Source organism: Bacillus methanolicus PB1, assembly GCF_000262755.1.
Taxonomy (GTDB): Bacteria; Bacillota; Bacilli; order Bacillales; family Cytobacillaceae; genus Bacillus_Z; species Bacillus_Z methanolicus.
The window spans coordinates 634,385-692,055 of record NZ_AFEU01000001.1 but is presented as its reverse complement, the minus strand read 5'-3'; the positions used below and the strand labels follow the sequence as shown (position 1 = coordinate 692,055).

Here is a 57,671-nt window from a genome sequence, read left to right as displayed (position 1 = left end):
AACCAGCCCAGGTCTCCTCCTTTTTGAGCTGAAACAGTGTCAGTAGAATATTTTTTTGCAAGGTCTTCAAATTTCGATCCTGTGTCAAGTTTTTTCTTAACGTTTTTTGCTGTTTTTTCATCTGCTACTAAAATATGGCGTGCTTTTATTTCCGGTTTGTACTCATCGTAATACTTCTTTAATTCATTTTCTGTTACCTTAACTTCTTCAACTGCCGCTTTTTCTTGAAGAAGGCCGACTTTGAATGCTTTTTTTAAGTCTTCTTCGTTTTCATAGCCGTATTGAGCGAGGGCCATTTCAAAACTGTCACCAAGCTGGCTTTTTAATTCATTAACCTTTGCATCCAGTTCTTTGTCTGTAACTTTATATTTTTCGGAAAGGACTTTTTCGTAAAGAAGCTCTTGAAGCGTTTCCTTACCGTATTTTTCTTTCATCGCTTCATAAAGCTCGTCCTTTGTAATATTGCCAGCTTTCGTTTCCGCTACTGTTTCGGAATCCCCTCCTTGTCCATTACATGCGCTTAAACCGATTACCCCGACAGCTAAGGATAGGGATAAGATCCATTTTTTCATTTTTAACACTCCTAAAAGAAATTTCGTGGGTAAATTTTCAATTCACACCAATTACTATAACACAAATGAAGTAAGAACATAAAGAAAATCCCTGCTTTTTATAATTCCGAAAAATTGGGTTGGTCAAGATACATGCCTATTCGCAATAAGGGCGATTTGAATAATATAAGATAGCAACCCATGAAGGAGGTGTTACCATGAGTGGAGGATATGGAGGCGGCTTCGCGTTAATTGTAGTGTTGTTTATCTTATTAATTATTGTTGGTGCATCATGGTTTTAAGCTTGAGAAGAAATAGAAGGCATTAAGGCATTTTGTCTGATGCATTGCTGAAAGGAGGAAAAATATGTCCGGTGGACCAGGCTATTACGGTGGAGGATTTGCACTTATTGTAGTCCTCTTTATTCTTTTAATTATTATCGGGGCATCATGGCTGTAGGAAAAATGGAACCGATGTACGAAAGCGGTGATCAATTCGTCACCGCTTTTTTATGTACTTTACGTAAACAAAATTTCTAAATAGGAAGACGTCAATAAAATTAAAATTAAAATATTTATCGTTCTAAATACTTTTGGCTGACGGTCTTCCGGAATTTCCTTTTGTATACAAAGGGTATTTGTTAATTTGTTAATATAAAAAACAATAAAAGCAGCAAAAAGAATAAAAACGGAGATCATCGAAGATTCCCTCTTTCTGGAAACATACTGATGACAATGCAATAACATAAAATTCACTGAAAAACATAGATTAAAAGATTGAAATTGAAAAAGTTAAAAACTCACTTAGATACTGTACGATGAAATACCAAAAAAATCAATAGGGAATTTCGGGTCTTTCTTGAAATAAATTTATGACAATAATAGCGTATATTTAAAGTGAAAAAGCCATCTATACTGCTTCTTGAGGCAGTTTTCCCATATACATCGATGGAAGGAAATTCTGATTGATTAAACGTATCCTTCTTTGCTTAATTCTTTTTTCTTTAGGTGTCCGTCAACTTCAATAAATTCAGTTTCGATATTATGAAAGGATTTTTCGAATATTTCCATATAATCATCGCCGTAAATATTTCTAAGGATGGCCATTATCTCAATGATTTCCGGAAACTTTCCATATAGTTCCCTTAACGGCAATGCACCTAAAAAAGCAGCGTTTTTATCAGGCCTGTACGATTCCATTAAACTTAATAAAATTCTTTCTCCTTTTTCAGTTAATTGCACGTAAGTGTTTCGTTTGTCGTTTTCCTTCTTTGAAAATTTGAGCAGTCCTCTTTCCTCAAGCTTTTTCGAAAAGTTAAAAGCTGTAGAAACGTGCATGACCCCAAATTTGGCAACGTCGGATATCGATGCTCCGTTCAAATGATAAGCAATCCATAAAATATGATGTTCATTAATGTTTAAATCATAAGGCTTAATCCACTGCTGCCAATCTTTTTCAACCGATTTCCAAAGTGCTTTGCTTAATTGTGCAATTCTTTGGGTAAACATAAATGCTTCTTTCATAGAATATAATTTCTCTGTCATCCCCAATTCACCTACTTTTTTTTATCTATATATCATTATGCCAATAAAACAAAAATTAATAAAGATGTAAATTTACGAAATTTTAAGAAAACATTGTTGCTACTTACTGATAAATGTCTGTTTGTTATCATTACAGCTTATACCTAAATTCATTGCAGAGATGAACCATTTTTATAATATATTTCTTTTTGGCTGAAATAGAAAAAATTCATCTTATCCTTATCAAGGCCATTCAGCTTCTTTATGTTTTGTCTCGATGAAACGAAATTAAACAAACAGGATTTACATAGCGTATGAAAGACTGGCATAAGTATTAATATTGAATGTTGTCTCATTATCCGGCTGTGTGAAAGGAGTGGGAACATGGGTGGGATCATTTTCAGCTTTTTTGTTCTTAGTGCTGTTCTGTTATTTGGTACGATCCATTATCTTATTGCAACAAAAAAGCCAGGTGTATATCCTCCAAAGCATGTATTAAAGAAAAAAGCAGGTACACTTGCTGCAGGAGGAATTGCTGTTTTAATTCTTGGCATTTTGCTTCTTTCTTTTCGATAAATTACTGTTTATGTATTAATCTATAACAAAAAAGAACCCTTTGAGGGTTCTTTTTATATCAACTCTTACCTCTCCGTGCATAAGGTCATAAGACATATTATTATAGAGTTATGATTATTTCAATTACTAATGGTTTTAGTTTGATGAGTATTTTTTGTCCTTTTCATAGTTCCATTTGCCACCGGATAAAGGATAACCATTGCGATTGTATTGACCGCTGATGCTGGCAATACAACCGTTCCAAATAATGCGGCAAATGGTCCAGGTAGGCCTACAATCAAATATGCTGATCCCAAAAAGACGATTCCTGAAATGATCGTGCCAATAGCAGTTAAGACTGCAACACTAATAATAGACGATCTGAATTTTTTGAGTGAAAGGAATAACCCATAGAAAATAAACGAGGTTACCAGCTTATCAATGATGTTTGGCAACAAGCCATTAGGGAATGTAGTTGTTAAACCTGAAATTAATCCCGTAACTGCACCTAATAAGAGGACATACTTTTTTTCAGGAAATAGGATGATACCTAAAAACATCATCATTAACATCATATACGGTTTCATCCCCAGGAAAAATCCGGGCATAACCGCGTGCAAAACAGCACCCATTCCTACTAATAAGGACAAGGCTACAAGATTTCTTGTATTCATTTCTCAACTCTCCTCTGCTCATCTAATAAAAATCTTTTCCTGCAGTACTCTATATGCAAGCAGCGAAAAGGTTTTTAAAATTATATCATACATTATTTTGCAAATGAAGCATTAATATTGAGATTTAAAGCTCCTCATAAAATCAGCCAGTTTTGCAACATGCTCAAGCGGGACTGCATTATAGATGGAAGCCCGGCATCCGCCGATTGAACGGTGGCCGTTTAAGCCGATAAAACCTTTTTCCTTAGCTTGTACAAGGAAGCTCGCAGTGATTTCATCTGATTTTAGCCGAAATGTAACATTCATAAGTGAACGGCTTTCGGGATCTGAATGGCCTAAATAAAAACCGTCGCTGTTATCAATGACGTCATACAATATTTTTGCCTTTTCTTGATTCAGTTTAGAAATTTTCTCTACACCCCCAATAGAATCCGCCCATTCTAGCACTAGCTTAAATAAGTATATCGCAAGAGTAGGAGGGGTGTTATAAAGTGAATCATTTTCCGCATGGGTTCGATAATGTAACATGGCAGGAAGCTCGTCCTTGCCGCGGGACAACAATTCCTTTTTAATAATGACAACGGTTAATCCGGAAGGCCCAAGGTTCTTTTGTGCTCCGGCATATATTAAGCCAAAATCTTGAACGTTAATCGGTTTGCTCAAAATATCACTTGACATATCGGCAACAAGAGGGGCACCTAAGTTTTTTGGGAATTGATGCCATTGCGTGCCGTGTATTGTTTCGTTGCTTGTGATATGGACATAAGCGGCATCACTTTGAACCCGTATTCCGGATATAACGGGGATTGCTTTATAATTGTTTTCTTTTCCTGAAGCAAGGATTGAAGTTTGCCCTATTTTTTTGGCCTCTTTTAATGCTTTTTCAGACCAGGATCCTGTAAGCACATAGTAGCCCGTTTTTCCAGGTTGAAGCAGGTTCATCGGCACCATCGAAAATTGCAGACTGGCTCCTCCCTGAAGCAAGAGGACTGCATAATCATCAGGTATTTGCATAAGTTTTCGGAGAAGGGAAACAGCTCCAAAGTGAACTTCTTCATAATCTTTGCTGCGATGGCTCAATTCCATTACAGACATGCCTGTACCATTAAAATTGAACCATTCACTTGCTGCTTTTTGCAATACAGCCTCTGGGAGCGCAGCAGGCCCGGCATTAAAGTTATATGCACGATTCATTAATGTACCCTCCGTATCAAATCATTTTGGTAATGCTATGATGATTAAAGAAAAAAGATATTTCTATCCTATCAAAAATTTCGAAAAATAACAGATGGAAATTTGGATTTTTAGAAAAAAAGAGGCTGTCTCATAAGGGTCTGACCCCATGTGCATTTATCAATATATAGCACATTTATCCAACATTTGTCCTATATATTGTGTTATGGGGTCTGAGCCTTAGGCTTTGAGACAGCCTCGTGATTGCATTACAGATGTTTGCCGATGTTTTCCGCTATTTTCTTTAGATCTTCAGATGTGTATTCACTTGTATGGGTTTTCCAGACAGCACCGAATCCATCGCCTTTTCCGTAGCGGGGAATGATGTGAATATGGTAATGAAATACGGTTTGGCCGGCTGTTTCGCCATTATTATTAACTAAATTCATACCAGCAGGGTTATATGCTTTTTTTATTGCATTTGAAATTTCTGGAACAACTTCAAACAAGTTTCGTGCAATTTCCGGAGTAAGTTCATAAACATTTTCTTTATGTATTTTAGGTATCACAAGTGTATGGCCTTCTGTCACCTGGCTAATGTCAAGAAATGCTAGGACATGCTCATTTTCATAAACTTTTGCGGATGGAATTTCTCCATTGACGATCTTGCAAAAAATACATTCGCTCATATACAACATCCTTCCATTGCGTTTTATCCATGTAGGTTTGGAATGCTTACCTTTTCTTGGTATTTTATCATATTTTCATACCTCAGATAAAGAAATAAGGCAGGATTCGTGTGGAATCCTGCCGTTGTGAAGGAGAAACGCTTCATTTTATTCGTTCACTATCTAGTCAGCTTTAGTTGGCCTGCGATAAACACCTCATTTACAAATGATTAGTGTCTACTTCGATTTTTTCGTTCAAGGTGACCATCCCCTGTTTTCTTTATATGTTTCACAACGTATAAAGCGGTTGACGATCTTTAACAAACACCTCATTCCGATAATGTGGTGCCGCATAGCGGTTTTTGAACGAATATGGCTAATCAGAACTTATGTGCATCATAACCATTCTTTGATTAGGAACGATTTGAAGCTTTTTTGAATGATATTGTCTTTAACAGACACCTCATTTCAAGTATGATGATATTCATCATCAAACATTGTTGTTTCCCCTTCTATATTTAGAATGTCCAAGATAAAGAGGGCTATGCATGATTTTTTTCTTGGGCAAAAAAGGCGTTGCTACTTATTTAATCCCCAATTTGTTAAAATAGAAAGAAGAAAATTGGGAGGCGTTTTAATGGCTTTATTAGAAATAATGAATGTGACAGGCGGTTATACGAAAAATCCTGTGTTAAAAGATATTTCTTTTGATGTTCATTCAGGCGAAATCGTTGGTCTTATTGGTCTGAACGGTGCAGGAAAAAGCACGACAATCAAGCATGTTATCGGCCTGATGGAACCTCACAGTGGACAAATTACGATCAATGGCTCCACATTTGTGCACGATAAAGATGCATACCGAAAACAGTTTGCATATGTACCGGAAGCGCCGATTTTATATGATGAACTGACACTTGAAGAGCATTTGAAAATAACTGCTATGGCTTACGGAATAGATGAACATACATACAAAACCAGAATTGAAGCTTTATTAGAAGTGTTTCGCATGAAAAAAAGGCTCAAATGGTTTCCGGCTCATTTTTCTAAAGGGATGAAGCAAAAAGTAATGATTATGTGTGCTTTTTTAGTTCAGCCTTCTTTGTATATTGTTGATGAACCGTTTGTGGGACTTGATCCGCTCGGAATTCAATCCCTTTTAGATTTAATGAAAAAGATGAAAGAAAGCGGTGCGGGTATTTTAATGTCCACTCATATTTTGGCTACCGCGGAAAGATATTGCGACCGATTTGTTATTTTGCATGAAGGCAAGATTAGGGCAAAAGGGACGCTTGAGGAACTTCGCGATCAATTTTCAATGCCGGAAGCAACTTTGGATGACTTATATATACAATTGACAAAGGAAGAAGACTATGTTTAATGCAGAAAAGCTTTGGAAAGAAAGAGCTGTTCGGACAATCAAAGAGTTAAGCCGATATCTTCGCTATATTTTGAACGGCCATCTTGTCGTCGTCTTTCTTTTTCTTCTTGGAACGGCAGCCTATTATTATCAGGAATGGTTAAAAACGTTAACGCCTGACTTTCCGGCAGTTTTTCTGATGGCTGCTATTATTGCCATTTTTTTAACGTATAGTCCTATTTATACTTTTTTGCTGGAAGCGGACGGGATTTTCCTTCTTCCTCTTGAGAATAAGCTATCCCGGTACTTTAAGCGTTCTATTATCGCAAGTTTTATTGTCCAGGCTTATCTTCTTATTATCGTTTTGGCTGTTTTTATGCCAATGTATGTTCAAGTAAATAAATCTCAGTTTCAAACCTTTTTTTATTTTTTGATGATGCTTGTTATCGTTAAAAGCTGGAATTTAGCCGTGAGATGGCACATTCAATATTATGTGGAGAAGAATGTTCATTTCATTGATTCATGTATTCGATATTGCATCAATGCTGTGTTTTTGTTTTTGCTTTTTTCAAATGCAAACAATTTGTTTCTCGTTTTGATATTTGCGGTTATGGGCATTCTTTATGTATACTTCCGCTCTCAAACAAAAATCAAAGGGTTAAAATGGGAATATTTAATCGATCTTGAAGAGAGGCGCATGACTTCGTTTTACCGGATCGCCAATTTATTTACGGATGTTCCGAAGTTGAAAGACCGTGTTAAGAGACGGAAATGGCTGGATTGGATGGTCAACCGGGTTGAATTCCAACATTCGAAGACATTTACCCATCTCTATGTTAGGACGTTCTTTCGAGCAGGAGATTACTTTGGTCTGTTCATCCGTTTGACTCTTATCGGTGCAGTTGGATTGTACTTAATTTCATTTGGGTTCGGACAGATCGTGATTGTCTTGCTGTTTTTATATTTAACAGGATTTCAGCTCCTGCCGTTATGGAATCACCACCAAAAAATATTATGGGTGAATTTATATCCTGTGAAAGACGAGTTTAAGGTGAAATCTTTTCACCGCTTGCTGCTGATGATTCTCTTGATCCAGAGTGTGGTCTTTTCTCTCATCCTTTTATTGAAGGGAGAATGGGCCGAGGCATTAGCTGCACTTGCTGCGGGAATCAGTTTCACCTATTACTTTGTTTTCATATATAGCAAAAAACGCTTGCAGAATTAAAACAATAATTCCTTTCCTTGTTTAGGGAAAGGATTTTTTTCGGAACATATCAATACATAGTCCGTATATAAAGTAAGTGAAACAAAGAGGGAAGGGTCTGCATGAATGAATATGAAATGAAAGTATATGAAGAAGTAGAAAATTGGAAGAGAAAAATGCAAAAGAAATCGGGTTTATTGAACCGTATTTCAAAAAAAGCCCAGAACAAAGTAAATGAGTTGATACCTGAGAAAGCGCACCAAATAATGACCGATGCGATTAAAAATATGGTAAAAGCAACATTAACAGGTTCTCATCTCATGACAAAAAAACAGCAGGCTGTAGGATTGTCCCTGCCTGAAAAAGATCAGCTTCTAAGAAAGAAATTAGACGTTTACAGGAAAACAGCAGCAATCGAAGGGGCCGGAACGGGTGCGGGCGGCATTTTTCTTGGGTTGGCTGATTTTCCGCTATTGTTGTCAATTAAAATGAAATTTTTATTCGATGCTGCTTCAATTTATGGGTTTGACACCAGTCATTATGAAGAGCGCTTATTTCTCTTGCATGTCTTTCAATTAGCTTTTTCAAGTGATGAAAAAAAGCAGGAAACATTACAGGTGATCGAAGAATGGGAAGAACGGAAGAAGGAATTGTCGGACATGGATTGGCGCGAGTTCCAACAGGAATACCGGGATTATATTGATTTTGTGAAAATGCTGCAGCTTGTTCCCGGGGTTGGAGCATTCGTAGGCGCATATACCAATTACAATTTGCTGGATCATTTAGGTGAAGTGGCCATGAACGCCTACCGGCTGCGATTGTTAAAAACGACTCCGGGTTATTAGAGGGTAGTTCAGTATTTCCATAAATATGGACATAAATTAAAACCAATAATACATCAATAAAGTTGTATAGAATTATTTGTTGATGATTTGCAAAAATCTAATTGGTTTTATGAAGAAATCTTTGGTCTTTTTTTACAAAGAAGAATGAAACTGGTGCAATGATTAAACAAGAGAATTTTGCTTTATTGATGATTCCTGACTTTGTTCTTGATGAAAATCATTATTTAAATAAAAATGTGATTCTGCAGAGGTGGTAGACATAAATAAAGAAAAGGAAATACTTGGTCAGCTTATTGACTGGGGAAAAAGAAATGATGAAATTCGTCTAATAATTCTTACAAGTTCTCGTACAAATCCTAATGCAGTTACAGATGTGTTTACTGATTATGACGTTGAACTCTTCGTAAAAGACTTACAACCCTTTTTACAAAGTGATAAATGGATGGAGGAATTTGGTACAATAATAACATGTGTGCCATTGAAAGCAGTAGAAAATAATAATTGGGTTACACGCCTTGTTCTTTATGAAGATGGTACAAAAATTGATTTTCAAATTTCAACGATTGAGTCAGCGAAGAAACTTGCAAATCAACAACAATTACCTCCGGAATATGATAATGGATATTTGGTTTTACTTGATAAAGATAACCTCACAATAAATATAAAACCACCGACGTATTCAGCCTATTTTATAAAAAAACCAACTGAAGAAGAATACATTGAAATTATTAATGATTTTTGGTGGGATACAACTTATGTAGCAAAGAGTCTTTGGCGTGATGAGTTATTTTTCTTTAAGTTCATGTTAGATAACGTAATACGATTTTATTTTTTTACAAAAAGTAATTGAATGGTATTTAGGAGTACAACACGATTGGAAATTAAATCCGAATAAATGTGGTAGATGGTTTAAAAGATATTTAGATGAGAAAACTTGGAAAGAGCTTGAGTAATTTCCTTGATAATTGGAAAAATTTATTGACTATTACTGAAATTATAAAAGGATATATAATACAAATATATGAAATACAACTGTATATAGGTAGAACTGGAAGGAGGAATGAAGGGAATATTTTAATGGCTCATTTTTTTGAATCTATTTTATTATACCATCCAGAAAGGTGAAATTTTATGAGGAAGAGAAAATTCAAATTCTATTTATTCATTTCTTACTTCCTTTTATTTACTATGATTTTTTCTACCCTCGCTCCTTTTGCGGAAGCAGAGGAAAACACCCCTTCATCTGCAAATGCACCTCAAGCAAAAATAACAGAAAGGGATACTATCGTCACACCGAATTTGACAGAAAATGATGCAGACAATCGTTCTACCACATCGAAGGTTGAACAGACAGAGGATACCTTTATTTCTACCCCTGCCGAGACCCCTGAAAAGACCTGCATCCTCTACGAATAAAGACAAGGAGCCAATCTCTTCGTCTGATCCTTATCCGAAAGAAAAGGAAGTAAAATCTCTTCGAACGGAGACGGCAAAGGTATACGAAAATTCTGATGGAACGTATACAGCGGAAGTGTTCCCTGAACCGATTCACTTCAAACAAAATAATCAATGGGTCGACATTAATAATACACTTGTGGAAAACCAACAACATGAATTGGAAAATAAAGCAAACCAGTTTAAAGGTAAGCGTCAAATAATCCCCACCTACAGTAGATGGGGATTTAGTTATGATTTAAGTATTCTTTTTAAACACACGACAAACTAATGGGATCGTTGATGACCAAGGCATTAATTGATCCAAGGCATCTTTATCTTGGGTTTCCATGTTTGGTAGTTTCTCAAAAAGATAGGTGAGATAGGCAAATGGATTTAAGTTATTCTCTTTAGCTGTCTCAATAATACTGTATATTGTTGCACTGGCTTGAGCGCCCCGTGTGGTGTTGGCAAACAACCAATTTTTGCGGCCAATGACAAATGGCTTGATCGAACGTTCGCTACGGTTATTATCGATTTCTAACCGACCATCTTTTAAAAAGCCCACTAATTTATCCCATTGGTTCAGGCAATATTGGATTGCCTGGCCAAGGGCGCTTTTTGGAAGGACTTTTGACCTTTGAGTTTTAAGCCATGCTGAAAAAGCCTCCAGTACTGGCTGGCTGCGTTCCAAACGACTATTATAGCGTTCTTCAGGAGTTGAATCCTTTAATTCACGCTCAATCGCAAAAAGTTGGTTACAGAAATGGAGTCCTTCCTTGGCAGCTACCGGAGCCGACTGCTTTGAAGCCGGAAGAGCCTTTAAGGCTTCATCAAACTTACGCCTTGCATGTGCCCAACAACCTACCAGGGTCACATGAGGCAGCCCTTGATAACCGGAGTAGCCATCCACATGAAGGTAGCCCTTGAAACCATTCAGAAACTTACGAGGATGTTCCTTTCCTCGTGTCTGTTGGTATTCATAAAGAGTAATCGGCGGACCTTCTCTTCCTGTACGATAAAGCCACATATAAGAAGTGGATGTTGCCTTTCGACCCGGTTCATGAAGTACCTGTAAAGTGGTTTCATCCGCATGGAGAATCTCCTGCTTGAGTAAATGATCCTTCATCCGATCATAAATCAAACGTAACCACTGATCTGCGCCATAGATCATCCAGTTCGCCATCGTCTGCCGGGATAATGTAAACCCAAATCGCTCAAACTGCTTTTCCTGGCGATAAAGAGGCAGCCCTTCCACATATTTTTGGCTCATCACATACGCCATACTTGAAGGAGAAGCTAAACTGCCCGGATAGACAGGTGCCGGTATAGACGCTGTCACAATCGGGGTATGGATCTCCTCACGTTCACAACGGCGGCAGGCGTAGACATAACGGACATGCTTAACCACTTTTACTTCAGCTGGAATGACTTTGATTTCTTGACGCACTTCCGTGCTCATTTCATGTAAAGATCCACCGCAACACGAACAGACCTGCTCTTCTGCGGAAAGGCGGTATTCAACCGTTTCCGTAGGCAGGTCTTCTAGCATCGTTTCACGTTGGCCGCGTTTTTTACGACGACGGTAGGTAATGGTTTCAGAAGCAGGTTCCTCTAAATTGGAGGCTGCTTCTACCTCTGCTTCATTAAAGAGCGAAAGCTCTAGTTGATCGGAATGTGTTTTTTCACTTGAAGAGCCGAATCGTCTTTTTTGGCTGAGGCGAAACTGTTCCTCATACCATTTTAACTTCGCAGTCAGTTCAGCGACTTGCTTTTCAAGGGATTCACATCGTTTTTGAAGATTTTCAGTTGGTTGGGTGAGTGTTTTCGTTGTCTTTTTCATACTTTATCTATTCGACAAATTATGATCAGTCCCTTTTAAAAATTGGAGTTTTAAATAAAAAAATGAAAAAATATGATTTCATATGACTGTCCTTGCGATAACTTCAGGATGAGCCTGGCGTTGATCAAGTGGAAGTCCATCAAGCAACCAACGGAACTGCCGGCGGCTTATTTTTAACGGTGCATCACTTTCATCCGTTGGCCATTGAAATTTTCCGCGTTCTAAACGTCTATAATAGAGCCAAAATCCGTTGTGCTCCCAATGAAGAATTTTCAATTTATCCCGATTACGGTTACAGAAGACAAAATAGCTAGACGAAAAGGGGTCCAGATCAAACGACTCTTTCACCAACGCAGCCAGGCCATCAATGGACTTGCGCAAATCTGTGCTCCCTCGGGCGAGGTAAACATGCACGATCATTGCTTCGTTCAACACAGCGATCTTAAGGTCCGGACGACATCCGCAAGGAAAGATGGGTCGAAGCCAGGTTTAACCTCTATGGATGCTTGCCCTATATTAATCTGTAAGGATAATGAAGTGTTTTTTGATTCGGCATCTTGTTCATTCATTGTGATTGATACCCATTTAGGTGATGGTGCTGAGATCCGATTTGTGTTTTCAATTTTTTTAAGCCAATATTTTAATTGATGGAGCTTTACATTATTGTCAGCACACCATTTGGATTGGGTCTGTCCACTTGCCCTAAACTTATCGATACGAAGTTCCCATTCTTTTCGCAATTCCGCTCGAGACATCAAAAAACCTCCTCAAATATTGATTTGAAGAGATTATCTCATAGTATCATCTTGGTTAATAGGTGGGTACTATTTTACGGTTACGTTTAAAGTCAAATTTCCAAAAAAGCCAAAACTAAATCAACAAACGAAACTATTTATCTATGAAATCGCAGGACATAAAGTGACATTGGAACTTTCCGATGCTTCTTCTACACCAAAAGCGTATAAGGGAACCGTCGATGTAGTAGGGACGTTCAAAAATAATCGTGCGCAATATTGTTTATTGCAAAATAAAAGTACATAGTTTTGCAGGATATTTGTGCAGAACTATACTGCATAAAAAAAGGCTTGCCAGCTTATCCAATAACCCCTACTGTTGAGTTTGAGCAGTACTTAACAGAGGGAGGACAAGAAAGGATGCTAGCAATGCCTGAAGTAAATTATATATCATTTAATAGAAGTCGAAGGTATGTCTATTTCTGCGAGTTCCAGCAGAAATACCGGGATTATATTGATTTTGTGAAAATGCTTCAGCCTGTTCCCGGGGTTGGAGCAGTCGTAGGGGCTTTTGCCAATTACAATTTGCTTGATCATTTAGGTGAAATGGCCATGAATGCCTACCGGCTGCGATTATTAAAAACGCCCCCGGCTTATTAGTACGGAGGCGTTTATTACTAGACCATTTTTGCGGTTGCGGGTTCACTGTTTGATTGTTTTGATTGGTAATTAATTGCAGCTGTTCCCAATGTTTTCGCTGCAATGAGCATGGCTTTTTCATCAAAATCAAACTTCGGATGGTGGTGCGGGTATGTCTCTTTCGCATTCGACGGTTTGGCACCTGTGAAAAAGAACGTTCCCTTTACATGCTGAAGATAATAGGCGAAATCTTCACCGCCCATATGCGGCTCCGTTTCCGTAATTTTCTTGACTTCAGGGACCTGTTTCGCACAATCAATCAGGAATTGAGTTTCTTCCGGATGGTTGACCACGGCCGGGTAGCCTCGTTCGTAAGTATACTCATATGAACTGTCAGAAGTATAGCACGTTCCTTTTACGACTCTTTCAATTTCCGCTTCAATAAAGCTCCGAACTTCGTTATTAAATGTTCGTACCGTTCCGATTAATTTCGCTTTATCTGCGATGACGTTAAAAGCATTTTCAGCAACAAACGACCCGACAGTTACGACAGCAGAGTCGATCGGATTCACCTTGCGGCTGACAATTTGTTGCAGATTGATGACCAGATGTGAAGCTGTAACGATCGCATCCTTCGTTTTATGCGGTTGCGCTCCATGCCCTCCTTGGCCCTGAATGATGATTTCAAACCGGTCTGCAGCTGCCATAATAGGGCCAACCCGGTATTGAATTGTTCCGGTCGGTTCAGTTGCCCACAAATGGGAGCCAAAAATAACGTCTACACCTTCCAGGCAGCCATCTTCAATCATCGTGATTGCTCCGCCTGGCGCATATTCTTCGGCATGCTGATGAATCATTACATAATTTCCTTCTAATTCTTCCCTCATTTCATGAAGGCACTTTGCCAACACAAGGAGAGTCGCTGTATGCCCGTCATGGCCGCAAGCGTGCATAACACCGGGAACGAGTGATTTATACGGAACATCTTTTTCATCCTGAATTGGCAGGGCATCAAAATCAGCTCTCAGGGCAACGGTTTTACCCGGCTTTCCGCCATTTATTTTCGCAACAACCCCGTTCCCGCCGACGTTCCCTCTCACTTCAATTCCGAGCTTTTCATAATAAGATTTTATGTAGCGGGCGGTATTTTTTTCTTGAAAAGATAATTCAGGATGCTGGTGCAGATATCTTCGAATGGAAACCATTTCTTCATAAGAACTTTCCAATTTTCCATATAATTTTTCTTTCATTAGGAATTCCTCCTATGATTCAAAAACAGTGCTTTTTTTGATAATTATAACATTCTTTAATCTAATAAAGAGAAACATTATTTACAAGACTGCCAACCAGGTGACCGGGGGCAGTCTTGTTTATTGCCAGAAAAAATCCAAACAATGTAATAATGGTTGTAACAATTAAACCAATCGTTACTGGCAATAGGATTCTTCTTTCCAGTTCAAATGGGTCCACAGATTATAAGGGAGGGATCTATACAGATCTCCTCCCTTGTAAATTTTCTTAGTTGTATTGTACCTGTCAGTTTTTTTAATCTTCCTTAGGGATGACATATTTCGTAACATAAGAAGAACCGGAAAATATTTTCTGCTTTTCCACTCCGACATTTGTTTCTTTCTTTTCATGGGCTTTTTTAAAATCCTTTGATTTTTGCCATCTTTCAAATCCTTGTTCATTTTCCCAAAGAGTCAGAATGATATACGTATTGGAAGTCAAAGGTCGCAAAACCCGAATGGCCTCAAATCCCGGCTGGTTTTCAATCTTTCTCTGTCTGTTATTAAAACGGTACTCAAATACCGGCCTGCCTTCATCGGTGACAGGGATATGATTTAAAACGGCAAAACCTGCATTTTCAAAAGTGCCGGATGAATCAATGATTTCATATTTGCGTGGTTCTTTGAATACACTTTTACCTTCAGTTTCATGAATGAGTAAGGAATTCTCCGGATTTTGCATAAGAATGATATTTTCAAATGAATGTTTTTCTTTCAGAGCTTTTAAATAATCATATGTTCCAGACGTAATGTATAGGTTCAATTATTATCACCTCTTTGAATGATGTTCATGTTCTTTCATTATACATTTATGACACATAAATCAAACTTTTTTATCATGTAATGATCACATCCATTCTTCCATCGTTTCTCCGATTCGCTCAACCGTTCAACGTCGCTAAAATCACTTATTCTCCCATTTTGTAAGTTTATCTAACATGAATTATTTGATAATAACAAAATGTATGTGAGATTTCTTTACATAAATTAAGATTAACTTGCTGATGTTTTATACACTAAAGATACAGAGGATCTTATACAACCAAACAGGGCGGTGAGATGGATTGTTTCGATTGATGTTACAGTTTTTCATCATTCTGGCCTTACTCCTTATCGGAAATTCAATCACCAACTTTTTTCATTTGTCTGTTCCCGGAAGCATTATTGGGATGGTTCTCCTTCTAATCGTACTCAGCAGTGGACTTATAAAAATGAATTGGGTTTCTGACGTCGCTAATCTTCATTTAAAACATATGGTCTTGTTATTTATTCCGCCGATTATCGGAATTTTCTTTAGCTTGAGAATCCTTCAAGGTCAAAGCTGGAAACTTATTGTTGTTTTAATTATCAGCAGCCTGATTGGATTGGTTGGAATCGGGTATACAGCTGAAATTTATGAAAAGTTTTTTAAGGAGGAAGAAAAATGATCGCCTCAAATGTCGGATATACATTTTTCAGCACATTTATTACGTGGCTGGGCTATGTGCTAAGTCTAAAACTATTTAAGAAGTTTAATATGTTTTGGTTAAACCCTTTGTACTCAGCCACCATTTTGCTTATCTTGCTGATGGCTTTAGTGAAGGTTGATTATGAAAAGTATTTAAACGGTACTGGTTTGTTTTCACTTCTTCAAGGAACTGCAGTCGTATCGATGGCTGTTCCGCTTTACTTACATTGGCCTCTCTTAAAAAAATATTTCCGAAAAATATTTGTAAGCATTATGGTAGGAAGCATGCTCGGAATGTTGTTTGTCTGGTTATTTGCTAAAATTTTCGGATTGAAGGCAGAAGTTGTTGCATCCCTTATCCCAAAATCCGCTACCTTGCCAGTTGCTTTGTCTGTTTCAGAATCGCTAGGGGGAATTCCGTCTTTAACGGTGTTATTCGTTTTAGTCTCAGCTCTTTTTTCCCTCATTTTTGGTCCCGGGTTTTTAGAGCGGCTCAACATTAATAGTAAATTTGCAAAAGGTTTGACGATGGGTGCATGCGCTCAAGCACTCGGAGTAAACAAGTCATTTGAATGGGGAGAGGAAGCTGGAGCGATAGGGAGTGTAGGTATGACGGCATCTGCAGTTTTTATCTCGTTAATAATACCATTCTTGTCAATTTTGATTTAAAAAAAATGCAAAATAGGGTCAGACCCCCTGTTGTATTGGAGGGGTCTGACCCTTTGCTATTTGTGTCTCCCATTATCTTTATTTTATTTCATAAAATAACCGGGTGCGAAAATCGTCAAATTATTGACATTTTCTTATGTTATCTATACAAACATAGTAGAAAAGGCTATAGTGAAAACAGTCCATTATTTGAACGATTTTTAAAAAATTTTTTATTCCGCCCATTATATATTACAATATATTGACTGACACTTTTTGAAAGGTGGATTTCCCTGATGGCGAATCATTTTAACGATACATTCATACGAGCAGCGAGAGGTGAAAAAACTGATTATGTACCTGTTTGGTATATGCGGCAGGCAGGCCGGTCCCAGCCTGAATATAGGGCTTTAAAAGAAAAGTATTCATTATTTGAAATCACGCATCAGCCCGAATTATGTGCATATGTCACAAGGCTTCCTGTTGAACAGTATGATGTCGATGCTGCTATTTTATATAAAGATATTATGACACCGCTTCCTGCTATTGGAGTCGATGTAGAAATCAAATCAGGCATTGGCCCGGTTATTTCAAATCCAATTAAATCTCTTGCTGATGTTGAGAAACTTGGTGAAATCAATCCGGAAGAAGATGTTCCGTACGTTCTTGAAACGATTAAGATTTTAACACAAGAGCAATTGTCCGTTCCGTTGATTGGTTTTGCAGGTGCTCCATTTACACTTGCCAGTTATATGATTGAAGGCGGACCATCCAAAAACTATAACAAAACAAAAGCGTTCATGTATGCAGAGCCTAAAAGCTGGTTTGCTTTAATGGACAAGCTGGGAGAAATGACAATTGTATACGTAAAATCCCAAGTTAAAGCAGGAGCAAAAGCGATCCAGATTTTTGATTCCTGGGTGGGAGCTTTAAATGCGGAGGACTACCGCCATTTTATTAAACCTGTCATGAACAGGATTTTTTCTGCGTTAAGACAAGAAAATATTCCTCTTATCATGTTCGGGGTTGGAGCGAGCCACCTGGCAATGGAATGGAACGACCTTCCCCTTGATGTTGTTGGCCTGGACTGGCGCTTGCCTATCAATAACGCACGGGAAATGGGAATCACGAAGACAATTCAAGGTAATTTAGACCCTGCAGTTCTTTTAGCTCCATGGGAAGTAATCGAAGAAAGGGCGAAAGAGATTTTAGATCAGGGTATGATGCAGACTGGCTATATTTTTAATTTGGGACACGGTGTTTTCCCATCGGTCAACCCTGAAACCCTTAAACGTCTGACTGCGTTTATACATGAATACTCAAGAACGAAATTGGGAAATTAAATGCCTCTTTCTTATGTTGCAGTTGATAATTGCTTTTTAGGAAAATAGATATTTAAAGATTCGTAAGAAAAGGTGCTGACAAATGAAGAAAAAAATGGGATTGCTTGTAATGGCATACGGAACACCTTACAAGGAAGAAGATTTAGAACGCTATTATACACATATCCGCCGGGGCAGAAAGCCTTCGCAGGAAATGATAGATGATTTAAGAAGCCGATATAATGCGATCGGCGGAATTTCTCCGCTTGCGAAAATCACGAGGGAGCAGGCGGAAGAACTGGAAAAGCATTTAAACCGGATTCAATCCGAGTATGAGTTCAAAATGTATCTCGGCTTAAAGCATATTGAGCCTTTTGTTGAGGATGCAGTAAAACAAATGCATGAGGATGAAATTCAAGAAGCGGTAAGTATTGTGCTTGCTCCTCATTTTTCGACTTTCAGCGTCAAATCTTACAACGAGAGAGCAAAAGAAGAAGCAAAAAAGCTTGGCGGTCCAAACATTACATCCATTGAAAGCTGGTACAATGAACCAAAGTTTATTCAATATTGGGTAAAGAAAGTGAAGGAAACGTTTGAAAAGATGCCGGACGCTGAAAAAAATAATGCTTGCCTGATCGTTTCTGCCCACAGTTTGCCGGAAAAAATTCTAAACGCTGGTGATCCATACCCAAATCAGCTCAAGGAAACGGCAGATTTAATCGCTAGCCAGGCAGAGGTCAAAAATTATGAAATCGGCTGGCAAAGTGCAGGCAATACACCGGAACCGTGGCTGGGTCCTGATGTTCAAGATCTGACACGCGACCTTTATAATAAAAAAGGCTATCGTGCATTTGTTTATATTCCGGTTGGATTTGTATCAGAACATCTTGAGGTTTTGTATGACAACGACATAGAATGTAAAAATGTTACTGATGAGGTTGGAGCAAGTTACTATCGGCCTGAAATGCCAAATGAACAGCCTGAATTTATCGATGCGCTTGCAACGGTGGTTATGAAACATCTTAAATTAAATGACTGAAACTTAATGTAAAGAAGGCGATGAAACCGTGATGGATGAAAAACGCAAAGTTGTCATAATAGGCGGAGGCATTACGGGATTAACGGCTGCGTATTATTTGCAAAAGGAAGCAAGTGAAAAAGGCCTTCCAATCGAAGTAAAAATCATCGAAGCTACCCACAGGCTGGGAGGGAAAATGCAGACCGTTGTAAAAGACGGTTACATTATTGAACGAGGACCTGACTCATTTCTCGCTCGTAAACAAAGTGCATACCGACTGGCAAAAGAGGTTGGAATGGAAGATAAACTTGTAAACAATTCTGCCGGGAAATCTTTTGTATTGGCAAAAAATCGGCTGCATCCTATGCCGGGCGGTTCCATTATGGGGATCCCTACCCAGATTGCCCCGTTTATTACAACCGGTTTGTTTTCTGTCATAGGAAAGTTAAGAGCAGCAGCTGACTTTGTATTGCCGCGCTCGAATCCGGCAAAGGATCAATCGTTAGGCCAATTTTTCCGGCGCAGATTGGGAGATGAAGTAGTCGAAAACTTGATTGAGCCTCTATTATCAGGAATTTATGCGGGTGACATTGATCAGCTAAGTCTAATGGCAACATTCCCGCAGTTTTACGAGGTGGAACAAAAATATCGAAGTCTAATTCTTGGCATGAAAAAAGCGACCCCAGCCCAGCCTAAAAACCATGGGCAAAGCGGAAAATCAAAAGGGATCTTTTTCACCTTCACAACAGGCTTACAATCTTTTGCAGATGCCATTGAAACGAAATTAGAGCCTGGTTCTGTATTAAAAGGCATTAAAGTTGAATCGGTAACGAAAAATGATAATGGATATGAGCTTAAGCTGAATAATGGGCAACTGATTTTTGCGGACAGTATCGTTTCTGCTGTCCCGCATCAGGTGCTGCCTTCGGTTTTTTCGGAATATGAATTTTTTGACATCCTTAAGGAAATGCCATCTACTTCTGTAGCTACAGTCGCCCTTGCATTTCCGAAAGAAGCAATCGAAAAAGATATTGACGGAACTGGATTTGTTGTGTCACGAAAAAATGACTACACAATAACGGCGTGTACATGGACACATAAGAAGTGGCCACATACAACTCCTGAAGGAAAAGTGCTTCTGCGCTGTTACGTTGGCAGAGCCGGTGATGAAACAGTAGTTGATCTTTCTGATGATCAGATTATCAAAATTGTCCTTGATGACTTAGATAAGATTATGAATATTACTGATGAGCCGGAGTTTGCTGTTATTTCGCGCTGGAAAGAAGCTATGCCTCAATATACGATAGGCCACAAACAAAGGATAGAAAACATTAAACGTTATGTTGCTGAAGAACTTCCTGGTCTGTTTCTTGCCGGCAGTTCATTTGAAGGGCTCGGCCTTCCAGATTGTATCGATCAAGGGGAAGCGGCGGTTGAAAAAGTGTTGTCCTTTTTAAAATTACATAAAAAAACGAAAACGGCTGTCCATTAAAGGCGGCCGTTTTTAAATAGAAATTAATTGATTTTTAAGAGAAAACCTGTTATTCTTTTATACATATTCTTACTAACTGACTAAAATGTTCATTTAGTCACTCTTGCGGGAGGAAAATACGAATGGATCGAAAGCAGCTAATTATTGAAGCGGCGACTAAATCGTTTTCTTTGTTCGGTTATAAAGCAACAACGATGGATCAGGTTGCAAAACTTGCCAACGTTGGAAAAGGAACGATTTATACTTTTTTTAAGAATAAAGAGGAATTATTTGATGAAATTATCTCTACATTGATAAAGGAAATGAAAAGTGCTGCAGAGAGTTCGTTTGATCCGTCTCTTTCGTTCCATGAAAATGTTCATCGTGCTCTTTTTAAAATCCTCGAATTTCGGCGAAAGCACCAGCTCACGATTAAACTTTATGAAGAAGGAAAAGAGATGGGAACACCCGCGGTTATGGATGTTATGGAAAAAATGGAGACCGCAATTTTAAATTATATAAAGGAGAAGGTTGTTTCGGCTATTGAAACAGGGCAAATAAAGAAATGCGATCCTGAGTTAACGGCTTTCGTCATGTTGAAACTGTACATTGCACTAATCTTTGATTGGGAAAAGAAACATGAGCCGCTGGATAAGGAAGAAATCGCAGAGCTGTTTGAGCAATATATTTTTAAAGGATTATCGAATTAGGTAGTCCTTCTTTTTAGACATGAAATGACTAAATGAACAAAATAGTCAATCATTATTCGGAGGCTAAAGGGATGAAAAATTTTTTATTAAAAAAAGAGTTTTCGGCTATTATTAAGAACAAAAAACTTCTGATCCCAATAATTTCCGTCTTATTTATTCCTATTATATACAGCGGCATGTTTTTATGGGCTTTTTGGGACCCGTATGCACATTTAGATAACCTTCCTGTGGCCGTTGTCAACGAAGACAAGGGGGCAATGTTTGAGGGGGAAGAATTAAATCTTGGTGATGAGTTAGTATCGAAACTGAAAGATAAGAAAGATTTTAATTTTATATTTGTTGAAAAAGAGGAAGGGTATAAGAAGCTTGAGGATCAGGAATATTACATGCTTGTAGAAATTCCAGATGACTTTTCGAAAAACGCAACGACTTTAATGAATGAAAATCCGAAGAAATTGGATCTCATTTATGTTCCAAATGAAAGCTATAACTTTTTATCTGCTCAAATTGGCGAAAATGCTATGGTGAGAATAAAGGCTTCATTATCAAAAGAGATAATCGAAACGTATGCAGAGACAATGTTTGATAAAGTTGCAAAGCTTTCAGATGGAATGAAGACAGCTAGTGATGGTGCTAAGAAATTAAGTGACGGTGCTAAGGAGCTAAGCAGTGGTTCTAAAACATTTCATGAAAGTCTTGTTACATTAGCTGAAAAATTAATTCAATTTAATAATGGCATGAAAGAAGCAAATGAAGGGTCTAAAGAAGTTGCAGATGGAGCTACTTCCTTATCATCCGGTCTGTCGCAGCTGTTGGAAGGGCATCGAAAACTGCATAATGCGGCAAATGAATTGAAGACCGGTTCTGAATCGCTCGCTTCAGGGATGAGCCAAGCAAACGCCGGGATTCAAAAGGCTGAACGGAGGATTCCACAATTGGTAAGTGGGACAGAAAAGCTGCAAACAGGTGCAAAAACTTTTTCGTGTTTATTAAAGCATTGGCAAACCGGAGCTGAAAGTGCAGCCCAGGGTGCTAAGAAATTAAATGAAGGAACTGTGTTATTGGAAAGTAATTTGAAAAGTATTATGCCAATGCTGCCTCCGGAGCAGAAACAGTCACTGGAAGCAGCTTTGAACAGCTTAAAACAAGGAAGTGCGGAATTAGCAAATGGCACTGGCCAGCTCGCAAGCTCAGCGGGTCAGTTGGCAGCTGGCGCCGATACATTGACACAGCAGCTTGGAGTATTAAAATCAGGACAGGAGCAGCTGCAAATTGGGATGACGCAACTTGCTGAAGCAGGGACAGAGCTGGAAAAAGGAGCCAATAAGATTGCGGCCGGCCAGAAAGAGTTTGTGTCAGGAATGTCTGCTTTTGGAGAGAAAATTACTGAGGCAAAAGATGGATCTGTTCGGTTAGCCAAAGGTGCATCCAAATTGACCGGAGGAGTGAATCAGCTTACTGAAGGATCGAGCCAATTGGTTGACGGTTCCGGTAAGCTTGAAGAGGGAGCACAGAAGATTGCTGATGGCAATTCAAAGATTTTTAAAGGCAACATTGAACTGTCCGGAAAACTGGCAAATGGTGCTAAAAAGGCTTCATCCGTCGATGCTGATGAAAAAACATACAATATGATGGCAGAACCCGTAAAAGTAAAAAATGAAAAATTGAATGAAGTGCCAAACTATGGTACAGGTTTTGCTCCATATTTCTTATCGCTTGGTTTATTCGTCGGCGCGCTAGTATTAACAATTGTTTATCCGATAAGAGAACCGGCAGCCGTACCGAGAAATGGTTTAAGCTGGTTTTTCGGTAAGTTTGGAATAATGGCTGCTGCCGGAATTATTCAAGCTCTCATTTCAGATATTATTTTGCTTGGAGTTTTAGGGCTTGATGTAAAAAGCCTTCCGTTATTTGTGCTCTTTTCTGTTATAACAAGTCTTGCGTTTGTTACGCTGATTCAATTTTTTGTAACATTGTTTGGAGATCCTGGACGATTTATCGCGATTATTATTCTCATTCTTCAATTAACAACAAGTGCCGGTACGTTCCCGCTTGAATTGATTCCTGATTTCTTGCAGCCATTCAATGCGTTCCTGCCTATGACATATTCGGTAGCAGGATTTAAGGCTGTCATCTCAAGCGGAAACTTCAGCTTCATGTGGGAAAACTTCATGATACTGCTCATATACGCACTTATCTTTATGGTCGGCACACTTGCATACTTTAACGCAATGCACAAGCGCCGCTTTATCGCTGTAAAGTAGCGCGGGACAGGCCCGCTTCGCTTTAAAGCGGTAAAGTGAATGTGAATATTTTGAAATTAAGAAGGAACCAGTCGTAGAATTGCAACTGGTTCCTTTTTTTGGTATTAATTTTTTTCTTATTGAAAGGGAGGATGGATGGAGTGAAATTGAGGGAGATTTCACTCGCTTCTAAGAGAAACATGGATTTATAAGTTACTAAGAATGCAAGATTAGTAGATTACATATCGAACAAGCCTAAACATTTTTCACATTTATTTCCGTAACATTCATGCTGCTCTTCAATCGTTTCACCACAGTCAGTACACTTTTTTGGCGGCAAATTTTTGAAGAATTCTACGATGCTTTCAATCATGCAGCAGTCCTCCTGTCAGTGAGATGAAGTTTTCGAATTCGTTGTTGTTAATGTAATTGTATTATAACAGATTCATAAAGTCAATTACTGTTTTAAAACAAATTTTATAAAAAATGAAAAAATAAACTTTATCGTTTATAGTTGAAGTAGGTGTAAATTGATATGAAGGAGGAAGGGCGTGTGAAATTAACAGTTATAGGATGCTGGGGGGGCTATCCGAAAGCAAATGAAGCAAGCACCGGTTACTTGCTTGAACATAATGGTTTTCATTTGCTGATTGATTGCGGAAGCGGCGTATTATCAAAACTGCAAACAATGATCGAACCGGAAACGTTAGATGCAGTTATTATCTCGCATTATCATTCAGATCATATTGCAGATATCGGGGTCCTTCAGCATGCAAGGCTGATCCAGGGTCTATTAGGAAAGAATATGGACAATTTGCCAATCTATGCACATTCATTAGATCAACAGGAGTTTCAAAAATTAACGTATAAAAATATTTCAAAAGGAATTGCTTATAACCCTGAAGAAACGCTGACTGTTGGACCGTTTACCATTCGTTTTTTATTAACGGATCATCCGGTCCCATGCTATGCCATGCGGATTGAGGCAGATGGAAAATCAATTGTCTACACTGCAGATACTTCCTTTAAAGAGGAATTTGTTCCTTTTGCAAAAGAAGCAGATGTGCTTCTCTGTGAATGCAATTTATATAAAAACCAGAATGGAAAAAATGCCGGGCATATGAACAGTCATGATGCAGGAACACTTGCAAAATTATCCAATGTGCAAAAATTGGTTCTTACTCACCTTCCACACTTTGGAGAGATCGACCAATTAAAGGAAGAAGCTGCTGAAATGTTTTCAGGCAATATCAGTCTGGCGGGCGAAGGCTTAACAATTACCTTATAATATTTGGGGTCTGGCCCTCAATACGTTAAAGCTTTAAAGTGATGAGGGCCAGACCCCGACCCCATAAATGGAGGGAGACGGTATGAAGGTTGTTTTGGCAGAGGTTAGCAATTTTGTTGCGACGGTGACGATTAATCGTAAAGATGCTCTGAATGCATTTAACTATGAAACTCTTAACGAACTTCAAGGCGTTGTGGAACAATTGCGGATCGATCCGGAAGTGCGCGTCGTTATTTTTACCGGTGCCGGAGAAAAAGCGTTCAGCGTTGGGGCTGATTTAAAAGAAAGAAAAACACTGTCAGATGCAGAGGTTAAGCGAAATATTTATAAAATCAATGAAGTATTTAACGCGATAGACCAGCTTCCACAGCCAACAATTGCCGCCATCAATGGATATGCTTTTGGCGGGGGCATGGAGTTAGCTCTCGCATGCGATTTTCGGATTGCGGCGAAAGGTATTTCAATGGGATTGACTGAAACAAGCCTTGCCATCATCCCGGGAGCGGGCGGAACACAAAGGCTTCCCCGTTTAATTGGCCAGGCAAAAGCACTTGAGCTGATCCTCACTGCAAAACGCCTTACTGCAGATGAAGCGAAAGAATACGGTCTCTTATACAAAGTCACAGAAAAAGAATCGCTTTTGTCTGAGTGCAGAAAGCTGGCGGATTTATTGCTTGCAAATGGGCCGGTTGCTTTACAGCAGGCGAAATTTGCAATTAAAAACGGGATGAATGCTGACTTGCAAACCGGACTGCAAATTGAAAGAAAAGCATACGAAGCAACGATTCCGACAGAAGACAGGCTCGAAGCTCTTCAGGCATTCAATGAAAAAAGAAAACCAAACTTTAAAGGAAAATAATTTGAGGCTGTCTCAAAAGCCTAAGGGTCAGACCACTAGCCTTGCATAAAAGTAAATAAATTCAATATTTTACTTTATTTAACATAATCTTTTTTAATCTAGATGCAAAAAAGGCTAACTCCATTTAAGTTAGCCTTTTTTGTCCCATTTATTTGAATTTATGTATATTAATTGTAATTTATACTTCGTTTATTATTTTTCCTTTTTTGGCTTTATCATTGCTACTTTTTCTGCAAAAACTAAGTCTTCTTCCTTTTTTTTAGGTACTTTTTGTCGCCCTTTTGATGTCCTTGTACACCTTCGATTCAGTTCTTTTTCAAATTCCTGCCAAGATAAATGTAAATAGGTTCGGATTAACCGCAGTACTCCCCATATTGTTTTTTTCGTTTGTGTCTTTAGTTTTATTTGTAGTACTAGCCCATAGGCAATCAGCGAAAGAAACATCTGATTCCAGATTCCTTGGGGTTTTGTACTCCAAATTTTGGTTGAACGAAGATGTTGTTTAATCCATCTAAAGAAGATCTCAATCGCCCACCGATGACGGTAGATTTCCATTATTTGTTCAGGCGGTAAGTCAAAGCGTGTGGTAATAATTCGGTATAGATGTCCTTCTTCATCAAAAAATTCGACGAGACGTACCGGGTGCAATTTCTCGTTCGAGGTTACACCAATCTTTACTGTCGCATCCATACGAATCAACGGATGGTTTAAAATTTTTCTATCGAGATAGATTACCTTGTGCTGCTCTTTAATTCTTACAATGAAAGAAATACCACGTTCCGCCCAGTTATTGATTTTTTTATGAGAAGCATATCCACGATCCATGACGTAAGTTGAATCAGATTCAACCACAAGGAAGTCGGAACCTTCAAAATCACTGACATTTCCAGTTGATGGAATAATTTGGTCTGGAAAAGCAATGTCTGGAGAAGCTACCACTAAACGGGTGTGCATTTTTACCTGAGTAGAATTTTTTGATACATAAGCCCAGTTAGCTAACTGTTCAGGCAGCTTAAAGGAAGAAGAGTCAATTATGGCTAATCTCCCAATTCCCTTTGGTAGACCAGATAAATTTCTAGTTTGAATTTCAATATCTTTGACCACTCGAAAAAAAAGATCTTGTACCCATTCAGTTGGTAATTCATTTATCCTACGGCTTAGTTGTGAACCACTTATGCTTTCTAAATTTAGGCTTTTCATGAGGTCTTTATCAGCCCGTAATTTCTCCTCTATATCAGTATATGAGCTCCAATTACCCAGCTGAGCAGCAACAAAAATTTTTACAAGGGCATCAGCTCTTAATTTTTTTTGATCATAGTTTAAAAGAGGACAGGAAAGCTTTTCCGTAGATAAAAGGGAAAAACATTGACGAACAACAGATGGTTGAGCTATATTTACATTGCTCATGATAAAAACTCCTTTGTAGAAAACTTGTTGATGGGACAACAAGCTAACAATTCTACAATAGGAGTTTTTTTCTTTTTAGTAAACCTTTTTTTATTTTCCTGAATTTGTAACCTTTGCAAGGCTAGTGGGGTCAGACCCCATATCACAATATATAGGACATAATGTTAGATAAATGTGCTATATATTGATAAATGCACATGGGGTCAGACCCTTATGAGACAGCCTCTTCTTTTTGACAAAAAAACAGCAAATTTTCGATTCATTTTCAATAAAATTCTAAAAATTATATAAAAAGGGTTGTAAAGCAGAATGTTTTACCTATATAATTTAGTGAATAAAAGCTTAAAAGTGACAGAGCTTAAAAGCGTAAAAGCGATAAAATTAAACATAAAGACCATTATCATTTTATGAGGGGGATATAAATGAAAAGAGGTTTAAAAGCAATTGCTGCAGCTGCACTGTTTAGCAGTTTAATTTTAAGCGCTTGTGGAACAAACGAAAAGACAAATGAAGATGCAAAAGAAACAGGGAAAAAGGATAAAGTATTCAAGGTCGGGGTAACCCAAATTGTCGAACATCCTTCTCTTGATGCCGCATATGAAGGTTTTAAGAAAGCATTGGAAGATAAAGGGCTAAAGGTCGAATACGATGTTCAAATTGCCCAAGGAGACCAAAACAATAACCAGACGATTGCAAATAATTTTGTCAGTGACGGCGTTGATTTAATTTTTGCGAATTCTACTCAGAGTGCGCAAGGAGCATTAAATGCAACGAAAGAAATTCCTATTGTATTTACTTCAGTTACAGATCCGGTCGGAGCAGGTCTTGTTAAATCAATGGATGAACCGGGGGAAAATATTACAGGGACCACTGATACACATCCTGATGCCATTCCGAATACGGTCAAATTCATCACTGAAAATTTCAAAGGAAAGAATGTCGGTGTTATCTATAATGCCGGTGAACAGAACTCCGTATCACAAATTAAAATTGTAAAAAACGCATTAAAGAAAACAAAATTTAAACTCGTTGAAGCTACCGTTTCCACTTCCTCTGAGGTTAAGCAAGCAGCTGAATCACTCGTAGGAAAAGCAGATGCCATTTATATTATTACCGACAATACGGTTGTTTCAGCATTAGAATCCGTCATTAAAGTGGCTAATGACAATGATATACCACTATTTGTAGGTGAGCTTGATTCAGTGAAACGGGGCGGTTTTGCCGCTTACGGATTTGATTATTTTGATATCGGCTATGAAGCTGGCGAGATGGCGGCCAAAATATTGAATGGAGAGAAGAAACCGAGCGAGCTGCCTGCCCAATATCCGCAAAAGCTAAAACTATTAATCAATAAAAAAGCAGCAAAAGAGATGAACATTGAAATAAAAGAAGAATGGAAAAACATCGCTGAGTTTACAGAATAGACTGTAGAAAACGCAGTCTTAGAAAGGAAGAATAATATGGCTACCGCAATTTTTGGCTCTATAGAAGCAGGTGCCATGTACGCACTGATGGCTTTAGGGGTTTACCTCTCATTTAGAATATTGGATTTTCCGGATTTAACGGTTGACGGAAGCTTTGTCACCGGAGCATCCGTAGCGGCGGTATTAATTGTCGACGGCGTCAATCCTTTTATCTCAACGGCTGCTGCATTGCTGGTTGGCTTTCTTGCCGGCTGCGTGACAGGGCTTCTCCATACAAAAGGGAAAATTAACGCCTTGCTCTCAGGTATTTTAATGATGATTGCCCTATATTCGATCAATCTTCGAATAATGGGGAAATCTAACGTTCCGCTTCTTGCGGAAGATACGGTCATGACAATTATTACAGATTTCTGGAAGAGCCTTGGCATTGACGATGCGTTGAACGGAATCGGTTTCGTTCCTAAAACGTGGGGCATTCTAATCGTCATGCTTATCTTAGCTTTCATCGTAAAATTTTTAATTGATCTGTTCTTAAAAACAGATCTTGGACTTGCCCTTAGAGCTACAGGGGACAATGAAACAATGATCCGCAGCCTTGCAGCAAATACCGACTTTTTAAAAGTGCTCGGGCTCGGCTTATCCAATGCGCTAGTTGCATTTTCCGGTGCGTTGATTGCTCAGTACAACGGATTTAGCGATGTTGGCATGGGGATCGGCATGATCGTGATTGGTCTTGCTTCTGTCATTATCGGTGAAGCGGTGTTCGGTGCTAAAAATGTAGTAAGAGCCACGCTGGCTGTTATTGGAGGTGCAATCCTCTATCGGATTATTGTCACCCTTGCATTAAGAGTGAAATTTCTCGAAACAGGAGATATGAAATTAATTACCGCTTTAATCGTGATAACAGCATTAATTGTTCCGAAAATATTGGAACAACAAAAAGAAAAACAGCGTAAGAAAAGAAGGCTGCTTGAAGCAAAGCAAAAAGAAGCATATGTGACAAAAAAGCGTGGTGATGATCTTGCTGCAATTAAAACAGATTTATAAAGTTTTTAACGAAGGAACACCAGACGAAAAAATTGCCCTTAATATGGTTAATTTGAATTTATCACCCGGGGATTTTGTAACGGTAATCGGAAGCAACGGGGCCGGCAAATCTACTTTAATGAATGTAATTTCTGGCAAGCTTGTTCCTGATTTAGGGGAAGTATGGATTGATGGGAAAGACATTACCTTTGAAAAAGAGCACAAACGTGCCAAATGGATCGGCCGCGTTTTCCAGGATCCAATGGCAGGTACTGCACCATCGATGACAATTGAAGAAAATCTTGCCATCGCATATGCAAGAACAGCCACACGAGGACTTGGAAGAGGCGTTTCAAAAAAACGGAGGGAATTTTTTAAAGAAAAACTTGAAAGCCTTCATCTCGGTTTGGAAAACAGGCTTCAGGCAAAAGCAGGCCTGTTATCAGGCGGGGAAAGGCAGGCGCTGTCATTGTTAATGGCAACCTTTACCGAACCTAAAATTCTCCTCCTTGATGAACATACGGCAGCTCTTGACCCAGCGAGAGCTGAACTTATTACGGAACTGACAAAACAGATTGTCAAAGAATACAATTTGACAACGATTATGGTGACGCATAATATGCAGCAGGCCCTTGAGCTCGGAAATCGTTTGATTATGATGGATAAAGGCCAGATTATTTTCGAAGCGAATTCTGAAGAAAAACAATCTTTGACCGTTGAAAAGCTTTTGCAAGAGTTCCAGCGGATCCGCGGTGAAAAGATGTCGAGCGACAGAGCTGTATTAATTTAAATAAAAAAAGGGGCTGACTCTTAAGGGTCTGACTTCCTCCAACAATAACAATTTATAGAAAGGCTTTATTAGTCATTATCTATATATTGTATTGGAGGCGTCTGACCCACTAGCCTTGCATAAAAGTAAATAAATTCAATATTTTACTTTATTTAACATAATCTTTTTTAATCTAGATGCAAAAAAGGCTAACTCCATTTAAGTTAGCCTTTTTTGTCCCATTTATTTGAATTTATGTATATTAATTGTAATTTATACTTCGTTTATTATTTTTCCTTTTTTGGCTTTATCATTGCTACTTTTTCTGCAAAAACTAAGTCTTCTTCCTTTTTTTTAGGTACTTTTTGTCGCCCTTTTGATGTCCTTGTACACCTTCGATTCAGTTCTTTTTCAAATTCCTGCCAAGATAAATGTAAATAGGTTCGGATTAACCGCAGTACTCCCCATATTGTTTTTTTCGTTTGTGTCTTTAGTTTTATTTGTAGTACTAGCCCATAGGCAATCAGCGAAAGAAACATCTGATTCCAGATTCCTTGGGGTTTTGTACTCCAAATTTTGGTTGAACGAAGATGTTGTTTAATCCATCTAAAGAAGATCTCAATCGCCCACCGATGACGGTAGATTTCCATTATTTGTTCAGGCGGTAAGTCAAAGCGTGTGGTAATAATTCGGTATAGATGTCCTTCTTCATCAAAAAATTCGACGAGACGTACCGGGTGCAATTTCTCGTTCGAGGTTACACCAATCTTTACTGTCGCATCCATACGAATCAACGGATGGTTTAAAATTTTTCTATCGAGATAGATTACCTTGTGCTGCTCTTTAATTCTTACAATGAAAGAAATACCACGTTCCGCCCAGTTATTGATTTTTTTATGAGAAGCATATCCACGATCCATGACGTAAGTTGAATCAGATTCAACCACAAGGAAGTCGGAACCTTCAAAATCACTGACATTTCCAGTTGATGGAATAATTTGGTCTGGAAAAGCAATGTCTGGAGAAGCTACCACTAAACGGGTGTGCATTTTTACCTGAGTAGAATTTTTTGATACATAAGCCCAGTTAGCTAACTGTTCAGGCAGCTTAAAGGAAGAAGAGTCAATTATGGCTAATCTCCCAATTCCCTTTGGTAGACCAGATAAATTTCTAGTTTGAATTTCAATATCTTTGACCACTCGAAAAAAAAGATCTTGTACCCATTCAGTTGGTAATTCATTTATCCTACGGCTTAGTTGTGAACCACTTATGCTTTCTAAATTTAGGCTTTTCATGAGGTCTTTATCAGCCCGTAATTTCTCCTCTATATCAGTATATGAGCTCCAATTACCCAGCTGAGCAGCAACAAAAATTTTTACAAGGGCATCAGCTCTTAATTTTTTTTGATCATAGTTTAAAAGAGGACAGGAAAGCTTTTCCGTAGATAAAAGGGAAAAACATTGACGAACAACAGATGGTTGAGCTATATTTACATTGCTCATGATAAAAACTCCTTTGTAGAAAACTTGTTGATGGGACAACAAGCTAACAATTCTACAATAGGAGTTTTTTTCTTTTTAGTAAACCTTTTTTTATTTTCCTGAATTTGTAACCTTTGCAAGGCTAGTGCGTCTGACCCTTTGCTTATGAGTCAGCCCCTTTTTTGCTTTCTAATGGGGTATATACCCTTCTTGTTTATGAAAAATCATTTGGCGATTGCGCTTTTTACGGATAGTACATAACTAACTGAAATCGTACCATTTCTGTTCCCGGGTTGGTGTAGGTATGCTGTCTGTTGGCAGTAAAACGGATTGAGCTCCCCGCATTTACGAGATATTTCTCGCTGTTAATTTTCAATTCAAGGCATCCGGACATGACGGTAATATTTTCTTCAATTCCTTCATTATGCGGGTCTGATACATGCTGGCATCCGGGATCAAGTTCGATTATATAAATCTCAAATTTTTTTCGCGGGTCGAAAGGAAAAATTGAATACACCCGGTACTCACCGTTATTCTCAATAACTGGATCAACATCTTTCATTGAAACAAGAACGATTTCTGATGGTTCTTCCCGAATAAGAGAGGAAAAAGAAACTTGAAGGCCCGTGGCAATTTTCCAAAGGGTTGTAACGGTAGGGCTTGATTCGCCACGCTCAATCTGGCCAAGCATAGCTTTGCTCACACCGGTGGCTTCTGCTGCACTATCAAGGCTTAATCCTCGGGTTTTACGTATCATTTTTAAATTTTCCGCAATTATTTTTTGAATATTTTCCATTTTTCCCTCCGTAAACGTTGTATACTATAACGCACATATGTATAATAAATTAAAAAAGTATAAATAATTTATAATTATTAAATATTTTATCTTCATTATGGATAGTTTACAATTTTTTAGGCGGTGAGGTAATGGCTGAATTAATTTTTAGCAAGCAATTATCTGAATTTAGGAAGGGGATTCAAGAGGGCATCAGCATTGCAATTGGATACTTTCCGATTGCCTTGACTTTTGGACTTCTAGCTAAAACCAGCGGTTTGACAGCAGGCGAAACGATCATGATGAGCCTGCTTGTATATGCCGGTGCCTCCCAATATATGTCACTAAGTCTTATATCAATGGGAACGGGAATATTTGAAATTGTGTTGACAACCTTTATTGTGAATATTAGGCATTTTCTCATGGCGGCTTCGTTGAATGAAAAAAGTGAGGACGATCATATTCTAAATAAAGTGATTTATTCTTTTGGTATTACAGATGAAACATTTTCTGTCGCGGCAACAAAAGATGGTATTGTAACGACAGGTTATTTATTCGGTTTGTTTTCAATCTCTTATGCAAGCTGGGTTATTAATTCCGGAATTGGCCATGTTATTGGAGCGAGCCTTCCGCAAACTTTGCAGGAGAGCATGTCGGTCGCTCTTTATGCGATGTTTATCGGTCTTCTCGTACCCTCAATGAAAAAGAGTGTCAAAGTTATCTTTTTAGCCGCCCTGGCTGCGATCTTTAATAGTATCTTTGCATATACAAAATTTCTTTCATCGGGATGGGCGATTGTTTTGGCGACACTTTTATCGGCTGTCATAATCGAGGCAATTTATACATGGAGAGGCAAATTGAGGAGGAATTTGATTGAAAACTGATATTATTTGGATGATCATCGGAATGGGAATTGTCACTTATATCCCGCGAATGCTTCCGTTTGTCTTATTTAAAGGAAAAGAGCTCCCGGCATTTCTAAAGGGGGTTCTTAGAAATGTTCCATATGCTGCTCTTGGAGCACTTATTTTTCCTGGAATCTTATTTATTCAGGATGACATGTTGTACGGCGTGGTCGGTGCGGCAGCTGCCTGTATTGCAGCATTCCTTGGTGCAAATGTTGTTGCAGTTGTTCTTGGATCGATTGCCGTTCTAACAATTTATTCGTTCTTTATTTAATATGTTCTTTTCAAAAATCCCTTTTGCTTATGAATCAGCCCTTATATCATGAAATTAATATTTAGTTCTAATCAACAAATTTTTAACTAAACTAATTATGAAGGGGTTGGACAATAAGGGGGGATTTTAGTTGGCAAGAAAAATCGGCTTTTACGCCGTTGTGGCATATGCGGTATATGGAATGTTTTTTTATTGGTATTTGTTTTATTTTGCCGATACGAGCCTGCCGTTTGAATATGAGGGATCCAGGGCTGACCCGGCAACTTTTTTAAATGGACGGGAACTCATGTTAACGGAGGAATATTCGAAAGTCAGGAATCTGCTTTTTTTCCTTTCTACGCCTCTTGAATGGCTGCTCTACACATTAATATTAGTATCGGGTCTGTCGAAAGCTTTTAAGCGCTGGGCTGAACAGTCTGCGAAAATAAAATTTGTCCAGACAGCCATTTATTTGTTCTGGCTATCTTTATTTGCTTTTATTGGTACTTTCCCGCTAAATTTTATAAGCTATTCTTTGTCGAAAAGCTATCATATTTCTGTCCAGACTTTCAACTCGTGGATCAAGGAAGAACTAATTGATTTTTGGATTAATTACGGTATTATGCTGATCATCGTAACGGTATTGTACTGGCTTACTAATAAAAGCCGAAAAAGATGGTGGCTTTATGCATGGCTTTTATCCGTTCCGTTTACTTTGTTTATGATGTTTCTTCGGCCTGTCGTGATTGATCCGCTCTACAATGATTTTTATCCGCTAAAAAATAAAGAGCTCGAAGCGAAAATTCTTTCCATGGCAGAGCAAGCAAATATCCCTTCCGAGCATGTATTCGAAGTCAATATGGCCCAAAAAACGACCGCCCTGAATGCTTATGTAACCGGAATTGGCTCCAATTCGAGGATTGTCCTTTGGGATACGACATTAAACCTGCTGAATGAAAAGCAAATATTATTTATTATGGCCCATGAAATGGCCCACTATGTGAAAAAGCACTTGTATATTGGAATTGCCGGCTATTTGCTTCTTTCTTTAGCGGGTCTGTACATTACTTCAAAAGCAATGAACATGGCAATAAGGCGATGGGGAAATGATTTAAAAATTTCTCAAGTAAACGACATCGCGTCTTTGCCGCTTATTTTATTGATTGTATCAATATTGATGTTTGCATCCAGTCCGCTGTCCAACGTTTTGTCGCGCTATCAGGAAAAACAGGCGGATCAATACGCCATCGAAATGACAAGAGATCCAGCCGCTGCGATTTCCACTTTTCAGGAGTTAACACGTGCGGGGCTCAGCCAAGTCAACCCGCCGCTATTAGTAAAAATCTTTCGATATGAGCACCCAACGATGCTTGAACGTATTTCGGCCATGGAAGATTACGAAATTAAACAAAAAAGCAAAACAAATATGGGGCTGTCTCAAAAGCCTAAGGGTCAGACCCCATAACACAATATATAGGATATAATGTTGGATAAATATGCTATATATTGATAATGCACATGGGGTCAGACCCTTATGAGACAGCCCCTTTATTAAAAGGCTCTTTTCGCAGATATTGTTGCTATTGCAGTGTTAGTGCTGTGGTATTTTTGCAAAAGTATCTTTTTATTAAGAGGTAAGCTGCATGTTTGGCGGTTTTTTTAGGAAAGTATGATTTGAAATGAAGATACTAAAAAATAACTGCCAGCGGAAATATTCGAAGAATTTTTCAGTGGGGAATGGTTTAATCAGAAGAAAGGCGCAAAGCAAGCCCCCTTCGGAAAATGGAGGGGGAAATTAATATTAATTCACTTGAAGCGGGAATCAAGTGCCGAAGCGTTTGTTTAATTCTTTTAATTGCTCAGACAATTGGAGGAATGCAGGACGGTCTCTGTTATCAATTGCCTCATCAATAAGTTTTAACAGCTTATCTTTCTCTGCCTGTAATAATACTTCCGATAGGAGCATTTCAATGTACAGGTCTTGAATAAACATTTCTTTCTCCTTTTTACGGTTCATCGCACCGAGTTTCATTAGTTCTGTGTAGGACTTTTCATTCATGAAAAATCACCTCTGCTGCCTTTTTAATATTATATGGAATAATTGAGATTTAATCAACGAAATTTTTTAAATTTTTAAATAAGTATTTTTGGTGTTAAAATAATTTTAAAAATATAAAAAATATTTATAAAGTATGAGAGAAAATTGGAAATTTTATGGTATGATATGGGAAAGACATAAAAAGGAGATGAAAATATGATCAAACAAAGGAAACCGCTTATAGAAGAATATGAAATTAATCCATGTACGATGATGATTATGCCAATCGAATATGGCAGTAAACTATACTCGCGAATATTTGAAATTGATGAAGAATATATATCCCCTTTTAAACCGATCGAGATTATTAAAAAGAGCTGCATTTATTTTGGGGCAAGCTACGAAGGCAGAAAAGAAGCGACTAAAACACTGATAGGGATTACTCATAAAGTTCCTATAGCCATTTCCTCACATAATTTCATTAATTTTTTTCCAACAACTTCACCGAATAACCCCGAGTGCATGTGGATTTCTTATGAGCATGTTGTTTTTCATGAAAAAGCCGATTCAAAACATACAAATGTCACTTTCAGTAATAAAAATATTTATACACTTCCCGTTTCCTTCAATTCATTTGAAAACCAGCTATTAAGGACGGCGCTCCTTAAAACGAAAACGATGCAGAGAATGGAGGAGACTGAGAGAAAAGCGATGTATTATTTTCATGGACCGCGCTATTTTGAGTCGTCTGAGAGAAACGGCGAATATGGCAGGTACATGAACCGCAAAAATTAGCTTTTTCCGGCGCCTTGCCGTTTGTGAAATGTTACGGCTTGAGGCGCTCGGCATTTGTGGGTGATTGTCCGCGATCAGATCCTTCCAGTTTGTTTTCGTTTTTGAAAAAATGCCGCTTAAATAAATAATATTCCATCAGTTCTTGCACTTTGTTCCGTATCCTCGGGTTAAAGTAGCTATGATGCTCTTCATATCCTTTATATAAAAACATGTACATTGTAAAAGCATCATCCCGCTTTAACTCTTCAACTTTCAGCTTGTTCTTCTTCATATACCGCTTAACCTCTGCCAGTTCTTTTTGAATGGCTTTCATTGTTTCTTCAATTAATTCAAGGTACGGTTTTCTTAATTTAAAAGGGCTGTTTTCGACGACCACAAGATCTCGGTTTAAAACTGTTAATACCATCGGCAAATAAATAGCCTGTTCCATCATATTTCGATCTTCCTCAGGAATTCTTGTCATAATCGCCATGCTCCTTACACCCGAATAAGAACATATGTTTGTATTGATATATTACTCAAAAAAACGCTCGAAAACAAGAGGAAATTTTTACAGTCAATTTTGTTTCCATGAAGCGGGAAGCAGAAAGCCATTGCCCGAATCAAAAGGCTGCATTATATTTATAGACTGGTTTAAGCAATATGTGTAATATTTAAAATGGAATAAAAACTGCACGATTGCGGTTTTTCATTTTTTAATGGCGAGATTACAATATTTACCGGTATGTTTGGAGGAAACTTTTACAGCAAAAATGAAGTCTTATATAATAGGTCGAAATTAGAAGAAAAACGGAAGGGTTTTAATAATGAGATATGAAAGAAGGCAAAATAAAAAGAAAAAGAAACGCAGATGGAGAAAGTTATTTTTTATCTTGCTATTATTGTCAGCAAGTGTGTTTACCTATTCATTTTTCCTGTATAAAGCCGGCGTATCTCAATCATTGCAAAATGCTGAAACTGAAAAAGTGGAATATGAGTTCAATGGGGAAAAAGATGAGAACGGCTGGACAAATACATTGTTGATCGGCAGTGACAGCCGTGGAGAAGAACATGCACGGGCTGATACAATTATGATTGCCCACTACAATATGGAAAAAGGAAAATATAAACTGACATCTATCATGAGGGATACGTATGTTGATATTCCGGGATATGGGAAAGATAAAATTAATGCAGCTTTTGCCTATGGGGGACCTGAACTCCTCAGGAAAACGATTAAAGAAAATTTTGGCATCGATCTGCAATATTATTCGATTGTTGATTTTGAAGGTTTTGTCCAATTGATTGATGAAGCGTTCCCTGAAGGGATTGAAGTAAATGTTGAAAAAAGAATGTCCGAGAATATTGGGGTAACACTTGAACCGGGTGTCCAAAAACTAGACGGCAAGCATTTGCTTGGTTATGTAAGATTCCGCCATGATGCAGTGGGAGATTTTGGGCGCGTTAAACGCCAGCAAAAGGTAATAAAAAGCGTAGCAAGGGAATTAACAAGTCTAGAAACGATTCCGAAACTGCCGAAATTAGTCGGTGTTGTGACACCTTACATTAATACAAACATGAAGACGATGACAATGCTGTTCATGGGTAAAGACTTTTTAGGAAAAGAGAATCGTGATATCGAAACTCTCCGCATCCCGGTAGACGGATCTTTTGAAAATCAACAAGTGAGCGGTTCAGGATCTGTTTTAGCAATAGACATTGAAAAAAACAGAACCGCATTAAAAGAATTCCTGAACAAATAAACCTGAACAGCCAGAGTTCTTAATTGCAAAAAGAACGTGTAAAATAAGAAAGTAGCGACAATAAACAAATTTTCAGGATTAAGATCGATATTCAGCAAGGAGATTATGAATGGATTTTGATTTAATACGAGAATGGTTCACGCTAGAAAAAATTTTGGAATTAATAAAAGAATATCGCTCTTTTGGACCGATTCCGGGAATATTGCTCCCAATGTTTGAGGCTTTTTTTCCTTTTCTTCCCTTATTTTTGTTTGTCATGGCAAATGCAAATGCATTCGGATTATGGTTCGGGTTTTTATTTTCATGGATTGGTGCTGTTGGAGGAGCATTGCTTGTTTTTTTGCTCGTACGTAAATATGGCCAGCAGAAGATGCTCCGTTTCCTGAGAAAGCATTCCTATGTGAAAAAGCTGATGAGCTGGGTTGAGCGTCATGGGTTTGGCCCGCTTTTCCTGATGCTTTGTTTTCCGTTTACGCCTTCAGCTATAGTCAACATCGTGGCAGGGCTGTCAAAAGTAAGTATTGCACAATATTTGCTGGCAGTCATTACGGGCAAAATGGTGATGATTTTTACGATTAGTTTTATAGGTTATGACATCCGCGCGTTGTTCCAACAGCCGATTAGAACGGCTATTGTTATGATCGTTATTTTTATTCTTTGGTATGTGGGCAAAAGAATTGAACTAAAAATGAATATGAGCGTTGAAAAAGATAGAACATAATGAAAAAACGTACGGGCAAAAAGCATGGAGGAGATGAAATGAAAGAAGAAATAAAAAAAGAAGGTTTTGAATGGTTGAAAGCTTTTGCTATCGGAATGATTATATTTGCTTTTATTCGTACTTTTTTCTTTTCAAATTATATTGTTGAAGGTGAATCAATGATGCCGACTCTTGAAGACGGCAACAAACTGGTGGTAAATAAGATCGGTTACCAGTTAGGTGAGTTGCAACGGTTTGATGTCATCGTGTTCCATGCAAATAAGAAAGAAGATTTTGTTAAAAGAATTATCGGCCTCCCTGGAGATAAGGTCGAATACCGCAATGATCAATTATTTGTCAATGACAAAAAAATTGATGAGCCATATTTAGATATTTACCGGAAGCAAATACCCGGTGGAAGATTGACTGGCGATTTTACATTGGAAGAAATTACAGGAGAAGAAAAGGTTCCTCAGGGCAAGCTTTTTGTCCTTGGAGATAACCGCCTTGGCAGCTGGGACAGCCGCCAATTTGGATTTATTTCGATCGATCAGGTTGTCGGAAAAGTGAATTTAAGATATTGGCCGTTAAACGAATTTGATGTTTCTTTTTAATGAGAGGGTCTGCCGCAGTTTTAAAAACTGTGGTATTTTTTTGCTTCCGCAATTTCCAAAATTATGTGCTGATTTTCCAAGATTATATAAAATTTTTCCAAAATTATTCTCATTTTTTCCAAAATTATTCTCGTTTTTTGCAAAATTACTCGTTATTTTTCCAAGATTATGATACAATGCACACTTTTCAAGTTTGGCCGAAGCCTATACAATAAATTAATTGCCTTCTGTGCTATTATTAGAAGAGAAAAAAGTCCGTGTTTAAGAGGGGGAAAGGGAATGCCTGTAAGACTCATAACAGGGAGATCAGGAAGCGGCAAGACTGAATATTGTTTAAAGGAAATAAGGGAGAAGCTGCTTGAAGATCCGGATGGAAATCCGATCATTTATCTCGTTCCGGAGCAAATGACATTTTTATCTGAATACAAACTTGTCACTACCCCTAATCTTGGCGGCATGATTCGTGCCCAGGTGTTCAGTTTTACCCGTTTGGCCTGGAGAGTCCTTCAGGAAACAGGCGGTATCAGCCGCTATCATCTTAACAGTGTTGGGATCAACATGCTCATTAGAAAAATAATTGAAGATCAGAAGGATGAGCTGAAAATCTTCCAACGGGCTGCTGATAAATCCGGATTTATCCAGCAAATGGAACAAATGTTGACGGAATTTAAACGTTATTGTGTAACCCCGGGAGAACTATCGGAGAAACAATCAGCGTTTTGGCCGGACGGGGAGCAAAATCAACAAGATCTGAAGGATAAGCTCAACGATCTTGCATTAATTTACAGCCGGTTTGAGGATGAACTGTTTGGAAAATATGTGGATTCCGAGGATTACCTAAGGCTTCTTTCGGAAAAAATCGCTGCATCCAAGTATTTGAAAGAAGCAGAAATTTATATAGACGGTTTTTTCACATACACCCCGCAGGAGTATATGGTTATTGAAAAATTAATGAAGCATTGCAAGCGGGTTACTATTACTTTAACGAGTGATAAATTGTATAAAGAGAACGCACCTGACGAGCTTCATCTTTTCAGATTGTCCGGTGAAACATGTCAGACGATTTATGAAATCATCAAAACAAACGGGATCGAATTAGAAAACGAAATTCATCTTCCGGAGCAGCTGAGATGGACAAATGATTCATTGCAACATTTAGAATCGGAATTTGACACAAGGCCTGCCGTACTTTATGAAGGCACACCCGAGATTTCAATTTGCCAGGCAGTTAACAGGAGGGCGGAAATTGAAGGCGTTGCCAGGAAGATCAAGTATTTAGTAAGGGAAAAAGGATACCGGTTCCGGGATATCGCTTTGTTAGTAAGGAATGGCAGCGATTATCATGATATTTTAGAGACAATTTTTGATGACCATGAAATTCCATATTTTATTGATCAGAAACGAACCATGTTGAACCATCCGCTTATTGAGTTAATCCGTTCCAGTTTAGAGGTCATTAACAGCCATTGGCGTTATGAACCGCTATTTCGCGCCATAAAAACAGAGCTCTTGTTTCCCGTGAAATCAAATGTTCTTAAATTGCGCCAGCAAATGGACAAGCTTGAAAATTATGTTCTCGCTTACGGAATCCAGGGCGACAAATGGACGAAAAAAGAACGTTGGATTTACCGTAGGATAAGAGGTCTTGAATTTGAATCAGTTGCAAAGACAGATGCAGAACAGAACATCGAACAGGAGTTGAATGAGCTTAGAGCGATGATAACGGCCCCGCTTCTCCGGATGTCCCGTCGTCTTAAAAAAGCTGGTACGGGAAGAGATTTATGCGAGGCAGTCTATTTATTTTTGGAAGAATTAGATATTCCAGCAAAACTCGAACAATGGAAGCTTGCTGCTGAAGAAAATGGCGAGCTTGTAAAAGCGCGGGAGCATGATCAAGCCTGGAATGCCGTTATGGAGCTTTTGGACCAGTTTGTTGAAATGCTCGGAGAGGAAAAAATAACGCTCAATCAATTTGCATCCATTCTTGATGCCGGGATGGAGTCATTGAGATTTTCTCTTGTTCCTCCTGCAATCGACCAGGTTTTAGTTGCAGATTTGGAGAGATCAAGGCTGTCAGACATTAAAGCAGCTTTTGTCATCGGTTTAAATGAAGGGATTTTTCCAGCAAAAATGGGTGATGAAGGCATTCTGGCCGACGAAGACCGTGAGTTTTTGCTTTCAAAAGGTTTGAAAATTGCACCGGGAAGCCGGACGCGCCTTTTGGACGAAAATTTTCTTGCCTATAAAGCATTTGTTACTCCTTCCGAACACCTTTATGTAAGTTATCCTTTGGCAAATGAAGAAGGAAAAGCCTTAATGCCTTCTTCCTATATTAAGAGACTAACGGATTTGTTTCCTAATGCCCGCATTCATTTCTTTGTTGCCGATCCATCAGAGTTATCGGAAGAAGAGCAGCTTGATTTTATTTCAAATGAAACAACTGCCCTGTCCTATTTAACCGGACAGCTTCAGCTGAAAAAACGCAATTATCCGGTTTATGACTTATGGTGGGATGTTTATAACTATTATATGAATAGTGACAGATTAAGGCCTACTGCAGTTAAATCCTTATCTGGTTTATTCTATGTAAACCGTGCTAAAAAGCTGTCGGAGCAGGTTAGTAAACAATTGTACGGAGACCATATTCAAGCTAGCGTCTCAAGGATGGAACTCTTTCACAGCTGTCCATTCTCCCACTTTACCCGACATGGATTAAGACTCTCGGACCGGCAAGTGTTCCGGCTTGAAGCTCCTGATATCGGTGAATTATTCCATGGTGCATTAAAATATATCGCAGAAACGGTAGCGCAAAAGAATTTGTCCTGGGCAAACATGACAAAGGATCAATGTGAAATTCTTGCGAAAGAAGCAGTTGAAAAACTGGCTCCAAAATTGCAAAATGAAATCCTGTTGAGTACGAAACGCCATCAATATATTAAAAGAAAATTAGAAAAAATTATCAGCAGAGCTTCGTATGTATTAAGCGAACACGCCAAGGCAAGCGGTTTTTACCCGATCGGCTTGGAAGTGGCTTTTGGTCCGAAGGAAAAACTGCCGCCCCTTTCTTTTTCTTTGAAAAATGGAACAAAAATGGAATTGGCCGGCCGGATCGACCGTGTTGATAAAGCAGAGGACACGAGCGGCGTATTTTTAAGAGTGATAGATTACAAGTCGAGCGAAAAAGATTTAAATATCGGGGAAGTTTACTACGGTCTGGCATTGCAAATGCTTACGTACCTTGATATTATCATTACCCATTCGGACAATTTAATCGGCACAAAAGCAGACCCTGCGGGAGTCTTATATTTTCATGTTCATAATCCGATTATACATTCTTCAAAAGTGTTGACACTCGATGAAATTGAAAAAGAGATTATGAAAAGTTTTCGAATGAAAGGACTTCTCCTCGGAGAGCAAAATGTGATCCAATTAATGGACAAGACGCTCGAAACGGGAGATTCGCAAGTCATTTCCGCCGGAATGAAAAAGGACGGAACATTGTCAAAACGTTCAAAAGTGGCGACAAGAGAAGAGTTCGAAGCATTAAGGCGTTATGTCCGGAAATTGTATGAGAAAACAGGAAATGCCATTACAGAGGGAGTTGTCGACCTTTCCCCTTATAAAATGAAGAACAAAACTCCTTGTACGTTTTGTCCGTATAAAGCGGTGTGCCAGTTCGATCAATCGCTGGAAAGCAATGAGTTTCGCATTTTAACGCCGTATAAAAAAGATGACTTTTTGAATTTAATCCGAAAGGAGGTAGATGATCTTGACAAATTCGATAATGATTCCTCCGAAGCCTGAAAATGTAAACTGGACCGATGACCAATGGAAAGCAATTATGGCAAACGGCGGGGATATCCTTGTCGCGGCAGCTGCCGGTTCGGGAAAAACGGCCGTTCTCGTTGAGAGAATTATTCGAAAAATTACTTCCTTACATAATCCGATTGATGTTGATCAGCTGCTTGTTGTTACGTTTACGAATGCTTCAGCTGCTGAAATGAGACATCGAATTGGTGAAGCATTAGAAAAAGAGATTAATAAAAATCCGATGTCTGCGCATTTGCGAAAACAATTAAGTCTTTTGAATAAAGCGTCGATTTCTACGCTCCATTCATTTTGCTTGGAAGTAATAAGAAAGTACTACTATTTAATTGATATTGATCCAGGGTTTCGAATTGCCGATGAGACGGAAGCCCAGCTCCTGCGTGATGAGGTTTTGGATGAATTATTTGAAGAAGAGTACGGAAAAAGTGATAATGAAGCATTCTTTTCACTTGTTGACACATTTACGAATGACCGGAGCGATGAAGCCCTGCAAGATATTATCAGGGAACTTTATGATTTTGCCCGATCCAATCCTTCTCCTGACCGCTATTTGCAATCGATTATCGAAATGTATGATGTGGATGAGAATGGGAAACTGGAAGATCTTCCGTTTATGGATGCTCTTTTGTATGACATCGAGCTGCAGCTTGAAGGGGCAAAACAAATGCTTCTTGAAGGGATGGAACTGACGAAGCTTCCCGGCGGACCGGCACCAAGAGCAGAAAATTTTATAGATGACTTGCATATTGTTGAAACTCTCATCAGTGCAAAAAAAGATTCATGGTCAACTTTGTATAGCGCCATGCAAACATTGACTTTTTCACGTGCTAAAACAATCCGGGGAGACGAATATGATAAGCACTTGGTCGAAAAAGCCCAAAAATTAAGAGAGCGGGCAAAAAATGTATTGCTGGAATTGCAGTCCGAACTTTTCTCGAGAAGACCTGAATCGTTTTTAAAAGATATGCGCGAAATGAAAGGGCATATTGAAACGCTTATTTCTCTTGTGAAATCTTTTTCCGAACGATTTGAACAAGTCAAAAAAGAAAAGGGATTAGTTGATTTTGCCGATTTAGAGCATTATTGTCTTGATATTCTTACCGAAAGCATTGATGTAGACGGCAGAAGAATTCCTTCCGAAGCTGCGCTTTTTTACCGCCGCCATTTCAAAGAGGTTCTCGTCGATGAGTACCAAGATACAAACATGGTGCAGGAAGCAATTTTGCAGCTTGTCACGAAAGATGAAAAAGAGACGGGAAATCTCTTTATGGTAGGGGACGTCAAGCAATCGATCTACCGGTTCCGGCTGGCAGAGCCAAATTTATTTTTAAGCAAGTACAACCGTTTTACGCCGACTGGTGTGAATTCAGGCTTACGAATTGATTTAGCACGGAATTTCAGAAGCAGGAAAGAAGTGCTTGACGGAACGAATTTTCTGTTTAAGCAGCTAATGGGGGTAAAGGTTGGAGAAATCGAATACGATGAAGCAGCAGAGTTAAAAAAAGGAGCTCCGTATCCGGAAGAACCCCCAATCCCTGTTTCCGTCATCTTGATCGACCAGGCCGGAGATGAATCTGAAAGGGATGCAGAAGAATTGCCTGAAGAAGACAAAACAGGAGATTTCAGCCAAGAGGAATTGCAGCAGTCCCAGCTGGAAGCAAGGATAATGGCAAAAAAAATTAAAGAGCTCATTGAATGCCGGACCAAAGTATATAACACAAAAACAAAAAGCATAAGGCCTATTACTTATAGAGACATTGTGATTCTTCTCAGGTCCATGACTTGGGCTCCGGAGATCATGGAAGAGTTCAAACAGCAGGGCATACCAGTTTATGCAAACTTATCTACAGGATATTTTGAAGCAACAGAAGTGTCGATTATGATGTCTTTGTTAAAGGTCATTGACAATCCTTACCAAGACATTCCTCTCGCAGCTGTTTTGCGTTCTCCGATTGTTGGATTAAACGAAGAAGAATTGTCGCGAATACGTATTTCAAATAAGTGGGGATCGTTTTTTGAGGCTGTGATGTCTTTTTGCCGGGCAAAACCGGCAGCTGATCAAGAAGCCCTCTATGAAAAAGTCAGGCTGTTTACAGACCAGCTTCAAAATTGGAGAACAAAAGCACGTCAAGGATCATTATCAGAATTAATCTGGGACTTATTCAGGGAAACGAAATTCTATGATTTTGTCGGCGGGATGCCGGGAGGAAAACAGCGCCAGGCAAATCTTCGAGCACTTTATGACAGGGCACGGCAATATGAATCGACATCATTTAGAGGTTTGTTCCGCTTTCTCCGGTTTATTGAACGGATGATCGACCGGGGCGATGATTTGGGGGCAGCCCGTGCGCTTGGAGAACAAGAGGATGTAGTCAGAATCATGACCATTCACAGCAGTAAAGGCCTTGAGTTCCCGGTTGTTTTTATTGCCGGTTTAGCGCGCAAGTTCAATACAATGGATCTGAAAAAACCATTTATGCTGGATAAGGAATTCGGATTTGCCTCCAGGTATGTCAATGCGGAGAAACGGATATCATATCCAACGATTGCGCAGCTTTCATTTAAGCGGAAAAAGAAGATGGAAATGCTGGCAGAGGAAATGAGAGTGTTATATGTTGCTTTAACCCGTGCGAAAGAGAAGCTGTATTTGATCGGTTCGATAAAAAATGCTGAAAACTCGCTGGATAAATGGCTTTCGTCAGCTGCCGGCGAAAACTGGCTATTACATGATTACAACCGAGCGAATGCAAGCAGTTATTTGGAATGGATCGGCCCAGCGCTTATTAGGCATAGGGATTGTAAAGTATTGCGTGCCGGCGGCAATCAGGAAAATGTAAAACTATTAGACCATCCATCATGCTGGCAGGTGGAAATGATTCATAGTGAAACGGCCCGATCATTGAATGAAGGCAAAATAGAAGAAAGGCAAGAATTGCTGGATAAAGTGGCAGAAGGGAAACCTGTGCCAGTTACTTCTAACCATGCTGAACGGGTAAACGATCAGCTTTCATGGAAATATGAATTCCATCATGCTTCTGTATTCCGGTCCAAGCAATCTGTTTCCGAGATGAAGAGACAATTTGATCTTGCCGGTGAGGAAAGCAGTACGGAGCTGCTTCGGAAAATAAGAAAGCCTCTTTTAAAGCGGCCAAGATTTATGCAGGAAAAAACATTATCACCTTCAGAAAAAGGAACGGCTATGCATATGGTTATGCAGCAGATTGATCTGTCGCTTCCTTTAACGGAAGAATCGATTCTTCATCAGGTGGATGCCATGGTACAAAAAGAGCTCCTTACCGCGGAGCATAGAGAAGGAATCGATCCCGGACTCATTGTGAAATTTTTTAAAAGCGATTTAGGTCAAAGACTTTTACGTGCGGAGAAAGTTATGCGAGAGGTTCCATTCAGTTTATCGCTGCCGGCAAAAGAAACGTATCCAGACTGGACAGTTGGAGATGAAAATGTCATTGTACAAGGTGTAATTGACTGTTTCTTTGAAGAAGAGGAAGGTATTGTACTCCTTGATTATAAAACAGACGGTATTACGGATCGTTACAAAGGGGGATTTGAAGAAGCAAAACCGATTTTGGAATCGAGGTACCGCCTTCAATTAAACCTTTATGCCCGTGCACTTGAACAAATATTAAGAAAGCCTGTTCATGAGCGGTATTTGTTCTTTTTTGATGGCGGGCACTTATTAAAATTTAGAAATCATTAATATAGTAAAACGGCAAGCGACGAGGGTCCTTGCCGTTTTTAAATATATGAGTCTTTATTTTCGTTTATAAGTCTTTATCCTGATTTATGAGCCCTTATTTTAATTTATTAGCCTTCATACTGATTTTTAAGCCTTTATTCTGATATTTGAGCCTTAAATTTCGTTAATGAGCCGTCGATCAAATTTATGAGCTTTCATTCCAATATATTAAAAAGTGGACCAGGGATTAGCCGTGTTTTCTCAACTTTTAATTATTACCTACCGTTGGCTGGTCAATTAAGTTCGTATCAATCACATTTGTAATACTTATTCCGTTAATCGTAATCACAATTCCTCCGGTATTACTCGCTCCGGAACCGGAATGCGATTTAGAATTGCTTTTTGGAGAGATAATGAGAGAGTCGCCAAATTGGACAATTCCTGATCCCCCAATATTAAGAATCTGAACGGGACCGATAAAAGCTGGCATGAAAAACATCCTTTTCTTTACTCTATTGTGAGATTTATTTTAACTTATGTTTTTGTTTATGATTCTGTTCGTTTTCTCTAGGCAAAAGCTGACGGATATGCTTCACTCTCGCTTCCATTGAAATATGTTTACTGTTTCCTACATGGAGAAGAGAAGATGAAGAAATACCGACAATATCGATTTTGCCGACTTTAATAATGGGATGATGGTTAAATGTTTGATAGGTAAATGGTTCCTGAACTGGAGTAATAGGAATAGGCTGGGAGAAAACGGTGTATTCAGAAAAGTTCCCTTCATTGCTATAATAAAATTCAGTTTCCCTATGAACAGCTAATGCTCGGGAAAACCCGTTTATCATATTTGAATCTCCGATTTGCAAAAAAGAGGAAAAGGAAATCGTATTAATGTAAATTTGATCGACAAATGAAGTACGTTGAAACATATTAAGATACATCCGGTGTTAGTGGTACAAATGGTCCAATAATTAATGATTCAGGAGGTGTATCAAATGCAGCTGCCAATTGGATCGTCTGAGCATCTCCGACCATTAATAAGGAGGAGCTGGAAACACCGATCACTCTTATACTGCCAACGCAAATCTCCCGATTGTGAACATGGAAATTCATTCTTTTTTCATCCCTTTCAAATTGTCAGGCAAATTTCTTAAAAAGACAAATACACCATTCTCAATTTCTTTTTTCATCTGCGCAATTATTTTTTCCTTCCAATTTTCTTTCGATTTTTCTTCTGGTGAAATTTGTCTTAAATAAAATTCGATTCGGTTTGGAATTTGTTTTTTAATATCTTCTTTAATAAAATCAATGTATGACCCATCTATATTTACATTTAATTTTTCCTGAGTTTGCTTGATTAAAAGTTCTATCTCTGTTTCCAAGTAATGAAACAAGTTACTTTCGAGTTCCATCACTGTTTGCATATGATCTTCCGGAGAAAATGAAGTGCATACTTGTTGGTTATCGACAGAAAAGTCTTCGATTCCCTGAAGGTCAGAAGGATTTAATCCAATATTTAATGTTCCTTCAAGAGATTCTACTTTTAATTGGTCAAATTTATATTCAATTTTATCCACTCTGATTCCCGGCCTCTCTTTAAGTTCCGCTAATTCATGGTTAATTGCTTCAATTGTTTTTTCCAGCTGGCGGATTTTCCTGTCTTGCGCTTGAATAAACAGGTGCATTTTTTGAATGTATTGATAAAACTCCTGATTCAAACCAATCACCTCGTCTCCATTGAAGACAAATAGAAATACTAATATTTAAATTGGCGATACTAAAGGAACTGCAGGTGCTCCCTGGAGGGGTGCCGTACCGGGAGGCTTTGGTTCCGGAGCCGGACCGTTAAAGCCCCCTGTGTTGTATAAATGCGAAACCGGTTTAATAATTCCTGCACTCCCGATCTGCAAAACAGAAGAATTGCTGATCCCCTCAATTTTTATCAAATTGATATGGATCGATTGCTGTATATAAAAATTCATATTAATCACCCGTTATTTTAAGCGTTAAAGAAATTTCCTTGATCAATAAGATCAGTATCATATGTGTTTGTGGAACTTTGTTGATTGTAAACGTATAAACCGTCTCCGGTATTAAAAGAACCAGCCCCTGCAAAGGTCTTTGCTGATGATATAGGCATCATTTTATAAACATCTCCAATGTTAAAAATAGAACTGCTCCCAATCGAAACCACTTGCACAACCCCGACAATCGCTGGCATGGCCTCCACCCTTTTCATCGTTTCTCTTATATCGTATGTGACAGATAATTGAATGTGATTAAAATGCCCATGATTTCTATTACAACAAGCCCGTTATCACATCTTGAAAAAATGATGTTTGCAGTTGGAAAAACATAACGCACACGGAAAACTGAGAATTTTCTAATTTGAAACCGCTTTATTTTCTTGTGATTTCCCAAAATAATTATAATTGAATGAATGAATCAACATAATATTAGGGGAGCAAAAAATATAACGGGAGGAAGTAGTGAACATTCATGGAAAATAACATGCATGATCGTATGAAGGACACGATGGAGCACAGATATATACCAATGACATCATTTGCAAGTGGTGTCGGACAGGCTGTGATGCCTGATCTTTACTGTTATACGAACCAGATTGTGAATGTGTGCTTTGTCGGCAGTCCTGAAAATCCAAATGATTGGGTTTTAATTGATGCAGGCATGCCTGAATCGGCTAACCGTATTCTCGATGCTGCAAAAGAACGGTTTGGTGAAAACAGTAAACCAAAAGCGATTGTACTTACACACGGTCATTTTGATCATGTCGGAGCCGTTGTCGACTTAGTTGAAAAATGGGATGTTCCGGTATACGCCCATGAGGCAGAAATTCCTTATTTGACCGGAAAATCAAGTTATCCTGAACCTGATGGATCGGTCGAAGGGGGATTAGTAGCAAAAATGTCGCCGCTGTTCCCGAATGAACCGATTAATCTCGGGAGCCGTGTTAAGGCAGTTCCTTCCGACGGGAGTATCCCATATATGCATGGCTGGCGATGGATTCATACACCGGGACATTCTCCCGGACATATTTCCTTGTTCAGAGATGAAGATCGTTCCCTAATTGCCGGTGACGCATTTGTTACGGTGAAACAAGAGTCGCTTTACAAGGTAGTGACGCAAATTCAGGAAATCAGCGGTCCGCCGAGATATTTTACAACCGATTGGGAGGCAGCGAAGGAGTCCGTCAAAAAGCTTGAAGCTTTAAAACCGACAGTTGCAATTACCGGGCACGGAATGCCAATGTCCGGCGGCGAACTTACAAAAGGCCTGGAAAAATTGGCAAGAGACTTTGAACGTATAGCAATTCCGGATTATGGGCGCTATGTTTATCGAAAGCATTGATTTTCGAATAACTCAAAAAAATTTATTAAAACGTGTAAAAAAATGTAACAAGTTAATTTCTTCTTGATTGGAGTGTAAAAAATGAAAGCTGTAACATATCAAGGACCTAAAACCTTAGTAGTAAAGGAAGTTGAAGATGCAAAAATAGAAAAAAAAGATGATGTTATCGTACGAATAACATCTACAGCCATATGCGGGTCAGACCTTCACATCTATCAAGGAAACTTTCCGTTGCCTGAAGGTTATATTATTGGACACGAACCGATGGGGATCGTGGAAGAAGTCGGCCCTGAAGTAACAAAAGTTAAGAAAGGGGACCGTGTTGTTGTCCCGTTTAATGTTGCCTGTGGACATTGCTTTTATTGCGAACATGATATGACGAGCCAATGTGATAATGCCAATGATAATTATGATTCAGGAGGGTATTTTGGTTTTGGAGAAAAGTACGGAAATCATCCGGGAGGCCAGGCGGAATATTTAAAAGTGCCTTTTGGAAATTTCACCCCTTTTGTCATCCCGGAATCGTGTGAACTGGAAGATGAATCCCTTCTCTTTTTATCTGATGTCTTGCCTACTGCCTGGTGGAGTGTAGAAAATGCCGATGTAAAAAAAGGGGATACCGTTATTGTGCTTGGCTGTGGACCTGTCGGTTTAATGGCGCAAAAGTTTGCCTGGATGAAAGGTGCGAAACGTGTAATTGCTGTCGATTACTTAGATTATCGCTTAGACCATGCAAAACGAATGAACAATGTTGAGGTGTTTAATTTTACAAAAAACGATGACATGGGCGAGTATTTGAAGGAAATAACTCAAGGAGGAGCAGACAAGGTAATTGATGCCGTCGGTATGGATGGAAAAAAAACACCCCTTGAATTCGTTGGGCAAAAATTAAAGCTGCAAGGCGGAACCCTAAGTCCTTTAAAGATTGCTGCGAAAGCTGTAAGAAAAAACGGAACGATTCAAATTACCGGTGTATATGGAGGCAACTACAATAATTTTGAATTAGGAGCCTTATGGATAAGAAATGTTACAATTAAAATGGGACAGGCACCGGTTATCCCAATTATGCCGAAGCTATTTGATAAAATTATGAATAAAGAATTTGATCCAAAAGAAATTATAACACACAAAATCCCTCTTAATGATGCAAGCCATGGCTATAAGATTTTCAACGATCATCAAGATAATTGCATCAAGGTTATATTGAAGCCTTAATGGTATAATAGAATTCCTGCATTGAGGACGGGTGTTCCAGAATAGGACGATCCTAATATGCAGGAATTTTTTATATATAAGTACAGAAAAATTTGCGAAATTAATTATAATAACGTAATCATGACAACAATTATACATTTTCTAAAGTCAATCATGTATAATATACTTTACAGATTTTTCTGATAAGGAGACAAACAATGCCGGACGTGAATGATGTAAATTTGAATCAAGAACGGATCCTTTCACTTGATATAATGAGAGGGTTTGCAATTCTCGGAATCTTTTTAGTGAATATGCTTTTTTTTCATTCTCCTATTCTTTATATCGACCCTATGAAATGGTGGAATGATTCTTTCAGCAAAGCAGTCTATACATTTATTGATATTTTTGCACAGGCAAGTTTTTACCCGCTGTTTTCAATGCTTTTTGGATATGGACTAGTCATCTTGATGGACCGGTCACAGCAAAAGAAAGTTAATTTTTATAAGATAGCAGCGAGAAGGCTGTTTTTGCTGTTATTGATTGGAATGATCCACGCTTTTTTTATCTGGCATGGGGATATTTTAATGAATTATGCTGTAATTGGTTTTATTTTTTTATTGTTTTTACAATTATCGGGAAGAAGTTTAACGATCACCGGAATGCTGCTTTATGTGATTCCAAATATTTTCTTAACTTTTATTTTGACGATCGGAATTCAGATTGCACCTGAGGAAGAATGGTATCCATACGATGACCAAGCTGCAGCTGCTTCAATCGAGGTGTACAGCCATGGCAGTTTTACAGAGATAACGGAACAAAGGATAAGGGATTGGTATGAGGCAAATAACCTTGAATCTTTTCTTATTTCGCTTACAGACATCCTTCCATTGTTTATGCTTGGAGCCGGAGCCGCAAAATTAAAGTTGCTGGAAAACCCCAAACGCCACAAAAAAAGGCTTCTTTTCATTATGCTTTCAGCAGGGATTACGGGGATTATGCTTAAAATTTTTCCATACCTATTTGGCAGAAATATTGCAATTGATTATTTTCAAGATATATTTGGCGGCCCTTTATTATCTATTGCTTATGCTCTCATCATTGCCTTTCTGGCCAATCGAAAACGGACCGCTTTGTTTCTTTCGCTTTTAGCAGCAGTAGGGAAAATGTCTTTAAGCAATTACTTATTCCAATCACTTGTTTCTACTTTTATTTTTTATAGCTACGGGCTTGGATATTATGGAAAGGCATCTTTAATGGAAGGCACGATTCTTGCTTTAGCGATTTTCGTTGTTCAAACAGCTGCAAGCTTCATTTGGATGAAGCATTTTTATTATGGACCAATGGAATGGCTATGGCGAAGTTTTACTTATTTATCGCTGCCGAAATGGAAACGATTCTCGCAATAAAAATAATAAATTATTAAAAAGGGGTGGTATCATGAAATTTGTAACAGCTAAAGATAAGGATGGAGTGTTTGTTGGGTTTTTAAATGAAGATAATAACAGCGTGCTTCCGCTTGGAAGAGCAGAAGATAAGCGCACAGTTGAAAATTATTTCCCGACGACGATGACAGAATGTATTGCTCACGGAGAGGATTTTATTAAAAAAGTAGAGAATTTGATAGAATGGGCGAGCACAAGCGGGGAAGAAAAAGAATTATATATCCCATTAGAGGCCTTGGAACTGCTTGCGCCAATTCCAAGGCCGGCAAAAAATATCTTTTGTGTAGGCAAAAATTATGCTGAGCATGCTATTGAAATGGGAAGCAAGGACGATATCCCTGAACATATAATGGTGTTTACAAAAGCACCGACAACTGTTATTGGCCATCAAGAAAAAGTCCATAGCCATCAAAAAGTGACAAAAGAGCTTGATTATGAAGGAGAACTCGCTGTTGTCATCGGAAAAGCCGGAAAGGCAATAAAGAAAGAAGAGGCGCTTGATTACGTGTTCGGCTATACAATCATCAATGATATTACGGCAAGAGATCTTCAAAGCCGCCACCAACAGTTTTTTATCGGAAAAAGCCTTGATACAACTTGTCCAATGGGACCTTGGATTGTCCATAAATCAGAAATTGAAAATCCTAATCAATTAAATATTCAAACAAAAGTGAATGGGGAAATAAGACAAAACTCAAATACGAAACACTTTATTTTCCCAGTGGAGGAAATTATTTCAGTTCTTTCTGCAGGAATGACGCTTGAACCGGGTGACATTATTGCGACGGGAACACCTGCAGGGGTAGGGAAAGGTTTTAAGCCTCCAAGGTTTTTAAATCCGGGTGATGTTATTGAGATCACTATTGAAAAAATCGGAACATTAAGGAACCAAATTGCCGACGAATATTGAATGGAAATTCACTTTATATTTTTAGGCTTTTACATGACAATATGATATGATGAAAACGAATTATACATAAGGAGGCTATGCCGGTGACACACGCCCATATTACTGCCTGGTTTTTAGCAATTGTCTTATTTTTTATTGCGCTGGGCCTTCATAAAAGCGGAAAAGCAAAAGGATTTAGAGCAGTACAAATGATTTTAAGAGTATTTTATCTGCTAATTGCAAGTACTGGTGTATGGATGTTAACCAGTATTTCCACAATCAGCTTGCTCTATATCTTGAAGTCTGCAGTCGGGCTATGGGTAATTGCCACGCTTGAATTGATCTTGATTCGGACGGCCAAACAGCAAAAAACTTCAGCTTTATGGATCCAATTTGTAATTGCTTTTTTGCTTGTCCTGTATTTAGGATTTAAGCTGCCTTTAGGATTTTAATTCTTTTAAAAACCTGATAATTTGACATGATTCACAAAAAGCTGCCAATTTGGTGGCTTTTTTTCTATGTTTTTCGTTTAAACAACAATATATTTTATGGTATTTTTATCATAAAAGGTTATAAATTTCTAAAACTACCAATGGTGATCATATGGCCAAGACAATATCCTGTATCTATAAAGATACAATTCAACTCAGGTCTTTTATTGAGGAACATGAATTATACAAGGATCCTAACCTTTTAGTACAGGTTTTTTCAGGCACTTTGAATAAGGAAGTCATTATGGAATTGCAAGTTTTTCTAAGCAAAAAACTTCCGTATGCCACTGTTATCGGCTGTACAACAGATGGGGAAATTCTTGAAGGAAGTATTGTTGAGGAGAAAATTGTATTATCTTTTACAATTTTTGAAAAAACGAAAATAAGATCCTTCCTCCTCCATTATGATTCTTTTGCCGGCAGTTTTGAAATGGGAAAAGAGATTTCATCCAGGGTATCCGCTTTTGATGCGAAGACTGTCATCTTGTTCCCGACAAGTTTTGACATAGATGTGCAGAAAATGCTTGAAGGAATTCGCGACGGATATCCGGAACTTGTTGTTTCCGGAGGTATAGCGGGAGATAACGGCCATTATAATGGAGCTTTTGTTTTTACAGGCAAAGAGATAACAAATAATGGTGTTGCAGCAGTTGCCTTGCAAAGCGAGCATCTTAAGTTCCATACATATTCGAATCATAAATGGCAGGAAATCGGAAAATCATTTACTGTCACGAAAGCAAGGGGAACAACGATTTATTCGATTGATAATAAAAAGCCGCTGCATATTCTCAAACATTACTTGGGAGAAAGTTTTATTAATGAATTGCCTAAATCGGGTGTGGAATTTCCATTTTTGTTAGACAAAAATGGTGAGAAAGTTTCTGTCTTTATTGTTAAGGTATTAAAAAATGGAGCAATTGCCGTTAACAGGAGTGTGAAAGAAGGGGAAAAGCTTACATTCGCATATATAAATGTTGAATCTATCATTGAAAATTCACTGAAAAATATGAGAAGTCTGTCGAAAAAGCCGGTAGAAACCATTTTTGTCTATAATTGTATGGCAAGAAAACGATTGTTCAGGCATTTTTCCGAGGAAGAAATGAGAATGTTGAATGAAATTGCTCCGATAACGGGCTTTTTCTCATACGGTGAAATATTATACAATGGGAAAAATGATCCTCATGTAGTCGGACATTCTCTCACCTATCTGGCCCTGTCAGAAAATGCAAATCAGATTCCGGAAAAACCTTTAACTTTTAAATATGATATTCCTGTTAATATGAAAAACATCGTTAGTTTAACTCATTTGATGCAGGCTTCACAAAAAGATATTCGGAATTTAAACGAGAATTTAAAGGTATCAGAGCAATACTACCGGTCACTTTTTGATAATAATACAGATTTTGTCTATTCAACAGATTTGCAAGGGAATATTACAAGTGTAAATCCTGCTTTTATGAAGACTTTTGGTTTCAGCGAAAATGAAATTATAGGCAAGTCTGCGTTGAAATTCATTAGCCCGGATGACATTCCAAGAGTCAGGATGCATTTTTTCAGGGCATTAAGAGGAAGGGAACAATACTATAATATTGAAATCCGGAATAAATCGGGCGAAGTGTCTTTGTTTCAAATTAAGAACATCCCCATTACGGTTAATGGAGAAACGGCAGGGATATATGGCATTGGCCGAAATATTACCCAACAAAAAATAAATGAAGAAAAAATTACGCAGCTTGCCTATTTTGATCATGATACCGGATTGCCAAACAGGATGAGATTTACTGAAAAGTTGGAAGAACTTCTTTTAAGGGCGAAAAAGAAAAAGAGGAAATTTGCAGTCCTCTTTATAGATATTGACCGCTTTAAAATTATTAATGACAGCCTAGGCCATTATGCAGGTGATATAATTCTTAAAGAGCTGGCGGAAAGAATTCAAGAGGCTCTTCCAAGCGGTTCGTTATTAGGGCGTTTTAGCGGTGACAAATTTTCATTGGTTCTAACAAAGCAAGTGTCGGTTGAAGAAGTCATGAAAACGGGAACACAGATTTTGCAAAACATTTCAAAGCCGATATTTATGAATAATCAAGAGTTTTTTTTAACAGCAAGTATAGGGGTCAGCTGGTATCCAGGAGACGGCCTTGATGAACATACTCTCCTAAAAAATGCTGACATTGCAATGAATCGTTCGAAAAATAACGGAGGGAACCGGATTACTTTCTTTTCGAATGAAATGAATGATGAAGCATTAATTCGCCTTGAGATGGAGAGTTATTTAAGAAAGGCATTGAAAAAGAATGAATTTTTCCTTTATTACCAGCCATTGATTAATTTGCATTCAGGAGAAATTTACGGAAGCGAGGCTTTAATTCGATGGGAACATCCTAAGCTCGGTCTTGTATCTCCGGGAGATTTTATTCCGCTCGCTGAAGAAACCGGTTTGATTGAAGAAATCGGAAATTGGGTGCTTCGAAAAGCTTGTAAGCAAAATAAGCAATGGCACGATATGGGATTAGGAAAGCTGTCGATATCTGTAAATGTTTCAGCCCATCAATTTCAGCAGACAAACTTCTTATCGGAAGTTAAAAGAGCGATCGAAGAATCAGGTCTTTCACCTGAATATTTAATACTTGAACTGACAGAGAGCGCCATGCTTGAGAATATCGACTACAGCATTTCAGTGATGAAATCTCTGCAGGAACTTGGCGTAAAGGTTTCTATTGATGATTTTGGAACAGGATATTCTTCATTAAGTTATTTGCGGAACTTGCCAATAAATACGTTGAAAATTGATCGCTCTTTCGTTGATAAATTGGATATTGATACAATAGACATTGCGATTGTGAGAGCAATTATTACGATGAGCCAAGGACTTGCGGTGGAAGTAGTTGCGGAAGGCGTTGAGACAAAAGAGCAAATTGAGCTCTTGCGTGAATTAAATTGCCACTATGCACAGGGGTATTTTATTCATAAACCTTTGTCGACAAAAGAGTTTGAAAACGTCTTGAAAAAAACAGCAACAACTTTATATAAATGAATTCGGTTTGCGGGCCAGCCTCAGTTGTCCCTTGCTGCGTTAATGAGGTAAAGGAGATCAAGTTTCAAGACTGCCTTATGGCAGGCTTGTTTTTTTTGTTTAATTTTATATTGACGAATATTATGAAATTTATAACAATTAAGATATAAATATACAGATGAGAAGGAGGATGTTTCACTGGCGGTTTATTTTCGTTTATTTTATTTATTGCTTTTATGGGGCGGAGCTTTTAGCTTCTTTCTGCATACTACCAGAATGTCGATATTTCTGTTCTTTTGTTCCGCATCACTTGCCTTA

At 38.4% G+C, this 57,671-nt stretch carries 60 protein-coding genes and 2 pseudogenes (1 of these 62 cut by a window edge); 38 read left to right on the top strand and 24 right to left on the bottom strand.

Features of this window, described 5'->3' with window-relative positions; genetic code table 11:
* Nucleotides 1–572, bottom strand: the 5' portion of a protein-coding gene (locus tag PB1_RS03230; RefSeq protein ID WP_003350734.1) for a peptidylprolyl isomerase. It extends 289 nt beyond the left edge of the window; the window shows 572 of its 861 coding nt (coding positions 1–572); its start codon is at nt 570–572; its stop codon lies off the left edge, out of view.
* A gap of 197 nt (nt 573–769) precedes the next feature.
* Between PB1_RS03230 and PB1_RS03225 the strand changes: the two genes are divergently transcribed.
* Together PB1_RS03225 and PB1_RS03220 are read left to right on the top strand one after the other, a co-directional pair.
* Nucleotides 770–853, top strand: coding sequence for a YjcZ family sporulation protein (locus tag PB1_RS03225; RefSeq protein WP_034644746.1), 84 nt, complete (start codon nt 770–772; stop codon nt 851–853).
* Between the two features lie 64 nt (nt 854–917).
* Nucleotides 918–1,010, top strand: a complete 93-nt coding sequence (locus PB1_RS03220) for a YjcZ family sporulation protein (RefSeq protein WP_003350733.1) — start codon at nt 918–920, stop codon at nt 1,008–1,010.
* Nucleotides 1,011–1,069: 59 nt separating this feature from the next.
* On the opposite strand, the gene PB1_RS17995 is transcribed toward PB1_RS03220, so the two are convergent.
* Complete coding sequence (locus PB1_RS17995) at nt 1,070–1,249, bottom strand: hypothetical protein (protein WP_003350732.1); 180 nt, start codon at nt 1,247–1,249, stop codon at nt 1,070–1,072.
* A gap of 270 nt (nt 1,250–1,519) precedes the next feature.
* The gene (locus tag PB1_RS03210) at nt 1,520–2,095 is read right to left on the bottom strand and encodes an HTH-type transcriptional regulator Hpr (RefSeq protein WP_003350731.1); all 576 of its coding nucleotides are present in this window, start codon (nt 2,093–2,095) and stop codon (nt 1,520–1,522) included.
* 363 nt (nt 2,096–2,458) lie between these two features.
* On the opposite strand from PB1_RS03210, the gene yhzF reads away from it, so the two are divergent.
* Nucleotides 2,459–2,650, top strand: coding sequence for a membrane protein YhzF (yhzF, locus tag PB1_RS03205; protein ID WP_003350730.1), 192 nt, complete (start codon nt 2,459–2,461; stop codon nt 2,648–2,650).
* A gap of 119 nt (nt 2,651–2,769) precedes the next feature.
* Here the strand turns inward: yhzF and PB1_RS03200 are convergent, their stop codons facing one another.
* The 3 genes from PB1_RS03200 to PB1_RS03190 form a co-directional block, all read right to left on the bottom strand.
* A complete protein-coding gene (locus PB1_RS03200; protein ID WP_003350729.1) occupies nt 2,770–3,303 on the bottom strand; it encodes a tryptophan transporter in 534 nt (177 codons plus the stop codon).
* A 111-nt stretch (nt 3,304–3,414) separates the two neighbouring features.
* Nucleotides 3,415–4,497, bottom strand: coding sequence for a 3-phosphoserine/phosphohydroxythreonine transaminase (gene serC, locus PB1_RS03195; RefSeq protein ID WP_003350728.1), 1,083 nt, complete (start codon nt 4,495–4,497; stop codon nt 3,415–3,417).
* Between the two features lie 248 nt (nt 4,498–4,745).
* Complete coding sequence (locus PB1_RS03190; RefSeq protein WP_003350727.1) at nt 4,746–5,165, bottom strand: HIT family protein; 420 nt, start codon at nt 5,163–5,165, stop codon at nt 4,746–4,748.
* A 616-nt stretch (nt 5,166–5,781) separates the two neighbouring features.
* Between PB1_RS03190 and PB1_RS03185 the strand changes: the two genes are divergently transcribed.
* The 7 genes from PB1_RS03185 to PB1_RS03165 all read left to right on the top strand — a co-directional run bounded on the left by PB1_RS03185 (nt 5,782) and on the right by PB1_RS03165 (nt 9,966).
* Complete coding sequence (locus PB1_RS03185) at nt 5,782–6,522, top strand: ABC transporter ATP-binding protein (protein WP_003350726.1); 741 nt, start codon at nt 5,782–5,784, stop codon at nt 6,520–6,522.
* Nucleotides 6,515–7,726, top strand: coding sequence for an ABC transporter permease (locus tag PB1_RS03180; RefSeq protein ID WP_003350725.1), 1,212 nt, complete (start codon nt 6,515–6,517; stop codon nt 7,724–7,726). Before PB1_RS03185 ends, PB1_RS03180 begins: the two co-directional genes overlap by 8 nt.
* 101 nt (nt 7,727–7,827) lie before the next feature.
* Entirely contained in the window at nt 7,828–8,550 is a 723-nt protein-coding gene (locus PB1_RS03175) for an EcsC family protein (protein WP_003350724.1), read from the top strand.
* 87 nt (nt 8,551–8,637) lie between these two features.
* Nucleotides 8,638–8,712 carry a hypothetical protein gene (locus tag PB1_RS18495; protein WP_420796288.1) on the top strand — a complete coding sequence of 25 codons (75 nt, stop codon included), beginning with the start codon at nt 8,638–8,640 and terminating at the stop codon, nt 8,710–8,712.
* Nucleotides 8,713–8,800: 88 nt separating this feature from the next.
* Nucleotides 8,801–9,400 (top strand): aminoglycoside 6-adenylyltransferase, encoded by a 600-nt coding sequence (locus PB1_RS03170; RefSeq protein WP_003350721.1) that lies wholly within the window; start codon nt 8,801–8,803, stop codon nt 9,398–9,400.
* A complete protein-coding gene (locus tag PB1_RS18490; protein ID WP_081485599.1) occupies nt 9,378–9,503 on the top strand; it encodes an aminoglycoside 6-adenylyltransferase in 126 nt (41 codons plus the stop codon). The genes PB1_RS03170 and PB1_RS18490 overlap by 23 nt, the downstream gene beginning before the upstream one ends.
* Before the next feature lie 178 nt (nt 9,504–9,681).
* A complete protein-coding gene (locus tag PB1_RS03165) occupies nt 9,682–9,966 on the top strand; it encodes a hypothetical protein (protein WP_003350719.1) in 285 nt (94 codons plus the stop codon).
* A gap of 277 nt (nt 9,967–10,243) precedes the next feature.
* On the opposite strand, the gene tnpC is transcribed toward PB1_RS03165, so the two are convergent.
* The 3 genes from tnpC to tnpA form a co-directional block, all read right to left on the bottom strand.
* Complete coding sequence (gene tnpC, locus PB1_RS03160; protein WP_003350560.1) at nt 10,244–11,827, bottom strand: IS66 family transposase; 1,584 nt, start codon at nt 11,825–11,827, stop codon at nt 10,244–10,246.
* A 78-nt stretch (nt 11,828–11,905) separates the two neighbouring features.
* Nucleotides 11,906–12,247, bottom strand: a complete 342-nt coding sequence (tnpB, locus tag PB1_RS03155; RefSeq protein WP_274413072.1) for an IS66 family insertion sequence element accessory protein TnpB — start codon at nt 12,245–12,247, stop codon at nt 11,906–11,908.
* Nucleotides 12,248–12,255: 8 nt separating this feature from the next.
* Entirely contained in the window at nt 12,256–12,582 is a 327-nt protein-coding gene (tnpA, locus tag PB1_RS03150) for an IS66 family insertion sequence element accessory protein TnpA (RefSeq protein WP_003350562.1), read from the bottom strand.
* A 465-nt stretch (nt 12,583–13,047) separates the two neighbouring features.
* On the opposite strand from tnpA, the pseudogene PB1_RS03145 reads away from it, so the two are divergent.
* Nucleotides 13,048–13,221 (top strand): annotated as a pseudogene (locus PB1_RS03145) (EcsC family protein); the annotation flags it as partial.
* A 17-nt stretch (nt 13,222–13,238) separates the two neighbouring features.
* On the opposite strand, the gene PB1_RS03140 reads toward PB1_RS03145, so the two are convergent.
* The 3 genes and pseudogenes from PB1_RS03140 to PB1_RS03135 all read right to left on the bottom strand — a co-directional run bounded on the left by PB1_RS03140 (nt 13,239) and on the right by PB1_RS03135 (nt 15,252).
* Nucleotides 13,239–14,450 carry a M20 family metallopeptidase gene (locus tag PB1_RS03140; protein ID WP_003350715.1) on the bottom strand — a complete coding sequence of 404 codons (1,212 nt, stop codon included), beginning with the start codon at nt 14,448–14,450 and terminating at the stop codon, nt 13,239–13,241.
* Between the two features lie 139 nt (nt 14,451–14,589).
* Nucleotides 14,590–14,670: pseudogene (locus PB1_RS17990) on the bottom strand (MFS transporter); the annotation flags it as partial.
* A 75-nt stretch (nt 14,671–14,745) separates the two neighbouring features.
* Nucleotides 14,746–15,252 carry an antibiotic biosynthesis monooxygenase family protein gene (locus PB1_RS03135; protein WP_003350714.1) on the bottom strand — a complete coding sequence of 169 codons (507 nt, stop codon included), beginning with the start codon at nt 15,250–15,252 and terminating at the stop codon, nt 14,746–14,748.
* Nucleotides 15,253–15,553: 301 nt separating this feature from the next.
* Between PB1_RS03135 and PB1_RS03130 the strand changes: the two genes are divergently transcribed.
* The 7 genes from PB1_RS03130 (at nt 15,554) to PB1_RS03100 (ending at nt 23,369) form a co-directional block, all read left to right on the top strand.
* On the top strand, nt 15,554–15,916 hold the full coding sequence (locus PB1_RS03130) for a CidA/LrgA family protein (protein ID WP_003350712.1): 363 nt from the start codon (nt 15,554–15,556) through the stop codon (nt 15,914–15,916).
* Nucleotides 15,913–16,605, top strand: coding sequence for an LrgB family protein (locus PB1_RS03125; RefSeq protein ID WP_003350711.1), 693 nt, complete (start codon nt 15,913–15,915; stop codon nt 16,603–16,605). The genes PB1_RS03130 and PB1_RS03125 overlap by 4 nt, the downstream gene beginning before the upstream one ends.
* Before the next feature lie 275 nt (nt 16,606–16,880).
* The gene (hemE, locus tag PB1_RS03120; RefSeq protein ID WP_003350709.1) at nt 16,881–17,927 is read left to right on the top strand and encodes a uroporphyrinogen decarboxylase; all 1,047 of its coding nucleotides are present in this window, start codon (nt 16,881–16,883) and stop codon (nt 17,925–17,927) included.
* A gap of 82 nt (nt 17,928–18,009) precedes the next feature.
* Entirely contained in the window at nt 18,010–18,945 is a 936-nt protein-coding gene (hemH, locus tag PB1_RS03115; protein ID WP_003350708.1) for a ferrochelatase, read from the top strand.
* A 31-nt stretch (nt 18,946–18,976) separates the two neighbouring features.
* Nucleotides 18,977–20,416: a protoporphyrinogen oxidase gene (hemY, locus tag PB1_RS03110; RefSeq protein ID WP_003350707.1), complete on the top strand. Its 1,440-nt coding sequence runs from the start codon at nt 18,977–18,979 to the stop codon at nt 20,414–20,416.
* Nucleotides 20,417–20,532: 116 nt separating this feature from the next.
* A complete protein-coding gene (locus tag PB1_RS03105) occupies nt 20,533–21,105 on the top strand; it encodes a TetR/AcrR family transcriptional regulator (RefSeq protein WP_238533092.1) in 573 nt (190 codons plus the stop codon).
* Nucleotides 21,106–21,176: 71 nt separating this feature from the next.
* Nucleotides 21,177–23,369 carry a YhgE/Pip domain-containing protein gene (locus tag PB1_RS03100; RefSeq protein WP_003350705.1) on the top strand — a complete coding sequence of 731 codons (2,193 nt, stop codon included), beginning with the start codon at nt 21,177–21,179 and terminating at the stop codon, nt 23,367–23,369.
* Between the two features lie 217 nt (nt 23,370–23,586).
* Here PB1_RS03100 and yhfH read toward each other — a convergent pair whose 3' ends face one another.
* Nucleotides 23,587–23,721, bottom strand: a complete 135-nt coding sequence (gene yhfH, locus PB1_RS16775) for a protein YhfH (protein ID WP_003350703.1) — start codon at nt 23,719–23,721, stop codon at nt 23,587–23,589.
* A 180-nt stretch (nt 23,722–23,901) separates the two neighbouring features.
* Between yhfH and PB1_RS03095 the strand changes: the two genes are divergently transcribed.
* Both PB1_RS03095 and PB1_RS03090 read left to right on the top strand, forming a co-directional pair.
* Entirely contained in the window at nt 23,902–24,636 is a 735-nt protein-coding gene (locus tag PB1_RS03095) for an MBL fold metallo-hydrolase (protein ID WP_003350702.1), read from the top strand.
* Between the two features lie 82 nt (nt 24,637–24,718).
* Nucleotides 24,719–25,495, top strand: a complete 777-nt coding sequence (locus PB1_RS03090) for an enoyl-CoA hydratase-related protein (protein ID WP_003350700.1) — start codon at nt 24,719–24,721, stop codon at nt 25,493–25,495.
* 192 nt (nt 25,496–25,687) lie between these two features.
* On the opposite strand, the gene PB1_RS03085 is transcribed toward PB1_RS03090, so the two are convergent.
* Nucleotides 25,688–26,902 (bottom strand): IS4 family transposase, encoded by a 1,215-nt coding sequence (locus tag PB1_RS03085; RefSeq protein WP_003350293.1) that lies wholly within the window; start codon nt 26,900–26,902, stop codon nt 25,688–25,690.
* Nucleotides 26,903–27,324: 422 nt separating this feature from the next.
* Between PB1_RS03085 and PB1_RS03080 the strand changes: the two genes are divergently transcribed.
* Genes PB1_RS03080 through PB1_RS03070 form a run of 3 tightly spaced genes read left to right on the top strand, consistent with a single transcriptional unit; the run spans nt 27,325 to nt 30,142 of the window.
* Nucleotides 27,325–28,326 carry an ABC transporter substrate-binding protein gene (locus tag PB1_RS03080; protein ID WP_003350699.1) on the top strand — a complete coding sequence of 334 codons (1,002 nt, stop codon included), beginning with the start codon at nt 27,325–27,327 and terminating at the stop codon, nt 28,324–28,326.
* A gap of 36 nt (nt 28,327–28,362) precedes the next feature.
* Nucleotides 28,363–29,373, top strand: a complete 1,011-nt coding sequence (locus PB1_RS03075; RefSeq protein WP_003350698.1) for an ABC transporter permease — start codon at nt 28,363–28,365, stop codon at nt 29,371–29,373.
* Nucleotides 29,348–30,142, top strand: coding sequence for an ABC transporter ATP-binding protein (locus PB1_RS03070; RefSeq protein WP_003350697.1), 795 nt, complete (start codon nt 29,348–29,350; stop codon nt 30,140–30,142). The genes PB1_RS03075 and PB1_RS03070 overlap by 26 nt, the downstream gene beginning before the upstream one ends.
* Nucleotides 30,143–30,408: 266 nt before the next feature.
* Here the strand turns inward: PB1_RS03070 and PB1_RS03065 are convergent, their stop codons facing one another.
* Nucleotides 30,409–31,623: an IS4 family transposase gene (locus PB1_RS03065; RefSeq protein ID WP_003350293.1), complete on the bottom strand. Its 1,215-nt coding sequence runs from the start codon at nt 31,621–31,623 to the stop codon at nt 30,409–30,411.
* Nucleotides 31,624–31,846: 223 nt separating this feature from the next.
* Entirely contained in the window at nt 31,847–32,398 is a 552-nt protein-coding gene (locus PB1_RS03060) for a helix-turn-helix domain-containing protein (RefSeq protein ID WP_003350696.1), read from the bottom strand.
* A gap of 131 nt (nt 32,399–32,529) precedes the next feature.
* On the opposite strand from PB1_RS03060, the gene PB1_RS03055 reads away from it, so the two are divergent.
* The 3 genes from PB1_RS03055 (at nt 32,530) to PB1_RS03045 (ending at nt 35,000) form a co-directional block, all read left to right on the top strand.
* Nucleotides 32,530–33,261: an AzlC family ABC transporter permease gene (locus PB1_RS03055; RefSeq protein WP_003350695.1), complete on the top strand. Its 732-nt coding sequence runs from the start codon at nt 32,530–32,532 to the stop codon at nt 33,259–33,261.
* Nucleotides 33,251–33,556 (top strand): AzlD domain-containing protein, encoded by a 306-nt coding sequence (locus PB1_RS03050; protein WP_003350694.1) that lies wholly within the window; start codon nt 33,251–33,253, stop codon nt 33,554–33,556. Before PB1_RS03055 ends, PB1_RS03050 begins: the two co-directional genes overlap by 11 nt.
* A gap of 130 nt (nt 33,557–33,686) precedes the next feature.
* The gene (locus tag PB1_RS03045) at nt 33,687–35,000 is read left to right on the top strand and encodes a M48 family metallopeptidase (RefSeq protein ID WP_003350692.1); all 1,314 of its coding nucleotides are present in this window, start codon (nt 33,687–33,689) and stop codon (nt 34,998–35,000) included.
* Nucleotides 35,001–35,357: 357 nt separating this feature from the next.
* Here the strand turns inward: PB1_RS03045 and PB1_RS03040 are convergent, their stop codons facing one another.
* Nucleotides 35,358–35,594: an IDEAL domain-containing protein gene (locus PB1_RS03040; protein WP_003350690.1), complete on the bottom strand. Its 237-nt coding sequence runs from the start codon at nt 35,592–35,594 to the stop codon at nt 35,358–35,360.
* 195 nt (nt 35,595–35,789) lie between these two features.
* Here PB1_RS03040 and PB1_RS03035 point away from each other — a divergent pair, with 195 nt between their 5' ends.
* Complete coding sequence (locus PB1_RS03035) at nt 35,790–36,368, top strand: competence protein ComK (RefSeq protein WP_003350689.1); 579 nt, start codon at nt 35,790–35,792, stop codon at nt 36,366–36,368.
* A gap of 31 nt (nt 36,369–36,399) precedes the next feature.
* Here PB1_RS03035 and PB1_RS03030 read toward each other — a convergent pair whose 3' ends face one another.
* The gene (locus PB1_RS03030; RefSeq protein WP_003350688.1) at nt 36,400–36,831 is read right to left on the bottom strand and encodes a YhjD family protein; all 432 of its coding nucleotides are present in this window, start codon (nt 36,829–36,831) and stop codon (nt 36,400–36,402) included.
* 343 nt (nt 36,832–37,174) lie between these two features.
* On the opposite strand from PB1_RS03030, the gene PB1_RS03025 reads away from it, so the two are divergent.
* From PB1_RS03025 to addA, 5 genes are all read left to right on the top strand, one after another.
* Nucleotides 37,175–38,110, top strand: a complete 936-nt coding sequence (locus PB1_RS03025) for an LCP family protein (RefSeq protein ID WP_003350687.1) — start codon at nt 37,175–37,177, stop codon at nt 38,108–38,110.
* 109 nt (nt 38,111–38,219) lie between these two features.
* Nucleotides 38,220–38,831: a TVP38/TMEM64 family protein gene (locus PB1_RS03020; protein WP_003350686.1), complete on the top strand. Its 612-nt coding sequence runs from the start codon at nt 38,220–38,222 to the stop codon at nt 38,829–38,831.
* 38 nt (nt 38,832–38,869) lie between these two features.
* The gene (gene lepB / locus PB1_RS03015) at nt 38,870–39,424 is read left to right on the top strand and encodes a signal peptidase I (RefSeq protein WP_003350685.1); all 555 of its coding nucleotides are present in this window, start codon (nt 38,870–38,872) and stop codon (nt 39,422–39,424) included.
* Nucleotides 39,425–39,703: 279 nt separating this feature from the next.
* Nucleotides 39,704–43,228, top strand: a complete 3,525-nt coding sequence (gene addB / locus PB1_RS03005; protein ID WP_003350683.1) for a helicase-exonuclease AddAB subunit AddB — start codon at nt 39,704–39,706, stop codon at nt 43,226–43,228.
* Nucleotides 43,209–46,970, top strand: a complete 3,762-nt coding sequence (gene addA, locus PB1_RS03000; RefSeq protein ID WP_238533091.1) for a helicase-exonuclease AddAB subunit AddA — start codon at nt 43,209–43,211, stop codon at nt 46,968–46,970. The genes addB and addA overlap by 20 nt, the downstream gene beginning before the upstream one ends.
* 247 nt (nt 46,971–47,217) lie before the next feature.
* Here the strand turns inward: addA and PB1_RS02995 are convergent, their stop codons facing one another.
* Genes PB1_RS02995 through PB1_RS02970 form a run of 6 tightly spaced genes read right to left on the bottom strand, consistent with a single transcriptional unit; the run spans nt 47,218 to nt 49,173 of the window.
* On the bottom strand, nt 47,218–47,439 hold the full coding sequence (locus PB1_RS02995; protein ID WP_003350681.1) for a spore germination protein: 222 nt from the start codon (nt 47,437–47,439) through the stop codon (nt 47,218–47,220).
* A gap of 34 nt (nt 47,440–47,473) precedes the next feature.
* Entirely contained in the window at nt 47,474–47,881 is a 408-nt protein-coding gene (locus PB1_RS02990) for a spore germination protein GerPE (RefSeq protein WP_003350680.1), read from the bottom strand.
* A gap of 1 nt (nt 47,882) precedes the next feature.
* Nucleotides 47,883–48,065: a hypothetical protein gene (locus PB1_RS02985; protein ID WP_003350678.1), complete on the bottom strand. Its 183-nt coding sequence runs from the start codon at nt 48,063–48,065 to the stop codon at nt 47,883–47,885.
* Nucleotides 48,062–48,679: a spore germination protein GerPC gene (gerPC, locus tag PB1_RS02980; RefSeq protein WP_238533081.1), complete on the bottom strand. Its 618-nt coding sequence runs from the start codon at nt 48,677–48,679 to the stop codon at nt 48,062–48,064. The genes PB1_RS02985 and gerPC overlap by 4 nt, the downstream gene beginning before the upstream one ends.
* Before the next feature lie 36 nt (nt 48,680–48,715).
* Nucleotides 48,716–48,934, bottom strand: coding sequence for a spore germination protein GerPB (locus tag PB1_RS02975; protein WP_003350675.1), 219 nt, complete (start codon nt 48,932–48,934; stop codon nt 48,716–48,718).
* Between the two features lie 17 nt (nt 48,935–48,951).
* Nucleotides 48,952–49,173, bottom strand: coding sequence for a spore germination protein (locus tag PB1_RS02970; RefSeq protein WP_003350674.1), 222 nt, complete (start codon nt 49,171–49,173; stop codon nt 48,952–48,954).
* A 290-nt stretch (nt 49,174–49,463) separates the two neighbouring features.
* Between PB1_RS02970 and PB1_RS02965 the strand changes: the two genes are divergently transcribed.
* The 6 genes from PB1_RS02965 to PB1_RS02940 all read left to right on the top strand — a co-directional run bounded on the left by PB1_RS02965 (nt 49,464) and on the right by PB1_RS02940 (nt 57,374).
* Complete coding sequence (locus PB1_RS02965) at nt 49,464–50,321, top strand: MBL fold metallo-hydrolase (protein ID WP_003350673.1); 858 nt, start codon at nt 49,464–49,466, stop codon at nt 50,319–50,321.
* A gap of 81 nt (nt 50,322–50,402) precedes the next feature.
* Nucleotides 50,403–51,536, top strand: a complete 1,134-nt coding sequence (locus PB1_RS02960; RefSeq protein WP_003350672.1) for a zinc-dependent alcohol dehydrogenase — start codon at nt 50,403–50,405, stop codon at nt 51,534–51,536.
* Between the two features lie 197 nt (nt 51,537–51,733).
* Nucleotides 51,734–52,924: a DUF418 domain-containing protein gene (locus tag PB1_RS02955; RefSeq protein ID WP_003350671.1), complete on the top strand. Its 1,191-nt coding sequence runs from the start codon at nt 51,734–51,736 to the stop codon at nt 52,922–52,924.
* Nucleotides 52,925–52,955: 31 nt separating this feature from the next.
* On the top strand, nt 52,956–53,870 hold the full coding sequence (locus PB1_RS02950; protein ID WP_003350670.1) for a fumarylacetoacetate hydrolase family protein: 915 nt from the start codon (nt 52,956–52,958) through the stop codon (nt 53,868–53,870).
* 83 nt (nt 53,871–53,953) lie between these two features.
* Nucleotides 53,954–54,301 carry a YisL family protein gene (locus tag PB1_RS02945; RefSeq protein WP_003350669.1) on the top strand — a complete coding sequence of 116 codons (348 nt, stop codon included), beginning with the start codon at nt 53,954–53,956 and terminating at the stop codon, nt 54,299–54,301.
* Nucleotides 54,302–54,452: 151 nt separating this feature from the next.
* Complete coding sequence (locus tag PB1_RS02940; protein WP_003350667.1) at nt 54,453–57,374, top strand: bifunctional diguanylate cyclase/phosphodiesterase; 2,922 nt, start codon at nt 54,453–54,455, stop codon at nt 57,372–57,374.
* Nucleotides 57,375–57,671 lie beyond the last annotated feature (297 nt).

Coding starts and splice junctions, on each gene's coding strand:
- PB1_RS03225 (WP_034644746.1), top strand. CDS start 770: ATGAGTGGAGGATATGGAGGCGGCTTCGCGTTAATTGTAGTGTTGTTT.
- PB1_RS03220 (WP_003350733.1), top strand. CDS start 918: ATGTCCGGTGGACCAGGCTATTACGGTGGAGGATTTGCACTTATTGTA.
- PB1_RS17995 (WP_003350732.1), bottom strand. CDS start 1,249: ATGATCTCCGTTTTTATTCTTTTTGCTGCTTTTATTGTTTTTTATATT.
- PB1_RS03210 (WP_003350731.1), bottom strand. CDS start 2,095: ATGACAGAGAAATTATATTCTATGAAAGAAGCATTTATGTTTACCCAA.
- yhzF (WP_003350730.1), top strand. CDS start 2,459: ATGGGTGGGATCATTTTCAGCTTTTTTGTTCTTAGTGCTGTTCTGTTA.
- PB1_RS03200 (WP_003350729.1), bottom strand. CDS start 3,303: ATGAATACAAGAAATCTTGTAGCCTTGTCCTTATTAGTAGGAATGGGT.
- serC (WP_003350728.1), bottom strand. CDS start 4,497: ATGAATCGTGCATATAACTTTAATGCCGGGCCTGCTGCGCTCCCAGAG.
- PB1_RS03190 (WP_003350727.1), bottom strand. CDS start 5,165: ATGAGCGAATGTATTTTTTGCAAGATCGTCAATGGAGAAATTCCATCC.
- PB1_RS03185 (WP_003350726.1), top strand. CDS start 5,782: ATGGCTTTATTAGAAATAATGAATGTGACAGGCGGTTATACGAAAAAT.
- PB1_RS03180 (WP_003350725.1), top strand. CDS start 6,515: ATGTTTAATGCAGAAAAGCTTTGGAAAGAAAGAGCTGTTCGGACAATC.
- PB1_RS03175 (WP_003350724.1), top strand. CDS start 7,828: ATGAATGAATATGAAATGAAAGTATATGAAGAAGTAGAAAATTGGAAG.
- PB1_RS03165 (WP_003350719.1), top strand. CDS start 9,682: ATGAGGAAGAGAAAATTCAAATTCTATTTATTCATTTCTTACTTCCTT.
- tnpC (WP_003350560.1), bottom strand. CDS start 11,827: ATGAAAAAGACAACGAAAACACTCACCCAACCAACTGAAAATCTTCAA.
- tnpB (WP_274413072.1), bottom strand. CDS start 12,247: ATGATCGTGCATGTTTACCTCGCCCGAGGGAGCACAGATTTGCGCAAG.
- tnpA (WP_003350562.1), bottom strand. CDS start 12,582: ATGTCTCGAGCGGAATTGCGAAAAGAATGGGAACTTCGTATCGATAAG.
- PB1_RS03140 (WP_003350715.1), bottom strand. CDS start 14,450: ATGAAAGAAAAATTATATGGAAAATTGGAAAGTTCTTATGAAGAAATG.
- PB1_RS03125 (WP_003350711.1), top strand. CDS start 15,913: ATGATCGCCTCAAATGTCGGATATACATTTTTCAGCACATTTATTACG.
- hemE (WP_003350709.1), top strand. CDS start 16,881: ATGGCGAATCATTTTAACGATACATTCATACGAGCAGCGAGAGGTGAA.
- hemH (WP_003350708.1), top strand. CDS start 18,010: ATGAAGAAAAAAATGGGATTGCTTGTAATGGCATACGGAACACCTTAC.
- hemY (WP_003350707.1), top strand. CDS start 18,977: ATGGATGAAAAACGCAAAGTTGTCATAATAGGCGGAGGCATTACGGGA.
- PB1_RS03100 (WP_003350705.1), top strand. CDS start 21,177: ATGAAAAATTTTTTATTAAAAAAAGAGTTTTCGGCTATTATTAAGAAC.
- yhfH (WP_003350703.1), bottom strand. CDS start 23,721: ATGATTGAAAGCATCGTAGAATTCTTCAAAAATTTGCCGCCAAAAAAG.
- PB1_RS03090 (WP_003350700.1), top strand. CDS start 24,719: ATGAAGGTTGTTTTGGCAGAGGTTAGCAATTTTGTTGCGACGGTGACG.
- PB1_RS03085 (WP_003350293.1), bottom strand. CDS start 26,902: ATGAGCAATGTAAATATAGCTCAACCATCTGTTGTTCGTCAATGTTTT.
- PB1_RS03080 (WP_003350699.1), top strand. CDS start 27,325: ATGAAAAGAGGTTTAAAAGCAATTGCTGCAGCTGCACTGTTTAGCAGT.
- PB1_RS03075 (WP_003350698.1), top strand. CDS start 28,363: ATGGCTACCGCAATTTTTGGCTCTATAGAAGCAGGTGCCATGTACGCA.
- PB1_RS03065 (WP_003350293.1), bottom strand. CDS start 31,623: ATGAGCAATGTAAATATAGCTCAACCATCTGTTGTTCGTCAATGTTTT.
- PB1_RS03060 (WP_003350696.1), bottom strand. CDS start 32,398: ATGGAAAATATTCAAAAAATAATTGCGGAAAATTTAAAAATGATACGT.
- PB1_RS03055 (WP_003350695.1), top strand. CDS start 32,530: ATGGCTGAATTAATTTTTAGCAAGCAATTATCTGAATTTAGGAAGGGG.
- PB1_RS03040 (WP_003350690.1), bottom strand. CDS start 35,594: ATGAATGAAAAGTCCTACACAGAACTAATGAAACTCGGTGCGATGAAC.
- PB1_RS03035 (WP_003350689.1), top strand. CDS start 35,790: ATGATCAAACAAAGGAAACCGCTTATAGAAGAATATGAAATTAATCCA.
- PB1_RS03030 (WP_003350688.1), bottom strand. CDS start 36,831: ATGACAAGAATTCCTGAGGAAGATCGAAATATGATGGAACAGGCTATT.
- PB1_RS03025 (WP_003350687.1), top strand. CDS start 37,175: ATGAGATATGAAAGAAGGCAAAATAAAAAGAAAAAGAAACGCAGATGG.
- PB1_RS03020 (WP_003350686.1), top strand. CDS start 38,220: ATGGATTTTGATTTAATACGAGAATGGTTCACGCTAGAAAAAATTTTG.
- lepB (WP_003350685.1), top strand. CDS start 38,870: ATGAAAGAAGAAATAAAAAAAGAAGGTTTTGAATGGTTGAAAGCTTTT.
- addB (WP_003350683.1), top strand. CDS start 39,704: ATGCCTGTAAGACTCATAACAGGGAGATCAGGAAGCGGCAAGACTGAA.
- addA (WP_238533091.1), top strand. CDS start 43,209: ATGATTCCTCCGAAGCCTGAAAATGTAAACTGGACCGATGACCAATGG.
- PB1_RS02995 (WP_003350681.1), bottom strand. CDS start 47,439: ATGCCAGCTTTTATCGGTCCCGTTCAGATTCTTAATATTGGGGGATCA.
- PB1_RS02990 (WP_003350680.1), bottom strand. CDS start 47,881: ATGTTTCAACGTACTTCATTTGTCGATCAAATTTACATTAATACGATT.
- PB1_RS02985 (WP_003350678.1), bottom strand. CDS start 48,065: ATGAATTTCCATGTTCACAATCGGGAGATTTGCGTTGGCAGTATAAGA.
- PB1_RS02975 (WP_003350675.1), bottom strand. CDS start 48,934: ATGAATTTTTATATACAGCAATCGATCCATATCAATTTGATAAAAATT.
- PB1_RS02970 (WP_003350674.1), bottom strand. CDS start 49,173: ATGCCAGCGATTGTCGGGGTTGTGCAAGTGGTTTCGATTGGGAGCAGT.
- PB1_RS02965 (WP_003350673.1), top strand. CDS start 49,464: ATGCATGATCGTATGAAGGACACGATGGAGCACAGATATATACCAATG.
- PB1_RS02960 (WP_003350672.1), top strand. CDS start 50,403: ATGAAAGCTGTAACATATCAAGGACCTAAAACCTTAGTAGTAAAGGAA.
- PB1_RS02955 (WP_003350671.1), top strand. CDS start 51,734: ATGCCGGACGTGAATGATGTAAATTTGAATCAAGAACGGATCCTTTCA.
- PB1_RS02950 (WP_003350670.1), top strand. CDS start 52,956: ATGAAATTTGTAACAGCTAAAGATAAGGATGGAGTGTTTGTTGGGTTT.
- PB1_RS02940 (WP_003350667.1), top strand. CDS start 54,453: ATGGCCAAGACAATATCCTGTATCTATAAAGATACAATTCAACTCAGG.